At 57.5% G+C, this 56,118-nt stretch carries 57 protein-coding genes and 1 tRNA gene (2 of these 58 running past the window's edge); 33 read left to right on the top strand and 25 right to left on the bottom strand.

The features are described from left to right. Both HEP89_RS25165 and HEP89_RS25170 read right to left on the bottom strand, forming a co-directional pair. Positions 1-131 carry the start of a nicotinate phosphoribosyltransferase gene (locus tag HEP89_RS25165; protein WP_077290150.1) on the bottom strand. It extends 1,276 nt beyond the left edge of the window, so only the first 131 of its 1,407 coding nucleotides appear in the window; it begins with the start codon at positions 129-131; its stop codon lies off the left edge, out of view. Positions 132-187: 56 nt separating this feature from the next. Beyond that, the gene (locus tag HEP89_RS25170) at positions 188-1,252 is read right to left on the bottom strand and encodes an NUDIX domain-containing protein (RefSeq protein WP_077290151.1); all 1,065 of its coding nucleotides are present in this window, start codon (positions 1,250-1,252) and stop codon (positions 188-190) included. A gap of 253 nt (positions 1,253-1,505) precedes the next feature. Here HEP89_RS25170 and HEP89_RS25175 point away from each other — a divergent pair, with 253 nt between their 5' ends. Beyond that, positions 1,506-1,709, top strand: coding sequence for a YgaP-like transmembrane domain (locus tag HEP89_RS25175; protein ID WP_031270681.1), 204 nt, complete (start codon positions 1,506-1,508; stop codon positions 1,707-1,709). A 124-nt stretch (positions 1,710-1,833) separates the two neighbouring features. Here HEP89_RS25175 and tdh read toward each other — a convergent pair whose 3' ends face one another. From tdh to HEP89_RS25195, 4 genes are all read right to left on the bottom strand, one after another. After that, positions 1,834-2,859 (bottom strand): L-threonine 3-dehydrogenase, encoded by a 1,026-nt coding sequence (tdh, locus tag HEP89_RS25180; RefSeq protein WP_208993601.1) that lies wholly within the window; start codon positions 2,857-2,859, stop codon positions 1,834-1,836. Between the two features lie 11 nt (positions 2,860-2,870). Beyond that, positions 2,871-4,058 carry a glycine C-acetyltransferase gene (locus tag HEP89_RS25185; RefSeq protein ID WP_168693307.1) on the bottom strand — a complete coding sequence of 396 codons (1,188 nt, stop codon included), beginning with the start codon at positions 4,056-4,058 and terminating at the stop codon, positions 2,871-2,873. A 157-nt stretch (positions 4,059-4,215) separates the two neighbouring features. Next, positions 4,216-4,842: a LysE family translocator gene (locus HEP89_RS25190; protein WP_075281506.1), complete on the bottom strand. Its 627-nt coding sequence runs from the start codon at positions 4,840-4,842 to the stop codon at positions 4,216-4,218. Positions 4,843-4,888: 46 nt separating this feature from the next. Then, on the bottom strand, positions 4,889-5,275 hold the full coding sequence (locus HEP89_RS25195; protein WP_168693308.1) for a RidA family protein: 387 nt from the start codon (positions 5,273-5,275) through the stop codon (positions 4,889-4,891). Positions 5,276-5,356: 81 nt separating this feature from the next. On the opposite strand from HEP89_RS25195, the gene HEP89_RS25200 reads away from it, so the two are divergent. Then, entirely contained in the window at positions 5,357-5,887 is a 531-nt protein-coding gene (locus HEP89_RS25200; RefSeq protein ID WP_168693309.1) for an Lrp/AsnC family transcriptional regulator, read from the top strand. Between the two features lie 24 nt (positions 5,888-5,911). On the opposite strand, the gene HEP89_RS25205 is transcribed toward HEP89_RS25200, so the two are convergent. Further along, on the bottom strand, positions 5,912-6,472 hold the full coding sequence (locus tag HEP89_RS25205) for an XRE family transcriptional regulator (protein ID WP_075281503.1): 561 nt from the start codon (positions 6,470-6,472) through the stop codon (positions 5,912-5,914). A gap of 132 nt (positions 6,473-6,604) precedes the next feature. Here HEP89_RS25205 and HEP89_RS25210 point away from each other — a divergent pair, with 132 nt between their 5' ends. Both HEP89_RS25210 and HEP89_RS25215 read left to right on the top strand, forming a co-directional pair. Beyond that, positions 6,605-6,973 carry a hypothetical protein gene (locus HEP89_RS25210; protein WP_062491737.1) on the top strand — a complete coding sequence of 123 codons (369 nt, stop codon included), beginning with the start codon at positions 6,605-6,607 and terminating at the stop codon, positions 6,971-6,973. A 146-nt stretch (positions 6,974-7,119) separates the two neighbouring features. Further along, complete coding sequence (locus tag HEP89_RS25215; RefSeq protein ID WP_168693310.1) at positions 7,120-8,790, top strand: formate--tetrahydrofolate ligase; 1,671 nt, start codon at positions 7,120-7,122, stop codon at positions 8,788-8,790. 185 nt (positions 8,791-8,975) lie between these two features. Here HEP89_RS25215 and HEP89_RS25220 read toward each other — a convergent pair whose 3' ends face one another. Beyond that, positions 8,976-9,488, bottom strand: coding sequence for an anthrone oxygenase family protein (locus HEP89_RS25220; RefSeq protein ID WP_168693311.1), 513 nt, complete (start codon positions 9,486-9,488; stop codon positions 8,976-8,978). 86 nt (positions 9,489-9,574) lie between these two features. Here HEP89_RS25220 and HEP89_RS25225 point away from each other — a divergent pair, with 86 nt between their 5' ends. From HEP89_RS25225 to HEP89_RS25255, 7 genes are all read left to right on the top strand, one after another. Then, positions 9,575-10,192 carry a TetR/AcrR family transcriptional regulator gene (locus HEP89_RS25225; RefSeq protein WP_055653522.1) on the top strand — a complete coding sequence of 206 codons (618 nt, stop codon included), beginning with the start codon at positions 9,575-9,577 and terminating at the stop codon, positions 10,190-10,192. Between the two features lie 178 nt (positions 10,193-10,370). Further along, entirely contained in the window at positions 10,371-11,075 is a 705-nt protein-coding gene (locus HEP89_RS25230; protein ID WP_031270674.1) for a B12-binding domain-containing protein, read from the top strand. 26 nt (positions 11,076-11,101) lie between these two features. Further along, the gene (locus tag HEP89_RS25235) at positions 11,102-11,749 is read left to right on the top strand and encodes a DUF1638 domain-containing protein (protein ID WP_055656430.1); all 648 of its coding nucleotides are present in this window, start codon (positions 11,102-11,104) and stop codon (positions 11,747-11,749) included. Between the two features lie 113 nt (positions 11,750-11,862). Then, the gene (locus HEP89_RS25240; protein WP_031270670.1) at positions 11,863-12,165 is read left to right on the top strand and encodes a virulence factor; all 303 of its coding nucleotides are present in this window, start codon (positions 11,863-11,865) and stop codon (positions 12,163-12,165) included. Next, positions 12,158-13,051 carry a methylenetetrahydrofolate reductase gene (locus HEP89_RS25245; RefSeq protein ID WP_168693312.1) on the top strand — a complete coding sequence of 298 codons (894 nt, stop codon included), beginning with the start codon at positions 12,158-12,160 and terminating at the stop codon, positions 13,049-13,051. The genes HEP89_RS25240 and HEP89_RS25245 overlap by 8 nt, the downstream gene beginning before the upstream one ends. After that, positions 13,052-14,008, top strand: coding sequence for a methyltetrahydrofolate cobalamin methyltransferase (locus tag HEP89_RS25250; RefSeq protein ID WP_023003861.1), 957 nt, complete (start codon positions 13,052-13,054; stop codon positions 14,006-14,008). It abuts the gene before it with no gap. Positions 14,009-14,286: 278 nt separating this feature from the next. Further along, the gene (locus tag HEP89_RS25255) at positions 14,287-16,323 is read left to right on the top strand and encodes an ASKHA domain-containing protein (protein ID WP_168693313.1); all 2,037 of its coding nucleotides are present in this window, start codon (positions 14,287-14,289) and stop codon (positions 16,321-16,323) included. Between the two features lie 54 nt (positions 16,324-16,377). Here the strand turns inward: HEP89_RS25255 and HEP89_RS25260 are convergent, their stop codons facing one another. Continuing rightward, entirely contained in the window at positions 16,378-17,250 is an 873-nt protein-coding gene (locus tag HEP89_RS25260) for a DUF1194 domain-containing protein (protein WP_228148047.1), read from the bottom strand. 111 nt (positions 17,251-17,361) lie between these two features. Between HEP89_RS25260 and HEP89_RS25265 the strand changes: the two genes are divergently transcribed. Both HEP89_RS25265 and HEP89_RS25270 read left to right on the top strand, forming a co-directional pair. Continuing rightward, positions 17,362-18,183 (top strand): enoyl-CoA hydratase, encoded by an 822-nt coding sequence (locus HEP89_RS25265; RefSeq protein ID WP_152506998.1) that lies wholly within the window; start codon positions 17,362-17,364, stop codon positions 18,181-18,183. A 35-nt stretch (positions 18,184-18,218) separates the two neighbouring features. Further along, on the top strand, positions 18,219-18,653 hold the full coding sequence (locus HEP89_RS25270; protein WP_168693314.1) for a DUF3052 family protein: 435 nt from the start codon (positions 18,219-18,221) through the stop codon (positions 18,651-18,653). 42 nt (positions 18,654-18,695) lie between these two features. On the opposite strand, the gene HEP89_RS25275 is transcribed toward HEP89_RS25270, so the two are convergent. Then, positions 18,696-19,568 (bottom strand): AraC family transcriptional regulator, encoded by an 873-nt coding sequence (locus HEP89_RS25275; RefSeq protein ID WP_168693315.1) that lies wholly within the window; start codon positions 19,566-19,568, stop codon positions 18,696-18,698. A 183-nt stretch (positions 19,569-19,751) separates the two neighbouring features. On the opposite strand from HEP89_RS25275, the gene HEP89_RS25280 reads away from it, so the two are divergent. From HEP89_RS25280 to HEP89_RS25290, 4 genes are all read left to right on the top strand, one after another. After that, the gene (locus tag HEP89_RS25280; protein ID WP_055653510.1) at positions 19,752-20,282 is read left to right on the top strand and encodes a CoA-binding protein; all 531 of its coding nucleotides are present in this window, start codon (positions 19,752-19,754) and stop codon (positions 20,280-20,282) included. Between the two features lie 104 nt (positions 20,283-20,386). Then, positions 20,387-20,572, top strand: coding sequence for a hypothetical protein (locus tag HEP89_RS25285; protein WP_023003853.1), 186 nt, complete (start codon positions 20,387-20,389; stop codon positions 20,570-20,572). A gap of 398 nt (positions 20,573-20,970) precedes the next feature. Beyond that, entirely contained in the window at positions 20,971-21,096 is a 126-nt protein-coding gene (locus HEP89_RS29935) for a hypothetical protein (RefSeq protein WP_267480501.1), read from the top strand. A gap of 159 nt (positions 21,097-21,255) precedes the next feature. After that, the gene (locus HEP89_RS25290; protein WP_023003850.1) at positions 21,256-22,536 is read left to right on the top strand and encodes an O-acetylhomoserine aminocarboxypropyltransferase; all 1,281 of its coding nucleotides are present in this window, start codon (positions 21,256-21,258) and stop codon (positions 22,534-22,536) included. 177 nt (positions 22,537-22,713) lie between these two features. On the opposite strand, the gene HEP89_RS25295 is transcribed toward HEP89_RS25290, so the two are convergent. After that, positions 22,714-23,808, bottom strand: a complete 1,095-nt coding sequence (locus HEP89_RS25295; RefSeq protein ID WP_075281493.1) for a COX15/CtaA family protein — start codon at positions 23,806-23,808, stop codon at positions 22,714-22,716. Positions 23,809-23,958: 150 nt separating this feature from the next. Between HEP89_RS25295 and HEP89_RS25300 the strand changes: the two genes are divergently transcribed. Next, complete coding sequence (locus HEP89_RS25300; protein WP_023003848.1) at positions 23,959-24,174, top strand: DUF2842 domain-containing protein; 216 nt, start codon at positions 23,959-23,961, stop codon at positions 24,172-24,174. Here HEP89_RS25300 and HEP89_RS25305 read toward each other — a convergent pair. Beyond that, positions 24,134-25,228 (bottom strand): polysaccharide deacetylase family protein, encoded by a 1,095-nt coding sequence (locus HEP89_RS25305; RefSeq protein WP_208992144.1) that lies wholly within the window; start codon positions 25,226-25,228, stop codon positions 24,134-24,136. The genes HEP89_RS25300 and HEP89_RS25305 overlap by 41 nt on opposite strands. Positions 25,229-25,454: 226 nt before the next feature. Here HEP89_RS25305 and HEP89_RS25310 point away from each other — a divergent pair, with 226 nt between their 5' ends. Next, entirely contained in the window at positions 25,455-26,603 is a 1,149-nt protein-coding gene (locus tag HEP89_RS25310) for a GNAT family N-acetyltransferase (RefSeq protein ID WP_168693316.1), read from the top strand. A 33-nt stretch (positions 26,604-26,636) separates the two neighbouring features. On the opposite strand, the gene HEP89_RS25315 is transcribed toward HEP89_RS25310, so the two are convergent. After that, positions 26,637-29,111, bottom strand: a complete 2,475-nt coding sequence (locus HEP89_RS25315; RefSeq protein ID WP_168693317.1) for an exopolysaccharide transport family protein — start codon at positions 29,109-29,111, stop codon at positions 26,637-26,639. Positions 29,112-29,308: 197 nt separating this feature from the next. Here HEP89_RS25315 and HEP89_RS25320 point away from each other — a divergent pair, with 197 nt between their 5' ends. The 6 genes from HEP89_RS25320 (at position 29,309) to HEP89_RS25345 (ending at position 35,610) form a co-directional block, all read left to right on the top strand. After that, a complete protein-coding gene (locus HEP89_RS25320) occupies positions 29,309-29,866 on the top strand; it encodes a polysaccharide biosynthesis/export family protein (RefSeq protein ID WP_023003844.1) in 558 nt (185 codons plus the stop codon). A 106-nt stretch (positions 29,867-29,972) separates the two neighbouring features. After that, positions 29,973-31,202, top strand: a complete 1,230-nt coding sequence (locus HEP89_RS25325; protein ID WP_228866016.1) for a glycosyltransferase — start codon at positions 29,973-29,975, stop codon at positions 31,200-31,202. Further along, positions 31,202-32,809: an undecaprenyl-phosphate glucose phosphotransferase gene (locus HEP89_RS25330; RefSeq protein WP_168693318.1), complete on the top strand. Its 1,608-nt coding sequence runs from the start codon at positions 31,202-31,204 to the stop codon at positions 32,807-32,809. The genes HEP89_RS25325 and HEP89_RS25330 overlap by 1 nt, the downstream gene beginning before the upstream one ends. Further along, positions 32,806-34,074 carry an O-antigen ligase family protein gene (locus tag HEP89_RS25335; RefSeq protein ID WP_077290171.1) on the top strand — a complete coding sequence of 423 codons (1,269 nt, stop codon included), beginning with the start codon at positions 32,806-32,808 and terminating at the stop codon, positions 34,072-34,074. Before HEP89_RS25330 ends, HEP89_RS25335 begins: the two co-directional genes overlap by 4 nt. 79 nt (positions 34,075-34,153) lie before the next feature. After that, a tRNA-Pro gene (locus HEP89_RS25340) sits at positions 34,154-34,230 on the top strand. A 192-nt stretch (positions 34,231-34,422) separates the two neighbouring features. Beyond that, complete coding sequence (locus HEP89_RS25345; protein WP_168693319.1) at positions 34,423-35,610, top strand: glycosyltransferase family 4 protein; 1,188 nt, start codon at positions 34,423-34,425, stop codon at positions 35,608-35,610. Positions 35,611-35,640: 30 nt separating this feature from the next. Here HEP89_RS25345 and HEP89_RS25350 read toward each other — a convergent pair whose 3' ends face one another. The 9 genes from HEP89_RS25350 to HEP89_RS25390 all read right to left on the bottom strand — a co-directional run bounded on the left by HEP89_RS25350 (position 35,641) and on the right by HEP89_RS25390 (position 45,575). Continuing rightward, on the bottom strand, positions 35,641-36,537 hold the full coding sequence (locus HEP89_RS25350) for a hypothetical protein (RefSeq protein ID WP_077290244.1): 897 nt from the start codon (positions 36,535-36,537) through the stop codon (positions 35,641-35,643). 26 nt (positions 36,538-36,563) lie between these two features. Further along, the gene (locus HEP89_RS25355; protein ID WP_168693320.1) at positions 36,564-38,459 is read right to left on the bottom strand and encodes a glycosyltransferase; all 1,896 of its coding nucleotides are present in this window, start codon (positions 38,457-38,459) and stop codon (positions 36,564-36,566) included. Between the two features lie 25 nt (positions 38,460-38,484). Beyond that, positions 38,485-39,363: a glucose-1-phosphate thymidylyltransferase RfbA gene (gene rfbA / locus HEP89_RS25360; RefSeq protein WP_168693321.1), complete on the bottom strand. Its 879-nt coding sequence runs from the start codon at positions 39,361-39,363 to the stop codon at positions 38,485-38,487. Positions 39,364-39,400: 37 nt separating this feature from the next. Next, entirely contained in the window at positions 39,401-40,291 is an 891-nt protein-coding gene (rfbD, locus tag HEP89_RS25365; protein WP_168693322.1) for a dTDP-4-dehydrorhamnose reductase, read from the bottom strand. Next, entirely contained in the window at positions 40,288-41,370 is a 1,083-nt protein-coding gene (rfbB, locus tag HEP89_RS25370; protein WP_168693323.1) for a dTDP-glucose 4,6-dehydratase, read from the bottom strand. The genes rfbD and rfbB overlap by 4 nt, the downstream gene beginning before the upstream one ends. Further along, positions 41,367-41,945, bottom strand: coding sequence for a dTDP-4-dehydrorhamnose 3,5-epimerase (gene rfbC / locus HEP89_RS25375; protein ID WP_168693324.1), 579 nt, complete (start codon positions 41,943-41,945; stop codon positions 41,367-41,369). Before rfbC ends, rfbB begins: the two co-directional genes overlap by 4 nt. A gap of 162 nt (positions 41,946-42,107) precedes the next feature. After that, positions 42,108-43,202, bottom strand: coding sequence for a M24 family metallopeptidase (locus tag HEP89_RS25380; RefSeq protein WP_075281482.1), 1,095 nt, complete (start codon positions 43,200-43,202; stop codon positions 42,108-42,110). A gap of 92 nt (positions 43,203-43,294) precedes the next feature. Then, positions 43,295-44,881, bottom strand: coding sequence for an ABC transporter substrate-binding protein (locus HEP89_RS25385; protein WP_168693325.1), 1,587 nt, complete (start codon positions 44,879-44,881; stop codon positions 43,295-43,297). A 25-nt stretch (positions 44,882-44,906) separates the two neighbouring features. Further along, entirely contained in the window at positions 44,907-45,575 is a 669-nt protein-coding gene (locus tag HEP89_RS25390) for a cupin domain-containing protein (RefSeq protein WP_023003831.1), read from the bottom strand. A gap of 223 nt (positions 45,576-45,798) precedes the next feature. Between HEP89_RS25390 and HEP89_RS25395 the strand changes: the two genes are divergently transcribed. From HEP89_RS25395 to HEP89_RS25415, 5 genes are read left to right on the top strand one after another with little or no spacing between them, the layout of a single operon-like run. Further along, positions 45,799-46,875, top strand: coding sequence for an ABC transporter permease (locus HEP89_RS25395; protein ID WP_055653475.1), 1,077 nt, complete (start codon positions 45,799-45,801; stop codon positions 46,873-46,875). Then, the gene (locus tag HEP89_RS25400) at positions 46,872-47,768 is read left to right on the top strand and encodes an ABC transporter permease (RefSeq protein ID WP_168693326.1); all 897 of its coding nucleotides are present in this window, start codon (positions 46,872-46,874) and stop codon (positions 47,766-47,768) included. Before HEP89_RS25395 ends, HEP89_RS25400 begins: the two co-directional genes overlap by 4 nt. Next, positions 47,765-48,610, top strand: coding sequence for an ABC transporter ATP-binding protein (locus HEP89_RS25405; protein ID WP_075281480.1), 846 nt, complete (start codon positions 47,765-47,767; stop codon positions 48,608-48,610). Before HEP89_RS25400 ends, HEP89_RS25405 begins: the two co-directional genes overlap by 4 nt. Next, on the top strand, positions 48,607-49,359 hold the full coding sequence (locus HEP89_RS25410) for an ABC transporter ATP-binding protein (RefSeq protein ID WP_023003827.1): 753 nt from the start codon (positions 48,607-48,609) through the stop codon (positions 49,357-49,359). Before HEP89_RS25405 ends, HEP89_RS25410 begins: the two co-directional genes overlap by 4 nt. A gap of 31 nt (positions 49,360-49,390) precedes the next feature. Beyond that, on the top strand, positions 49,391-49,897 hold the full coding sequence (locus HEP89_RS25415; protein WP_168693327.1) for a GAF domain-containing protein: 507 nt from the start codon (positions 49,391-49,393) through the stop codon (positions 49,895-49,897). Between the two features lie 67 nt (positions 49,898-49,964). Here HEP89_RS25415 and HEP89_RS25420 read toward each other — a convergent pair whose 3' ends face one another. Next, positions 49,965-51,038, bottom strand: coding sequence for a DUF389 domain-containing protein (locus tag HEP89_RS25420; protein ID WP_168693328.1), 1,074 nt, complete (start codon positions 51,036-51,038; stop codon positions 49,965-49,967). Positions 51,039-51,203: 165 nt separating this feature from the next. Beyond that, positions 51,204-51,392 (bottom strand): hypothetical protein, encoded by a 189-nt coding sequence (locus HEP89_RS25425; RefSeq protein ID WP_031270652.1) that lies wholly within the window; start codon positions 51,390-51,392, stop codon positions 51,204-51,206. A 277-nt stretch (positions 51,393-51,669) separates the two neighbouring features. Between HEP89_RS25425 and HEP89_RS25430 the strand changes: the two genes are divergently transcribed. From HEP89_RS25430 to HEP89_RS25440, 3 genes are all read left to right on the top strand, one after another. After that, positions 51,670-52,905, top strand: a complete 1,236-nt coding sequence (locus tag HEP89_RS25430) for a cytochrome P450 (RefSeq protein ID WP_168693329.1) — start codon at positions 51,670-51,672, stop codon at positions 52,903-52,905. Between the two features lie 78 nt (positions 52,906-52,983). Beyond that, positions 52,984-54,183, top strand: a complete 1,200-nt coding sequence (locus tag HEP89_RS25435; protein ID WP_168693330.1) for a glycerophosphodiester phosphodiesterase family protein — start codon at positions 52,984-52,986, stop codon at positions 54,181-54,183. A gap of 106 nt (positions 54,184-54,289) precedes the next feature. Further along, on the top strand, positions 54,290-55,669 hold the full coding sequence (locus tag HEP89_RS25440) for a hypothetical protein (RefSeq protein ID WP_168693331.1): 1,380 nt from the start codon (positions 54,290-54,292) through the stop codon (positions 55,667-55,669). Between the two features lie 15 nt (positions 55,670-55,684). On the opposite strand, the gene HEP89_RS25445 is transcribed toward HEP89_RS25440, so the two are convergent. Then, on the bottom strand, positions 55,685-56,118 hold the 3' portion of the coding sequence (locus HEP89_RS25445; RefSeq protein ID WP_168693332.1) for a MerR family transcriptional regulator. The gene runs 166 nt beyond the window's last position; 434 of the gene's 600 nt are visible here — the last part of the coding sequence; its start codon lies beyond the right edge, outside the window — the gene reads right to left on this strand; its stop codon occupies positions 55,685-55,687.

A 56,118-nucleotide genomic window follows, 5' to 3' on the forward strand; every position in this document is an offset into this window, starting at 1 on the left:
AAGAACAGGACGCTGTCCGAAAACGGATTTGGCCTTGCTTCCAGGTAAGCAGAAATCCTGCGGGCCTCCGGAGGGTATTGCTTGAAATGCGACTGCTTGTAGCTGTCAGTCGCCAGAAGTGGATTTGTCATTGTGAACTCCTCACGTGACAGGTGCGATTGCCTGCGGGCCTCCCCCGCGGGCGCTGTTACAGGTCCGCCATCAGCTGGATGATGGACCAGTGATCTTCGAAGAACTGCTCGGACTTCAGGTCGCCAAGGCGATGCCAATTGGCTGACCTGGCATCGTCGCCACCCGTGACTGAAAACAGTTCGCGCCGTTCAGGCAGGCGAAACAGAAACGCGTGGGTGATGATGCGGCCACGCAACGACCGGTCAGGATGGTCGAAGACCCTTGTCTTGGTTCCGTCTATGAAAGACGCCAGCATCGCCGGGGGGATTTCTCCCTTGTGGTCGCTGATGGCGGTTTCTTCCTTCAACTCGCGGATCGCGGCATCCTTTATGCTTTCACTGGGATCAAGGAAACCGCCGGGCAGAGCCAGCAATCCCTTGCCGGGAGCCTGGCCGCGCTCGACCAGAAGAATGTTTCCGGACTGGATGACGACGGCATCCACCGTCACGAACGGTCCCCTTCCCCATTGCCCGGGATAGGCATCCAGGTACTCGGCCTCTTCCAGAAGTGCACGAAAGGTCTCCGTCAGAACAAAGGCTTCCAGCCACTCCACCACGCCGGCCGACAGAACCGACCGCGATATGACCGGGATGCGCTGGAACAACTGCCTGCGCACGTCTGTCGACGAGAAGGTGCCGTATTGGCTCGCCAACTGCACATTGCCCCATTCGGGAAACAGCTTGAGATAGTAACTCGTGCGGTCCTTGCCATAGCCTGCAAGCGCGATCTCGATATCCTGCAAGCCATGCAGAACGACACCGCCCTTGTTGTAATCGGCAAGCACGGTTTCATTGACGGCTCGCTGAACCTCGGCGCACCAGGCAGCATCCGAATAGGGATGATCCGAAACAGGCTTCAGGATCAGACGGCCGGTGGTCAGCTCGTGCTTGAACACCTTTGCGAACATTTCTTCGCGTTCGGCGCAAGTGAAGGGATTTCGCGGGCTGCGCGCCTGACCGGAAGACCCGATCAGCACGATCAGCGTATCGACTTGTTCCAGAGCAGATCTGATGACGGCCTCATGGCCGGCATGCAACGGCTGAAAGCGGCCGACAAAAACACCGTAGTGAAATTTGGACATTCGAGCCTCCCTCGAATTTATGGAATGCAGCCGAACTCCTCGGCTGCATCTCATCTAATACTCATTTTGAGCATTAGCAAGAGAATAATGCTCAAAATGAGTATTATTCTCTTGTCGATCCGGAATTTGCCGCAATTACGCCGGTGAGATCCCTGCTTGGCGATATGTCACCCCGGAACCAGGGACCTGTTCAACGCGGTAAAATGGGCGCATAATTTCTCTGTTTCGAATGAATGAAACTTGGGAGAATACGATGACCGTCGAACGCGCCATTCTTCTCGTGGTCGGCCTGCTGATACTTGCGTCGGTATTGCTGGCTGTCTACGTCAATCTCAACTGGCTTTGGCTCACCGGAATTCTCGGCGCCCATCTCGTCCAGGCTTCCTTTACCGGACTTTGCCCGGTGGTGATGGTCCTGAAAAAGCTGGGTTTGCCGCAGAAATCCGGCTTTGCCTGAAACGGTGCAACGCCACCAGGAAAGAAACGCGCGCGAAAAGATCGCCCTCGATCTGATCGAGAGCGATCTTGCGTCACTTGATTGTTGACGTAGCTGCTGAAGTTCCCTTCGCCATTCAGCCGGCTCATGTCCAACTGAGGACTACCTTGCCGGCTTCGCCGGACTTCATGGCAGCAAAACCTTTTTCGAAATCATCGACACCAAACCGGTGCGTGATGACATTGCGCACGTCCAGACCGTTCTGCAGCATGGCAATCATCTTGTACCAGGTCTCGAAAATTTCCCGGCCGTAAACGCCCTTGATCGTGATGGCCTTGAACACGATGCGTGACCAGTCGACGGGCGACTTTCCGGGTGGGATACCAAGCAGTGCGATCCGCCCGCCCATCACGAGGTTCTCGACCATCTGATCGAGCGCTACCTGACTGCCGGACATTTCCAGGCCGACGTCGAAGCCTTCCTTCATGCCGAGTTTCTTCTCGATGCCTTTCAGATCTTCCCGGGCGACATTGACCGGCACCACGTCGGCCACCTTCGTTGCAAGGTCGAGACGCGCCTGATTGATATCGGTGATAACGACATTGCGCGCCCCGACATGACGGGCAACAGCAGCGGCCATGATGCCGATCGGACCGGCTCCGGTGATCAGAACATCCTCTCCAACCAGATCGAAACTGAGTGCGGTATGAACCGCATTGCCGAGCGGGTCGAGAATGGCGCCGATCTCATCGTCGATCTCGTCCGGCAAAGGCACAACATTGAAAGCCGGCAAGCGCAGATATTCTGCAAAGGCACCCTGCTCGTTGACGCCTATGCCGCGGGTTTCCGGATCCAGATGAAACTTGCCCGCGCGAGACTGGCGTGAGTGCCGTCCGATCAGGTGCCCCTCGCCTGAGCATCGCTGTCCGATTTCAAGGTCGGTGACGTTCTTGCCGAGTTCGACAATTTCGCCGGCGAATTCGTGACCGGTGATCATCGGCACCGGCACGGTCTTCGACGCCCAGTCGTCCCAGTTCCAGATGTGAATATCCGTGCCGCAAATGCCGGTTTTATGGATCTTGATCAGAACGTCGTCCGGACCGATTTCCGGCACCGGCGCGCGGGTCATCCAGAGGCCCTCTTTCGGCTCGGACTTGGACAGCGCCTTCATCTGGTTGCTGGTCATGACAGAACCCCCGTCGCCTTGCCGGCCTTTTCGAAGGCTTCCAGGGCGCGGTCCAGATCGGACCGGGTCAAGGCCGCGTTCATCTGCGTGCGAATCCGGGCCTGACCGCGCGGCACCACAGGAAAGAAGAAACCGGAGACATAGACGCCTTCCTCAAACAACTTTGCCGCCATTTCCTGGGCCAACTTTGCCTCGCCCAGCATCACCGGAATGATGGGATGCTCGCCCGGCAGAAGCGTGAAGCCGAGCGCTTCGAGGCCTGCACGCCAATAGCCGGCATTCTCAAAAAGGTTCTTGCGCAGATCGTCACCCTCTTCTACCAGGCGGATGGCCTCAAGACCGCTCATGACCACTGCCGGTGGCAGAGAGTTGGAGAAGAGGTAGGGCCTTGCCCGCTGGCGCAACAGGTCAATAACCGGCTGAGGCCCGGCAATGTAACCACCAATGCCGCCGCCCAGCGCCTTGCCGAGCGTTCCGGTCAGGATGTCGACATCAACCCCGAAATGCGCCGGTGTGCCCTCGCCCTTCGGCCCCATGAAACCGGTCGCGTGGCAATCGTCGACCATCACCACGGCATCATATTGCCTGGCCAGTTCGGTCACCCCCGGCAGGTTGGCCAGATAGCCGTCCATCGAGAAGACACCGTCGGTCGCGATCATGATATGGCGGGCTCCGGCGGCTCGGGCTTCCTTCAGCTTCGCTTCCAGATCCGCCATATCGGAATTGGCGTAGCGATAGCGCTGGGCCTTGCACAGGCGAACACCGTCTATGATCGATGCGTGATTGAGCGCGTCCGATATGATCGCGTCCTCAGGACCGAGCAAAGGCTCGAACAAGCCGCCATTTGCGTCAAAACAGGCCGCGAACAGAATGGAATCGTCCTTGCCGAGAAATTCAGCCAGGCGTTGCTCAAGTTGCCGGTGAATGTCCTGCGTTCCGCAAATGAAGCGCACGGACGCCATGCCGTAACCCTTTGGCTCAAGTGCCTTGCGCGCCGCCTCCTCGAGAGCCGGATGATCGGCCAGACCCAGGTAATTGTTTGCGCAAAGGTTGATAACCTCGCGCCCGCCAACCGTGATCACACCGCCCTGCGGCGAGGTGATCAACCGCTCGCGTTTGTAGAGCCCTTCGGCCTCGATTTCTTTTAGCGTCTCGGAAATATGCGACAGAAAGGCATCGGACACAGGGCTTCCTCCGGCAAAATGGATATTTCCTCCACTATGCCGGATATTTGTCCGGAATAAAAGATTCGATTTCCGGTATCACGGATTCCTGCAACTGCCCTTCTGTAAGATCCAGGCGATCGCATCAGCCTTTCCGGCCAGGAAATATCCGCAGATACTAACGCATAACAGTGACACCCGCCATTCGGAAACCTGCATAGAGCAAGGCAACCCCGGCGCATTTGTTGACGAGACCTACAACCCAGTTCTTCATCTCGCCACGGGTGAGGCGATCCCCCAGAAAGGCATATGCCGTGTAGGATGTCAGGTCGATCAGGAACGTCGTCATGCCCATGATCAGGATCTGCGGAACAATGGGTGCATTGATGTCGAGAAACTGGGGCAAAATGGCTGCGAAATAGAGCAGTGCCTTCGGATTGGCGAATTCGATCACAAATCCCTGGGCGAACAACGCCTTCAGGCTGGACTGCCGCCCGGACCGTTTGACGCGGATTGCGCCTGCCGGCGTGAAGAGTGCGGTCAGACCCAGCCAGACGAGATATCCTACACCAGCCCATTTGATTACCGAGAACACCAGGTTGGAAGCAATGATCAGTGAGGCAATGCCGGTTGCTGAAAGCGCAAAATAAACGGCATTGGCAGACGCAATACCAAAAACGCCACCGAGTGCCCGACGCCCACCATTGGCCGCCCCTTGCGACGCAACGGCCACGGCCGCCGCACCGGGAGAGAAAACCACGACAGCTGTCGTGACAAGAAAGATCAGATAGGTCTCGAACTGCATTGCTTTCTCCTGCGCTCGCCAGATTTGCCGAGAACTGCTGCTTCGCCTAAGCGGCCGCGACAATTTCGATTTCGATCATCCACTCGGGTGTCAGCGTTCGAACCACAATGGCGGTGGTCGGGACGCGTCGGGCGCCCAGTGCCTCCAGTCGTGCGGCCTGGTTCTTTTCGGCATGGTCCGGATCTGAAAGATAACTGGTGACGCGGACGATATTGTCGGTCGTCATATCCGCTTCAGTCAGGATCCGGCGCAGGTTCGCCCAAACCAGATCGAGCTGCTCTTGCAGGCTCTCTGGAGCCCGGCCGATTACATCAAGCCCCATGGTGCCGCTGACGAAGAGCAACCGCCCTGCACCGGTCACTTCCAGGGCATGCACATAATCCGGTGTTGCCGGGTAAATGCCCTTGTCCGGGTTGATTGTCCGCTCCAACAAGTCGAAGATCCTTCTTCCGAAATCTGTTTCGGAAATGACTGTTCAGACGAACACGATTCACCGCAACAAGGATCTGGCCGAATGAAATCAAATAAAGAGACCATTCAGAAAAACAGCACCCCCGGCCGCCCCGTGGACGCATTCGACCGAAGAATATTAAGCGAGCTGGTGCGCAATGCCCGGCAGACCTATGCCGAGATCGGGACCAAGGTCGGGCTGTCCGCACCGGCTGTGCATGACCGGGTAAAGCGGATGATCGCGTCCGGCACCATCTCCTCCACCAACGCCGCCATTGATCCCATGTCTGTCGGCAAACCGTTTCTGGCTTTCGTGCATGTGGATGCCAGCGGATGGGGCAAGAGCGAGCGGATGATGAAGCTGCGGGACTTTCCGGAAGTGGAAGAGCTCCATTCGGTCACGGGCGACTGTTGTGTCATCCTGAAGGTGCGGACGGCCAACGCCGACGCGATGGAACACTTCCTTGCACAGGTCTATGCCCTGCCGGGTGTAAGGGCGACCAGAAGTTATGTGGTGCTGACGACGTATCTCGACCGGCCGGTGCAGGCGGAAGTCACGGAAACCTGGCCTGATGTGCCGCTGCCGGCTGTGTGAATGTCAAGGAAGCGCTCGCGGCCTTCAGAACTTAATCACCATCAGGATCGCCCGAGCCGGGCCGCCAACGGCTGCAATGCAATGGGGCACGTCGGCGGCGTAGCGAGCCGTGTCCCCTTTTCCGATGACACCTTTGGCCACACCGGACGTGACTTCAAGCCGGCCGTCTTCGGCTATCAGTTGCTCCCGCGTTCCACGTTCGTGCGGTTTGCTGTCGAGCTTTCCATCTGCCGCGAATATCAGCTCATAGATTTCGAACCGGCCCGTGTCCTGAGGCGGTGACAGGATGCGGATCTTGCAGCCGTCTCCCGCCCTGTCGAGCGCCGGGGTCTGATGTTCGTGCACGATCTCGACCCGATCCTCGGCTGCCTCCTCCCCCAGAAGACCTGCAAAGTCGACATTCAGGGCCCTGGTCAGATTGAGCAGGGTCGCGACAGTCGGGTTGGACTCCCCGCGCTCGATCTGGCTGACCATGGAGCGGGAAACGCCGGAGAGCTTTTCAACGGCCTCAAGCGAGAGCCCCTGGGCACGCCGCGCTTTCTTGAGGCGGGCCGGCAAACGGGAGAGAATGTCTGAATCTGTCATTGCGGAACTAAAATCCGTTTCGCCAGATATTGCAATTTACTTTTCCCGTCATCCAACTGCCACAAATCATGTAAGCTTTCCCTCGGCCAGGACCTGAAAACAGGAATGGCCATCGTCTTCCGGGGGGAACACATGAAAGCGATACCACGTCTTTATTTTGCCACGGCCGCACTCTTTGCCCTGATCGGCATGGCCTGGGGCATCCACATGTCCGCGACCACTGATCACACACTTGCGCCAGCGCATGGGCATCTCAACCTGATCGGCTTCGTGATGATGGCCGTCTTTGGTGCCTACTACGCCCTTGCACCAAAGGCAGCTGCCTCGCGCCTTGCGCTCATCCACTACGGATTGTCGGTTCTCACCGTCATCGTACTGGTGCCCGGGATCGTATTTGCGATCAACGCCGAAGGGGAAATCATGGCCAAAGCCGGCTCTGTTCTGGCGGTTCTGACCATGCTGGTTTTTCTCGCAACAGTGCTGCGCAACCGCGCCGATTGAATTGCCGTCGCTTCCGGGGCGCATCCTGTCGCTTTCGGAACATTTGCTGCACCGCCCTCTCCCATAGCGTTCCGGCACAAGTCGGGGCGGTGCAAAACCGCATCCGGAAAACAAGAAATCGGAAACGCTTCGGAGAGAGAGAACCCATGGCCAGCGATATTGAAATTGCCCGTGCAGCCAAGATGAAACCCATTCAGGAGATCGGCACACGGCTGAATATTCCCGAAGACTCTCTCCTGCCCTACGGGCGCACCAAGGCCAAGATTTCCGCCGACTACATTGCCAACCTCAATGGCCGCAAGAACGGCAAGCTGATTCTGGTGACGGCGATCAACCCGACCCCGGCCGGCGAAGGCAAGACGACCACAACGGTCGGTCTTGGCGACGGCCTCAACAGGATCGGCAAGAACGCGATGATCTGCCTGCGCGAACCTTCGCTCGGCCCCTGTTTCGGCATGAAGGGCGGCGCAGCCGGCGGCGGCTATGCGCAGGTCGTCCCGATGGAAGACATCAACCTGCATTTCACCGGCGACTTCCACGCCATCACCTCGGCCCACAACCTGCTCGCCGCCCTGATCGAGAACCACATCTACTGGGGCAATGAACTGGGCATCGACATTCGCCGCGTGGTCTGGCGCCGGGTGATGGACATGAACGATCGCGCACTGCGTTCCATCGTCTGTTCGCTTGGTGGCATTGCCAACGGCTTTCCGCGTGAAGCAGGGTTCGACATCACCGTCGCCTCCGAAATCATGGCCATCCTCTGCCTGGCGACCGATCTCGAAGATCTGCAGAAGCGACTCGGCGACATCATCGTTGCCTACCGGCGCGACCGCACGGCGATCACCGCGCGCGAACTGGAAGCAGACGGCGCCATGACCGTGCTGCTGAAAGAAGCAATGCAGCCGAACCTGGTGCAGACGCTGGAAAACAATCCCGCATTCATTCACGGCGGCCCTTTCGCCAACATCGCACACGGCTGCAACTCCGTGGTTGCCACCCAGACAGCCCTGAAGCTGGCCGACTATGTGGTGACGGAAGCTGGCTTTGGCGCAGATCTCGGTGCCGAGAAGTTCTTCGACATCAAATGCCGCAAGGCAGGCCTCAGCCCGGATGCGGTTGTCATCGTCGCCACCATCAAGGCTTTGAAGATGAATGGCGGCGTTGCCAAGGAAGACCTCGGCAACGAGAACGTCGAAGCCGTGAAAAAAGGCTGCGCCAACCTTGGCCGCCACATTGAGAACGTCAAGCAGTTCGGTGTTCCGGCAGTTGTGGCCATCAACCACTTCACAGCAGACACGGAAGCGGAAGTTCAGGCCGTGCGGGATTACTGTGCCGAATTCGGCGTTGAAGCGATCCTGGCGACCCATTGGGCCAACGGCTCCGCAGGTACCGAAGAACTTGCCACCCGTGTTGCAGCCCTTGCCGAAAGCGGCGCGGCGCAGTTCGCACCGCTCTACGACGACAGCCTGTCCCTGTTCGAGAAGATCGAAACCATCGCAAAACGGATCTACCGGGCAGACGAAGTTCTGGCAGACAAGTCTGTGCGCGACCAGCTCAAGCGTTGGGAAGCCGACGGGTTCGGTCATCTGCCGGTCTGTATGGCCAAGACCCAGTATTCCTTCACGACCGACCCGCAGCGCCGAGGCGCCCCGACCGGCCACAGCCTGCCGGTCCGCGAAGTCCGCCTGTCGGCAGGGGCCGGTTTCATCGTAGTGATCTGCGGGGAAATCATGACCATGCCCGGCCTGCCGCGCGTGCCGTCAGCCAACCACATCAAACTGGACGAAAAAGGTCAGATCGAAGGTCTGTTCTGATCATTCAGGATCGATGCCGAATACCAGAAAAGGCGGGTCTCAGGACCTGCCTTTTTTTGTGTGGCGTGCGGTCAACGGTCTCTCAGCCCGCGCCGGAATGACATCGCTTCAAACGCTATACAAGAGGAACTGAAACGGCACGGATGCCATGGTCGAGCCACGCATGAAGAAAGTTGAGATTTCGGCTAGGCAGCGCGGTGTGGATGTCGGCCGAGCAGAACGAGACCGATCGCAGCCAACAACAGGGAAAGGCCCGAGAAGACGGTCCGTGTCTGGTTCCGCACCTGCCAAGGCTCGGAATAGGACCGCCAGAGCATTGCCGCTTCATTCAGGTTTTCCGGGATCGCTGCCTCAGCAAGCTCGAGGTTCATCGGCACGTTGACAAGGAACGTCAGCATGATGCCGCCCAGCGCATAGACGATTGCTCCACCTACAAAGGCGACCCCGGCTGCGCGCCGGCCAGACAACAGGCTGAAGACCCCGGCAAGAGCAAGAACGAAAGGCGTGCCGAAGAAAGGGGGCGCAAAAACGGCGTTCCGGACAGACGCGTTCATGGCCTGCATGGCTGCTATCGCAATGCGAGGGTCAGTGGCATCCAGGCCCCACATGGTTGAGCAGACCCAGGCATAGAAGAAACCGAAGATGGCCCCGGCAAAAACAATCGCCAGGAGACCGGTTCCAAGCGCAAGTCGATACATCCCAAACTCCAAACCGTAATTAAGTGTACGGATTGTAATTTCCGTAACATCGATTACGGTTTTGAGCAAGCTACGGAGAGAACGACATGCGGGCGGAAGCCAGGGAACGACGGAAAGCATCCATAGAAGCGGCGGCGATCGAATTGCTGCTGGATCAGGGCTATGACAACCTGTCGATGCTGGCAGTCGCAAAAAAAGCAAAGGCCTCCAACGAAACGCTCTACCGCTGGTATGGAGACAAGACCGGGTTGTTCAGCGCCCTGGTGGATCGCAATGCAGAAAACATTCGCCAGTCACTTCGAGAGTGTATTGAAAACACCCCGTCTCCCACCGAAGCACTGCGGAACTTCGGCCGACGTCTCCTGGGCGTTCTTTCGAACCCGGCCGCGATCGCTCTCAACCGTGCAGCTGCCGCCGACACGACCGGCACGCTTGGAACTGCCCTAGCGCAAAGCGGTCGCGACGCGATCAGGCCGCTCGTAACCGACCTTGTCGCGAAGGTTCAGGGCGACGGACTGCTGACAGGCCTTGAAACGGAAACCGCGGCGGAAATCTATCTGTCCCTGCTGATCGGCGATCTTCAAATCCGGCTGGTGACACGCGCCGTGGCTGAATGGTCGGAAAACGACATCGACGCCCGTGCGGAAACCGCCTGGCAGGGCGTGAAGCTTCTTTCGGCAGGCAGCGCCACTGCCTTCTCGTAAGTTTAGACAGCTACAAACATTTCCCGTCAGCGCACAAAATTGACGTTGAACGGCCTGGCTTGATTTCCCTGTCGCGTAAACGACTAGCCGTGTCGCTTTGGAGATATCGGCGAATCCGGCTTGAGGCATAAGGTTTTGCACTAAGTTGATGGCCCGTTGTGCCTGGTTGGAGCTGCCCATGTCTGACGAAGACGATATTGATCTCGCCTCCCTTTCTGACGACGAACTTGTCGAGCAGATGCATGACGACCTCTACGACGGTCTTCAGGAAGAAATCACGGATGCCGTGAACATCCTTCTGGAACGCGGCTGGGTACCTTACGACATCCTGACCAAGGCCCTTGTCGAAGGCATGCGGATCGTCGGCGTCGACTTCCGCGATGGCATCCTGTTCGTTCCCGAAGTGCTGCTTTCCGCCAACGCCATGAAAGCCGGCATGGGCATCCTGCGTCCGCTGCTGGCGGAAACCGGTGCGCCGAAGGTTGGCAAGATGGTCATTGGCACCGTGAAGGGCGACATCCACGACATCGGCAAGAACCTTGTCTCGATGATGATGGAAGGCGCCGGCTTTGAAGTGATCGACATCGGCATCAACAACCCTGTCGAAAACTACCTTGCGGCCATTGAAGAGCACCAGCCGGACATTCTCGGCATGTCAGCTCTACTGACCACCACCATGCCCTACATGAAAGTCGTGATCGACGAAATGAAGGCCAAGGGCATCCGGGACGATTATATCGTGCTCGTTGGCGGTGCACCGCTGAACGAGGAATTCGGCGAAGCCGTCGGTGCTGACGGTTATTGCCGCGACGCGGCCGTTGCTGTGGAAATGGCGAAAGATCTGATCGCTCGCCGCCACAACATGCTGGCCAACAAGGGCTGACGGCAATGTTCAAGGAGGCTGCCGAAATGTTGGTGGGCGAGCCTCTCTTTCCGGTTGAAACGGATGGGAGCGCGGACGACAAGGCCGGCCGCGTTCTTGTTATTGCCTGCGGGGCTCTGGCACGCGAAATCGTTGCCATCCGAGAAAAGAACCGCCTCGATCATCTCGACATCACATGCCTTCCGGCGAAGCTTCACAACTCGCCGGAAAAGATCCCTGATGAAGTCCGCCGGGCCATCCTCAAGAATGCGGACACCTATTCCGACATTCTGATTGCCTACGGCGATTGCGGAACCGGTGGCCTGCTCGACAAGGTGCTGGAAGAAACCGGCGCGAGACGCATCGATGGCGCACACTGCTATGCCTTCTTCACGGGGATAGACGAATTCGACCAGATGGAAGACGACCAGCTCGGCACCTTCTACCTGACCGACTTCCTGGCCCGTCACTTCCAGACCATGGTCATCGAACCGCTCGGCCTCGACTGGCACCCGCATTTGCGGGACATGTATTTCGCTCATTACACCCGTGTTCTTTACCTTGCGCAGACCGATGACCCTGCCCTTGAGGATGCGGCGCGGCGCGCGGCAGACCGGCTGGGTCTGCCGTTTGAAATGCGCCGAACCGGGTATGGATTGCTTCAGCCGTTTCTGGACAAGGGCCAGGCGGACTGAGCGTCGCAAAATAGCATCCGGACAAGTCGGTTTTTCACGTGATGATGCCGCTATCAGGCGTCCTGGATCAGCCAGCTTCCGGCAAACATGTTTCTCAGGAGGAAAGTCCGAGAATGGCGCAGAAAATCATCGTTTATTGGCGGGACATCCCGGCACAGATCCTGGTGAAACAGGGGCGCAAATCCGCCCGACGGGAACTGCCGGCCATGTTCATGGAAGCCATTGATGCCTGCGCGATGCGGATCGGAGCGAAGGACAGCGACGCCTACATGGCGGAGTGGCGCCGGACAGACCCGGTCTCCGTCACGGACGACCTGGAAACGGAAGCGGACGCAGCCCTGACCGACCTGGTCTCGGCCTATCCGAAAGAGAGACTGAAAACCCTGCTCGCAAATGGAGGCTCGGAACATGACTGATCAGCGCCTGTTGGCCAATGGGCGGCTTCCCGCCTCTACCGAAATGTCTCCCAAGCAGGTGGTCGAAAAGACCGAGCTTCTGGAATTTATTCCGGCGGGCACGCAGGTCTATGTCACGGATCTGGGCAACTGCTCGGAAGACATGATCGTCGATGCCGCCCGCATCCTGCGCGACAACAAGCTGACCGCCGTTCCGCATATGGCGGCCCGCCGGTACGCCAGCCGTGAGGACTTCGAGCGCCGCATCACGCGTCTGACCCAGGAAGCAGGTGCGACCGAGGTTCTGGCCATTGCCGGTGAAGCAGAAAAAGCCGGCCCCCTCACCTCATCCGTCGCCCTTCTGGAGACGGGCCTCTTCGACAAGCTCGGCATCAAGAAGATCGCCGTTGCAGGTCACCCGGAAGGCGCACCGGACATCAAGCCGGACGTCATCAAGAGCTTCCTGCAGCGCAAGCACGAACTTGCCTGCGAAAGCGATGCGGAATTCCGCATTGTCACCCAGTTCGGGTTCGATCCGCACCGCGTCAGCCTGTGGCTGGACGAGCTGCGCGAATGGGGCAACGAGTTCCCGGTCCATGTCGGCGTTGCCGGTCCGGCAAAGATGACGACCCTGCTGAAATATGCCGCTTTTGCCGGTGTTGAAAATTCCTTCAACTTCCTGAAGAAGCGCGGCGGTGCCGTCGTCTCCATGCTGTCGGGCTACGATCCTGACACGATGGTCGATCCGCTGGAGACCCGCGTCACCAGCCAGTCGAACACCCAATTGGCCCAGATTCACGCCTATCCCTTCGGCGGTATCCAGAAAACCGCCGAGTGGCTGCACAGCCGCGGGAGCTGGTCTTTTCAAACCTCGTCTTCAATCCTGACTGCCAATGAGAGCGCATAAATGACCCGCACTGTTGTCGCGTCCGCCACCAAGGAAATCGTTATCGGTTTCGATCAGCCGTTCTGCGTGATCGGCGAGCGGATCAACCCGACCGGCCGCAAGAAGCTGGCGGCGGAAATGGCCGAAGGCAACTTCGAAACCGTCAAGGCCGATGCGCTGGCCCAGGTGGCTGCAGGCGCGACCATGCTTGACGTCAACGCAGGCGTGACAGCGGTCAACCCGAATGAGACCGAACCGCCCCTCCTCGTCAAAACTCTTGAGATAGTTCAAGAGCTTGTCGACGTTCCCTTGTCTATCGATTCATCCGTGACCGCCGCCATCGAGGCCGGCCTTGCGGTTGCCAAGGGCCGTCCGCTGGTCAACTCCGTGACCGGTGAAGAAGAGAAGCTGGAAGCGATCCTGCCGCTGATCAAGAAATACAACGTGCCGGTGGTGGCGATCTCGAACGACGAGACCGGTATCTCCGAAGATCCGGACGTTCGTTTCGAAGTCGCCAGGAAGATCGTTCAGCATGCTGCCGACTATGGCATTCCCGCACACGATATTGTCGTGGATCCGCTAGTGATGCCGATCGGCGCCATGGGCACCGCAGGTCAGCAGGTGTTCCGGTTGCTGCGCCGTCTGCGTGAAGAGCTGAAGGTCAACACGACCTGCGGCCTTTCCAACATCTCCTTCGGCCTGCCGCATCGCCACGGCATCAATGCCGGGTTCATTCCGATGGTCATCGGTGCCGGCATGACCTCCGCGATCATGAACCCGTGCCGCCCGCAGGAAATGGAAGCCGTACGTGCGGCGAACGTGCTCAACGGCACTGATCCGAACTGCTCGGAATGGATCATGACCTACCGTGATCACCAGCCTGCCGCTGCAGGTGCGGTTGCAGCACCTGGTGAAGGTGGTGCGTCTGCAGGCGGTCGTCGCCGCGGTGGACGCGCGGCCCGTCGGTCCGCCGGCTGAGCCCAGATGTCATAACACGTTTGCGGTTCTCTCCCCTTCCGCAAACAGGGTGGCTTTCACCAGTTTCAGGATGGAATCTCCACCCCAATCCCCTCCCCTTACTGGGGAGGGGTTTTGCGTGTCGAGGGACACGTTTCAAATCGCGGGATCCGCGTCATTTTCACGATGGCTCCGGCTTTCGCAGTTTAGATAAAAACTCCCTCCTCCTTGTGAGTGAAGGGTCAAGGGTGGGCTTCGTCCCCGTAGTGTTTCAAAACCGGTAGTGGCAGATCGCAGACATGACCGAGACCGTCAAACAAGCCAAAGTCGTTTTCCAACCCAGCGGGCGCCGTGGAACCTTTCCTGTCGGCACGCCCCTGCTCGACGCTGCCCGCTCGCTCGGTGTCTATGTGGAGTCGGTATGTGGCGGGCGCGGCATTTGCGGGCGCTGCCAAATTTCGATCTCGGAAGGCACTTTCGCCAAGGAAAACCTGACCAGCGCAGCTGAAAACCTGGAAGGTGCCACCGAAGCGGAAACCCGCTACGCGACCTTGCGCAAACTGCCCGCCGACCGGCGCCTTTCCTGTCAGGCAAAAATCCTGGGCGATCTGGTTATCGATGTCCCGACCGATGCCCAGACCAACCGTCAGGTTGTGCGCAAGCGCGCGGAAGCCCGCAACATCGAAGCCGACAGCCCGATCTCGCTGGTATCCGTCTCGATCGCCGAACCGGACATGGAAACGCCGCGCGGCGATATCGACCGGCTGCGAGAGGCGCTGATTGCCGAGACCGGCATTGCCGACCTCACGATCGACCCGGTGCTGCTGCCACGGGTCCAGACGATCCTGCGCAAGGGCAATTGGCAGGTAACTGCGGCAATCCACGAAGACAGAGGCGTGCTGCCGACACTCGTGGCGCTCTGGCCCGGAGAAAAACCTGCCGTCTACGGCCTTGCCGTCGACATTGGCTCCACCACCATCGCAGCCCACCTTTGCAATCTTCAGAACGGGCGCACAGTCTCGTCCGCAGGCACCTCCAACCCGCAGATCCGCTTTGGCGAGGATCTGATGTCGCGGGTGTCCTATGTCCAGATGAACCCGTCCAAGCTGCCGGATCTGACAAAGGCCGTGCGCGATGCCATCAACGCGCTGATCGGCAAACTGGTCGGCGATGTCGGCGCAGAACGCACGGATGTGCTTGATGCGACCTTTGTCGGTAACCCGGTCATGCATCATCTGTTCCTCGGTATCGATCCGGTGGAACTTGGCGGCGCTCCCTTCGCGCTCGCAGCCTCCGACGCCATGATTTTGAACGCGCGCGATCTGGATCTGGAACTGAACCCGGGAGCACGTGTCTACATGCTGCCCTGCATCGCCGGCCATGTGGGTGCCGATGCAGCTGCTGCAACGCTTGCAGAAAGCCCTTACAAGCTCGACGAGATAACGCTGCTTGTCGATGTCGGTACCAATGCGGAAATCGTGCTGGGTAACCGGAACCGGCTGTTGGCAGCGTCCTCTCCGACCGGCCCTGCGTTCGAAGGCGCCGAAATCTCGTCCGGCCAGCGCGCGGCACCAGGTGCAATCGAACGCATCCGCATCGACAAGGAAACGCTTGAGCCTCGCTTCAAGGTGATTGGTGTCGACGAATGGTCGGATGAAGAAGGCTTTGCCGAAAAGGTCGACACTGTCGGCGTTACCGGCATTTGCGGCTCCGGCATTATCGAGGCCGTTGCCGAGATGTATCTGGCGGGCCTCATCACGGAAGACGGTGTTATCGACGGCTCGATGGCGGAACGGACATCGCGCGTGAAATCCACCGGCCGGACCTTCTCCTATCTGATTGCAGACGACGGGGTCGAAATATCGATCCTGCAGACGGACATTCGCGCGATCCAGCTCGCCAAGGGTGCGCTTTATGCCGGTGTCAAACTTCTGCAGGACAAACTCGGCACCTATGATCTGGACCGCATTCGCCTTGCGGGGGCCTTCGGCAGCTACATCGACCCAAAGTACGCGATGATCCTTGGCCTTATTCCCGATTGCCCGCTGGAGGGTGTCTCCGGCGTCGGCAACGCTGCCGGGACAGGCGCCCGGATGGCTTTGCTCAACCGCGGCTACAGGCGCGAAATCGAGCAGACGGTGCGCGATATCGAAAAGATCGAGACAGCTCTGGAACCCAAGTTCCAGGAGCATTTCGTCAATGCAATGGCCTTGCCAAACAAGGTCGATCAATTCCCCCACCTTCGAGCTGCCGTCGAATTGCCGGTACGCAAGGAGGCTGACGCGGGGTCGGATGCAGCCGGCGGAGAGCGCAGGCGGAGACGCCGCCGGGGTTGACGGTGTCGTTCCTTCGGCTAGCAAGCATGAACGGGCGGCAGATTTGCACTGCCGCTACTGATCCCAGAAATACTGCTCACGCATACGCCGCCAGATCTTTTCTCCCACGAGGCAGTCATATGGCTCTTCGAAGGTGAATTGGGCCGGGATGACTTGTGGCTCGGGCGGCTTGACGCCTCCGATCTCGAGGATCAGCTTGCGACGAACGGCTTCGGGAAACTGTTCCCAGTCGTTCACCGGTATGACGAAGCTGGCGGGCCCGCCGATGACGCAGCGCTGATAATAGACGTCCAGGTCCGGAATGTTGAACTGGAAGCCCATGCCACCAGTAGTCATCAGCGGCAATCCATTGATCACCAGACCGGCCTCCACGGCGGCATCGCGTGCCTGAACCACAGGTGCTCCCTGGTTGTTGGGACCATCCCCTGAAATGTCGATCACGCGGCGGTCTGCCTTGAAAGGTGCATCGGCGAGGAGGGCCGAAGCATGCCAGATTGCGCCGGAAATCGAGGTTCGGCGCTGACCGTAGGTGCTGTCTGCCAGAACCTTGTCGGCGAACTCCTGGGCATCTTCCACGCCCTCGATCACCGACCACCCGACAATTTCGCGCGCATGGCTTTCGTTGGCCCATTCGAACATCATGAGAGCGATCCGGCCGTGAGCCCCGTACCCGATCGCCCGCACCACTTCCGGGCTGGCGATGGCGGCAGCATATCCGCGGCGCTGGATCTGGAGTTCTTCAGGCGACATGGAGCGGGAGACATCGACAGCAAGGACCAGAGCGACATCGACCTGTTCCTGCGCAAGCGCGGGACCGAGAGGTGCCAGCAGCAAGGCGACTGCACCTGCAAGTGAGCGGACTTCGGAAAGCCTCCACATGCCGAAAGGATAACCGAAACCGAAAGAACCGCCAGCGACTTGACGCATCGTCAGATAAACCATCTGTGATCGGCGGCAGCCACCAGCCGATCGGACACTTTCGCCGCCCTGCCCGCGTCGGCTATAACATCGGCAAAGCAAATCTTCAGGGAGCGTTCCATGTCTGAAACCGCCGCAAATGACGAGATCCAGAAACCGATGCTCGCAACGCTTCTTCATGAAGGCGTTTACCGGATCGTAATGCAGCGGCCGGAGCGGATGAACGCTCTTTCGAGCGAGATGATGACCGCTCTAGCCGGTGAACTTCGGAAGGCGGCCGAGGATCCTGCAGTGCGTGTTGTCCTGCTCGGTGCGGAAGGCAAGGTCTTCTGCGCTGGCCACGACCTGAAGGAACTAACCGCTGCGCGCGGTGAAGCGGACGGCGGGAAAGCCACCTACGAGCGGATCATGCGCCAGTGTTCGGACCTGATGCAGCAGATTGTGCGCCTGCCCAAGCCGGTGATCGCCGTGGTAACAGGTGTTGCGACCGCTGCCGGTTGCCAACTGGTTGCCTCCTGCGACCTTGCCATCGCTACCGACACGGCCACCTTCTGCACGCCAGGCGTCAATATCGGCCTCTTCTGCTCGACACCAATGGTTGCACTCTCGCGCAATGTTGCACCTAAACAGGCCATGGAGATGCTTCTGACCGGTGAAAGCATCGACGCATCCACCGCGAAGGATTTCGGCCTGATCAACCGCATCGTCCCGCGTGACTACCTGGAGCAGGTCGTCCAGAAATACGCGGAATCGATCGCCTCCAAGTCTGCCAAGACCGTGAAGATCGGCAAGGAAGCCTTTTACCGTCAGCTGGAAATGCCGTTGTCGGAAGCCTATGATTTCGCGGCACAAACCATGGTCGAGAACATGATGGCCCGGGATGCGGAAGAAGGCATCAACGCCTTTCTGCAAAAACGCAAACCAGAATGGACGGACAGCTGATCCGCCCTGCCGTTTGGAGGCAACAAGGATAAGACATGCCTGAAGCCGGTTATTCCGGACGTCCGCTGTCCGCAAAACTGGGGCTGAAACCGGGAATGATCTGCTGGCGTCACCGGATGCCGGAAGACATTTCCGCCTTGCTGCAGACACAGGCCCCTGGCGCGGTCATTCGTGCCGCGCCGGAACCGGGTGTTGAGTGCGCTCATGTGTTTGTCACCGAACGGGTTGAGCTGACTGGACTACTGGAAACCTTGCGGGTCCTGTTGGCCCCGGATGGCATGATCTGGGTTTCCTGGCCCAAGAAGGCCAGCAAGCTACCGACCGACGTCACCGAAGACACCATCCGCGAGCTTTGCCTGCCGATCGGGCTTGTGGACGTAAAGGTTTGTGCCGTTGACGGCATCTGGTCCGGTTTGAAACTGATGATCCGCAAGGAATTCAGGAAAGAACAGGCGGCAAAGCTGGCCTGAGTGTCGACTGTCAACTCACCGTATTACCACTGCAGTCCCATATCATTTCAGCGGCAGGAAAATATCGGTTTGCGCTTCATGCTCCGGAACATCCGGAAAGAAGCTGAGGCGTTGAACGAACAGCGGAAAGTCCCGCAGCTCCTCGCCACTTCGTGGCAGCCAGTCGCGATAAAGGGCGCGGATTGTTTCTTCAGCCAAGTCGAGTGGACCGGAATGCCTGATTACGGCGCAGCGTCCTGCAGGCAACGTTGCGGCTACCACGCCCTCCGCATTCTCTTTGAACTGTCCCGATACAGCGCAGCAAATGCCGAACCGGTATTCTTCAGGCAGCGCCGTTCTGGGATCGTCAAAGAGTATATTGAACGTCGCGCTTCTGGAGGGAGGGCTTGCATTTGCCTTGCGCCAGGCAATGAAGCGTCTGACGGATGCGGGCACCTCTTGCGGTGACCCGCGATGCTCAAGCAGGGCGACGGGTGTTTCAGGAAAATCGATGATCCGGACGGCCGAGACATCAAGGTGCTGATCCGACATGAACTGTCCTTTCAAATTCAGCAATGGGTCATAGGTTCTGTGCCAGACAGACCAGTCGGGCGTTGATCGGAAAGCCGACGGGCTTTGCCCAAAATCTCGTTTGAACGCACGTGAGAAGCTCTCGAGATTTTCGTAGCCCGCATCGTAGGCAATCTCAGTGACCGGCAGCTCCACCCTGAAAGCGAGCTGCTGTCCTGCGCGTTTCAGCTTCAGGAGCCGCCGGTATTCTGCAACTCCGAGGCCAAAGAAGGCCGAGAACTGGCGCTGAAAGTGAAACTTCGAATAGGCGGCCACCCCCGCAAGCGCAGGAACATCAAGCGGACCGTCCAGCGACCGGTCGATCGTTTCCAGCACCTTTTGGAACCGCTTTTTCAACTCACTCATAAAACGCCGTCTTCCGTATGCCTGTTTAGCCTCTCCCGTTTACCGGTGAGCCGCTTATCGCGCCTGACCGCCCCTGCGCAGTTTCACAATTCTTCGAGGCGGACCGGTCTGCGGCAGAAGGCCCCTTGCAGGCAGGTGTCATTTCGCATTGGATAGCGCGACAAATCTGAGGATCTCCATTCCATGAATCACGACACTTATCCGGACGCCTACATCAAGGGTATTCTCGACGAGGTGAAAACCGTCGCCATGATCGGCGCGAGTGCCAACAATGTCCGGCCGTCCTATTTCGTGCTGAAATACCTTTTGTCCAAGGGATACGAGGTCTGGCCCATCAATCCCGGTCAGGCAGGCAAGGAGATCCTGGGACAGAAGGTCTATTCCTCGCTCGACGAATTGCCTGCGGTTCCCGACATGATCGACATCTTTCGCAATTCCGAAGCGGCAGGCGTAATCGTCGACGACGTTATTGCCAGCGGCAAGTTGCCCAAGGTCATCTGGATGCAATTGACCGTGCGCCACGACGAAGCAGCAGCAAGAGCCGAAGCTGCCGGTATCAAGATGGTGATGAACCGCTGCCCCAAGATAGAGTATGGTCGGCTGTCAGGTGAAATCGGATGGGCAGGTGTCAACTCGCGCACGCTTTCCTCCAAGCGCCCTGCTCTGAAAGCAGGGTTTCAGCATCGCGGGCTTTCTGGGGAAAAAGACAGCTAATTTTCCCCATTGCATCAGCTTCGCACAATGCTCGCCGGATAGCTCGTTAGTCGAGATACCGCCGTCCGGAAGCCAACCGGATGCCATCAGTAGCGTGAGGCAGCATGACTCAGGACCCGACCCTGTTTACCGCATTTGAATGGGTTCTCATGGCTATGGCAGCTTTGGTTGCCTTGCTGCTGTTCGCATTCGTGCACAAGGCCGAACACGGATCCCCCTTCGCCCACCGTGACGAGACCTGGGCACGAGAGCAGGCCCAGTCCGGTGAGCGGGAACAGAAGGGCGGCTGAACCGAAATCAATGTATACACCCCCACTTCTACCCCTGCGTGTTTCTGCTATACTTCGGGACTTCAGGGATGGGGTTTTGATCTGCGTTTAGGCGAATTTGCGCCTTTAACGACAGATACATGGGGGCAATACTAATGATATTCGCGCTCGCGACTGTCGCGTTCGTCGTCTGTATCGCGGTACTGATTCATCTGCAGAAACCATCTGCAAACGGCCCGCGCGCAACCAGGCGCACGAAAGATGATACAACCGACAAAAGCTGACAATTTTAAGTTCAATTTATAAGAGCTTTCGCTCAATTTGCTCCGAATGCCGATGAATTTCTTTCCACTTTCTCCATAAGAGATCGTTAACCTTTTGCCTTGCATCCAAGTTTTCGAACCGGGAGGAAGGCCGCTGTGTTTGCAGTCTTCGGAGATACGACATTTCTGGCATGGAGCCTGCCACTGCTGGCGGCGGCACTGCTTTTTGGTGTCTATTTCGGTGTGAAGCTGGAGAACCGGAAGAACCCTTCCGACCAATAGGCAGACATGCCTCACCCTGGCAGGAGACAAAGGCCACCAATCCTGCCTAACGCTTTGACATACATAATTTCCTTTAGATCACAAAACCGCAAAATCGTTCTTTGACCTGCCCTGCTCCTTCGGTCAAACTGGCCGCCAATCCAACAGGGAGGTCTTTTAATGAGCGAAAATATTCCAGGTTTTTCCACTCTCGCGATTCACGCTGGCGCAGCGCCGGATCCTTCGACAGGCGCGCGGGCGACACCGATTTACCAGACGACCTCGTTCGTTTTCGACGATGTCGATCACGCCGCTTCCCTGTTCGGGCTGCAGGCCTTCGGCAACATTTACACACGCATCACCAATCCGACGACGGCTGTTCTGGAGGAGCGCGTTGCAGCGCTTGAAGGCGGTACCGCCGCACTTGCGACAGCTTCCGGTCATTCGGCTCAGCTTCTGTGCTTCCATACCTTGATGCAGCCCGGCGACAACATCGTGGCCGCAAACAAGCTCTATGGCGGCTCCATCAACCAGCTGAACCACTCCTTCAAGAGCTTCGGTTGGGGCGTGAAGTGGGCCGACCCTGCGGACATGTCGTCCTTCGAAGCGGCGATTGACGACCGCACGCGCGCGATCTTCATCGAGAGCCTGGCCAATCCCGGCGGAATCGTTGTCGACATCGAGGCGATTGCGGCAATTGCAAAGGCAAAGGGTGTGCCGCTGGTGGTCGATAACACCATGGCAACGCCATACCTGTGCCGGCCGATCGAACACGGTGCTGATATCGTTCTGCACTCGCTGACCAAATTCATGGGCGGTCACGGCAATTCCATGGGCGGCATCATCGTCGACGGCGGCAGCTTTGACTGGTCTGCCAGCGGCAACTATCCGCTGCTGTCCCAGCCCCGGCCGGAATACCAGGGTATCGTCCTGCACGAGACCTTCGGCAACTTCGCCTTTGCCATTGCCTGCCGTGTGCTTGGTCTGCGCGACCTCGGACCGGCCATCTCGCCCTTCAACGCTTTCATGATCCTGACCGGCATCGAAACCCTGCCGCTGCGCATGCAGCGTCACTCGGACAATGCCAAGAAAGTCGCGCTTCACCTCGCGGCCCACGACAAGGTCAAATGGGTGTCCTACGCAGCCCTGCCGGAAGACAAGCACCACGCCCTGCAACAGAAGTACATGCCAAAAGGCGCCGGTGCCGTGTTCACCTTCGGCGTTGAGGGCGGTTATGACACAGGCGTCGCCCTGGTGAGCAAGGTGGAACTGTTCTCACACCTGGCCAACATCGGTGACACGCGCAGTCTGATCATCCATCCCGCGTCCACCACACACCGGCAGCTTTCGGATGAACAGAAGACCGCGGCCGGTGCGGGCCCGGATGTGGTGCGTATTTCGGTCGGCCTGGAAGATGTCGATGACATCATCGCCGATCTCGATCAGGCTCTTTCCGGCTAAGAGGCACCAGCTGAACAAACGAAAAGCCCGCCAATCGGCGGGCTTTTTTGCCTGTACACTCGATCGGGCCCCGAGGCCGTAAGCGCAGCGGAAATTCTGGATCGGAGAGCCGCAGCGTTCGGAGCGAAGTGCTTCCACGCGGCTGCCCGTTTCCCCAACAGTTGAGATTTCCGGAGCCTAGCTGCGAATGGCGAAAGGCCCTTTCAGCATGGCCACATAGTCAACCGCAGCCGCCAGGACGATAACCGCGAAGCCCTGATGCACCAGAGCGATGGACAGCGGCACGTGCCACAGCAACGTCAGAATACCGAAGATCGCCTGCAGCAACAGGAAGCCCCCAACATGGGCGCCTGCCCGGCGCAGCTCCTTGCGGCGGCTCACGCGGAAGGTACTCCAGGCCAGCGCCACACCGGTGAACACCAGCACATAGGCCGTCATGCGATGCTGGAATTGAACCGTCATCACGTTTTCAAAGAAATTCAGCCAGATAGGCTGGATGGCAAGCATGCCGCGCGGAATGAACTGGCCATCCATGAGTGGCCATGTGTTGAAGGTCAATCCGGCGTTCAACCCGGCGACGAGACCTCCCAGGAACATCTGAACAAAGACAAGGAAAAGAACCAGTTTGCCCAGCCCTGCGAGCCGCTCCTGCTCCTGAATTTCGGGTTCGGGCAAGGGGCTCAGCCGCCGGGCAATCCAGAAAAGATAGGCAAAAATGAAAAGTGCGAGCGTCAGGTGTGTGGCCAGCCGGTACTGACTGACATCCACCCGATCCACCAGACCGGATGCCACCATCCACCAACCGACAAAGCCCTGCAAACCGCCAAGTGCCAGGCCGACAAGCAATCTCGGCTTCAGCCAGGGCTCTATCCTGCCGGTTGCCCAGAACGCCACCATGGGAACAAAAAACGCAACACCAATGAAGCGCCCCAGCAGCCGGTGCGCCCATTCCCACCAGAAGATGAACTTGAACTCGTCAAGGCTCATGCCTTTGTTGATGAGCTGATATTCCGGAATCTGGCGATATTTTTCCAGCTCCTCTTCCCACTCCGCTTCGCTGAGCGGGGGAATGACGCCGTGGATGGGTTTCCACTCGGTGATAGACAGACCGGATTCGGTCAGACGTGTCGCGCCGCCGACGACGACCATGGCCAGGATCAGCGCACAAACGAAGTAGAGCCACCATCGGATCAGGGCCCTGTTCTGTCGCAATCTCTGCAATTTGGCCGGAAGCATCTGTTCGTTCTTCACACCTTCTGCAATCGCAATCATGAGCCGCTTCCGGAAATTCTTATCGTGAGTTTGACCTTTGGCTTGCGGAGATATAGGTGCAGGAGCAAGACGGCAAGCGGTCCGGGACGTTTTGCGGCAAAAGGTCCCTCATCGCGCGGATTCACACACGGTCAACGGACACGCCCGACAATGGTTCCCTCGTTTCGCAAGTTTATCGGCATGGTGCTGCTGGTTGTTTTTGTGGTGGTCTACGCCCTCACCGCGATGGTGATCGGCGACCTGACATTGCAGCAGTCCTCGAACCTGGTCCGCTTCATCTACTTCGGCATCGCAGGTCTGGCCTGGGTTATCCCGGCAGGCGCGATTATCTGGTGGATGGAAAGAGGCGGGAAAAGCCGGACCTGACACCAAACCCGTTGGCAGCCCACCGGGCAACCCGGTAAAGCGCAAAGGGCGCCCCCGTCAGGTACTGGTCGACGACAGCCGGGTCTTGAAACCGTCCGTTCAGGGAGACGCGTGGCAGCATCATCGGGTCGCGCGCGTTCACGGATTGAAGCACACCGGGAAGCGTCGTCACAGACGAGGCAAAACCGATCTCCCGCAAGATATCCGCATCGCGCGGTGTAACCGCGTGTGATTTTCCATACGGATAGGCAAAGTGCTTCGGCCTGCGGCCGAGTTCTTTCTCCAGCCGCTCAAGGCCCCTGGTCACGTCTTCACAGGCGGCATCTGCGTTCAACCGCGCCATGGCAAAATGATCGTGGGTGTGGGCACCAATGGTAACCAGCGGATCGCCAGCCAGTTGGCGGGTCTCGTCCCACGTCATCATCTGCGCATCCGCCAGGGCTTTCAGGTCGACGCCGTATCTTTCAGCAAGTGCCCGGATGATCTTTCGCTGATCTCCTTCGCCGACCTCCAGTGTCAGATGATCGACGATCTTTTCGAAACACGCGTTTTTTTCTGCAAGTGTTCTGCACGGGATGCCGGCTGAATTGCCTGCCGCTGTGAAGACCACTTCATCGTTGTCTGCGATGATCTTCTCAAGGGCCAGCCACCACAGTTCGCTGGTCCGGTCGATCAGCCCGGTTGTGACGAACACGGTGAAAGGAGCTTCCAGTTCCTTCAATATCGGGTAGGCGACAGACAGATTGTCCCGGTACCCGTCATCGAAGGTCAGAACTGCATAACGGCGGTGCCCGTAACCGGACTTGAGCAGGTCGACGGCTTCATCCATCGATATGATTTCATAGCCATTTGCCCTAATCCGCTCGACCGCGAGCTTCAGAAATTCGGGCGTGATTTCCAGGTGACGGTTCGGCTGGAAAGCATCGGAGCGGGCCGACCGGACATGGTGCATCATAAACACGGCACCACAGCCCTGGGTAAACGGTGCCAGCATACGGCCAAGCCCCGTTCCCTTAAGTACACTGAATGCGCGTGTTACCGTCTTGTGCCGCATGCCCATGTGGCCGAAATGCCCACCTTGCTAGAATGTGCCAGTTAGGCACGGTTTCTTTAACAATTATTGCTAAATCTATCGAGACTTAGCTTGATCTGCCAGCGCGACGTCCTGTCTTTCCTTCATGTTCGTTCAAAATGGTTTATCCGATTTTCAATAACCGTTTCAGCCTGTCTTTCACGCGCCCTGGTGCGAGGTGAGCACTGTGTCCTCAACAGACCTTGAATTGTCTATATTCACGAGGCTTAGCGAAGCACAGGCTGACTGGCAACAACTAAAGGATGTGCTGCACAGTAATCCATACCAGTCTCCTGGCTGGCTTTGCAGCTGGTTCGAGACAGTCGGCCAGAGCCTGAATTGCACGCCGGTGATCGTTGTCGGACGGTGTCGCGGTCAGGCGGTTTTTCTGCTGCCACTGCAACTTGAACGGTCTGCTGGAATCTCTGCGCTGACGTTTCTCGGCCACCAGAACGGCAACCAGAATACGGGCCTTTGGCACGCCGATTTTTACCGAGGTGCCACGGCAGACGAGATGAAAAGCCACCTGTCTGCCGTCTGCAAACAGGTCGGTGCTGATCTCCTCAAGCTTGAAAACGTTCCGGAGACCTGGCTAGGGCGAGACCATCCGCTGGTATTCAAAGGAGCGACATCAAGCCCAAGTCCTGTTTTCGCCCGCGCTCTGCCCTCCGATTTCGGACAGTTGTTCAACGACACACACAGCAAGTCCTCACGCAAGAACCTGCTTCGCAAGGAACGACATCTTCAGGCAGCCGGGAATTACACGATTGCCAAAGCCACCTCCCCTGTCGACAGACAACGTGGCTTCGATGCCTTTCTTGAACAACGTTCGGTCAGGGCAAGGGAAGCGGGCATTCCGAATGTTTTTTCGGCGCCCCCAGCGAAGACGTTCCTGTCCAGCGTGGTTGGACTGGATGCAACGGGCAGCGCGCAAGATCACGGCGCTCATCCCCTGGATCTCTGGTACCTGGAAGCGGGAGACCGGATCAGGGCCACCTATCTGTGCGCCCAGCATGGCAAGACGCTTTATGCCTACAGCAACAGCGTTGCTCATGACGACATGCTGCCCAACAGTCCAGGGCTGGTCCTGATCAAGGAAATCATCGAACGGGCGTGCGGTGATCCGACCATCGACACATTGGACCTCGGCCTTGGCGAGGAACGCTACAAGACCACGTGGGCGGAACCAGTGCCTTTGAAGGACAGCCTTTTGGCGATGACCTGGAAAGGGGCTCTCCGCATGCGTCTGGAAGCCGCTAGGCTAAAAGCCAAAACCCACGTCCGCAATTCATCGGTCCTGTGGCCGCTGATCCGGCATTTGCGCAAGATGAAAGCTGGTTTTTCCGGCAACAGTTAGACAGTTGGCGACCAACTGTCGCCAACATCTTCCTCAGGCGGCGTGCCCGTCACCGTTTCTGCGCGGCCCCGGTCCGGTTCCACCAGAAATCACGACTTCGACCTTCGCGCCTGTGTTATGTGCCAGAAGATTGGCCGCACTTTGCAGTTCGTGGCCGTGGTCTGGCGCCGATGCTGCAATCAATACCTTGTCCGCGAAACTCAACATACGGGCACTCGCCAGCGACCCATCGATGGCGCCAAGATCGACAACCACGGTTTCATAGGTCGACTTGATTGCTTCAAGAGCGAGCTTGAAACGTTCCGAGTTCACCATTTCGTCCGTGATCTCAACCCGGCCGGCCTCAATGATATGCGCCTTTGACCCGGCATCGCGATAGACCACCTTGGCGAAAGGCGCCGTTCCGGCGACGATGTCGGAGAACCCTTCGGCCCCCTTCAGGTTGGTCTGATCGGGAAAAACTTCCATGATGAGAGAAGACTTGCCACGTCCAGCCGCCTTCCGGATCAGGTCGAAAGCGAGTTCGTGAGACAGGGCCTCATCATCGACGCTGAGCACTACAACGCGTCCCGCCGCTTCGACATCGTCCGCGTGCGTCGTCTTGAGCTGCTCTTCCCGCTTTGCTTGCCTGCTTGTCTTGCTGGCTGAAACCACAGGAACAGGAGCGACTTCCGCGCCTGGAACCTCTGTTTCGGCTTCCTTCGAACCCCGCATGTCCCCCACCCAGTCCGGGCTTACATCGTGATCGTAGCCGGTCTTCATTTTGCGACCACGAAGCTTGCCGGACAGGATCCCGATGCGTCCCTTTGGCCGCTGTGTCTTTTCCGAGGCCTGGGGTTGGGGTTGGGGTTCCGGGGGCTGCTCAGGAACCGTTTCTTCGGTAGGTTCATCAATGCTAACGGCTGTTTCAGGGACGCTTGGTTCCGTGTCGCGAAGCGTGTCGGCTTTGCTCCACTCGCCAGGATCGATCCTGTAGCTGGCAACGGTCTGACCGTAGCCGCCGCCCCAGCCTGGGTTTTCAGCCCGCACGGTATCCTGAGGACCAGACTGCGGCCGCTCATCCATGCGCGGTGCGACGCGCGGCCCTTCAGACGAACCATCCTGCATCCGATAGAGCGCATTGCCGTTCAGAAATTCGCGCATGAGCACAAAGGCACATCCGAGAATAAAGGTGACAAGCGCAGCAATGATGGTGCTGGCAATGATTTTGGGCGAATCCGGTTCTACCGGCACGCTGGCACGGGAAATGATCCTGGCATCGGCAGGCAGAACCTGTGCACGCAAGCGGGAATCAGCTTCCTGGAAACTGAGAAGAAGCTGGTCAAGTTGCGCCGCCTTGGCATTGGCTTCGCGCTCCAGTTCCGCGAGCCTTGCCTGATCGGCGTTGGATTTTGCCGCAGCCGTCTTCAGCTCCTCAAGGCGTGCCCCTAGCGCTTTTGCGCGCTGGTCTTGCACCTTCGCATCGTTTTCCAGACCCTGCAGGATCTTGCGTGCTTCCGATCGGATTTGCCGGTCGTAATCACCAAGCTGAGATTGAAGCGCCTTCAGTTGCGGGTGGTTGGGCAACAGTGTGATTGAGAGTTCGGCAATGTTGGACTGAATTTCGACCTGACGCTCCCGCAGACGCTGAATGAGTGCGGAATTCAGTACATCGCTGGCAGTCTCAAGAGAACCGCCCGAATTCAGCAACTCTCGAATGAGGTCGGCTTTGGCCTGCGCCTCGGCCTTGGAGGATTGGGCGTCGGAGTAAGCGGTACTCGTTTCGGCAAGTTGCTGCTGGTTGAGCGGGATATTGTCGGCACCGATCAAAAGGTCGGCCCGGGCGCGAAAATCCGATACCGCCTGCCGGGCTGCCTGAACTTCCCGGCGCAATTCGACAATCTGAGGCTCCAGCGCAGCGGAGGCCTGCTCGGTCGTCTGCCGTTTTGCGCTGGATTGAACCGACAGATACTCATCAACAATCGTATTGGCGACCTTGGCCGCCAGAACCGGACTTTCGGCGGTGTAGTCAACCGCGATGACGCGGGATCCTTCCAGCCGATAGATTTCGAGGTTCTCGTAATAATGCTTGAGGACCCGCTCTTCCTCGCTATTGCCTTCGGTTTCGTTTCCGAACCCGACCAGAGACAGCAGGAGATTGACGAGGCTGCCATCGTCGTTGGCATCGAATTCCGGGATCGCAGCAAGGTTGAGCTTGTTCGCGACACGACGCGCCAGATCAGCGGACTTGAGCAGTTGAACCTGGCTGACAACACCTTCGCTGTCGAGCAGCGCTCGCTCTTCTTCCTGCCCTCGCGATGCACCGGGCAGATTGTCCGTGCTCTCGATGATGAGGCGCGCTTCGCCCTTGTATTTGGGCGCTACGAACTGGAGCCCCAGAAAGACGACAACGGTGACGAAGAGCGTGAGTGGCACAAGCCACCCCAGGGATCGACCGATCGTCCGCAACAGACCACCCAGATCCAGCGCCATATCGTCTTCGGAATGTGTCTGCCGCTCAGCATTCATCTTTTGAAACTCCAAGATACCGGCAAACTATGTCGAATTATGGTAAGCGTTCGGTTAAGCTGGTTACAGTCTCCGGGGACGCCCTGTTAATTAATGCATGCGCAAATTTGACAGGGTGCCGGACAGGTCTTTTTTCCTCTTCACCCTCAATTAACCATAAAGCGCGATCCTGTCTCCGAATTGTAGGAGAGTCGTTGATGCGAACGAGAGCGCTTGTTGTCCTGGGCTTGTGCCTGGGCCTTGCTGCATGCAGCGGGTACAGACAGCCGCCGACAGCGTTTCACGAAACACTGACCCAGCCTTATCGCCTGGACTCAAGCGATAAGCTGCGCATTATCGTGTTCGGCCAGGATGACCTGTCCAATACTTATGTCGTTGATCAAGCAGGATATATTTCCTTCCCGCTGGTCGGCAGCGTCGCTGCGCGCGGCAAGACCCAGCAAGGTCTGGCATCCGAAATTTCGGCCAAGCTGCGTCAGGGCTATATCCGCGATCCGGACGTCTCGGTGGAGGTCGATACCTATCGTCCGATCTTCGTGATGGGTGAAGTGCAAAATGCAGGCCAATATAATTACGTTGCCGGCATGACCGTTCAAAACGCCATCGCAACAGCAGGCGGATTCAGTTCGCGGGCGCTGCAGTCAGATGTGGATATCACCCGACAGCTCAACGGTGAAATTCTAAACGGCCGTGTGCCCATTTCGGACCCGGTGCGTCCCGGTGATACAATTTACGTCCGTGAGCGTTATTTTTAGGGTCCCGCCAAGTTAACTGTGGACTCACCTCCCTTTGTTAGGGTGCAGTTTCAGTGCCCCACAGGTTCGACAAGAAACCTGGGGGTAGCAACAGGGATACTGCATCATGACAACGACCCCCATGCGGATCGTGCATTGCGTGCGCTCGCCCATTGGCGGCATTTTCCGCCATATCCGGGATCTGGCCATCTGCCAGTCGGAAGCGGGACACGATGTCGGCCTCGTATGTGACAGCAACACGGGCAGTGCTTTCGACAATCGGCTTCTTGAAGAGCTGAAGCCGAGGCTAGCTCTTGGTATTGCACGCTTTCCCATGCAACGTCAGCTTACCGTACAGGATCTGACGGCAACTGTTTCCCTTTACAAGCACATCCGGGACCTGAAACCCGACATCCTGCATGGACACGGGGCAAAAGGTGGCGCCTATGCGCGCCTGATCGGCAGCGTTCTGCGCCTGCGCGGCCAGAAAGCCGCCCGTGTCTATTGCCCTCATGGCGGCAGCCTGCACTATGATCCCAATCGCTTCGAAGGCCGGGTTTACCACACGCTGGAACGGCTTCTTGGCCGCCTGACCGACGGGCTGATCTTTGTGTCCGACTACGAAGCCGCAGCCTACGAAAGCAAGGTCGGTCACACGAAAGCCCGATCGCGCATTGTCTACAACGGGCTGACACCGGACGAATTCACCCCCGTTCCGGTGGATGAAGCAGCCGCCGATTTCCTTTATATCGGAATGCTGCGAGACCTGAAGGGACCGGACCTTTTCATTGAAGCGCTTTACAACATTCGCCTGAAGAACGGCACCGCGCCCAAGGCTCACATCGTTGGTGAAGGCCCGGACGAAGAGCGGTATCGTAACATGGTGAGGAAGCTGGGGCTCGACGGCGCAATCACGTTCCATGGTGCCCTTCCCGCTCGGGAAGCCTTCAAGCTTGCCAGGAACGTCGTTGTTCCATCACGCGCCGAAGCCATGCCCTATATCATCCTGGAGACCGTGGCGGCAGAACGTCCGCTGATCGCAACACGCGTCGGCGGCATTCCGGAAATATTTGGCCGTTATGCCAATCGGCTGGTGGAACCAGGCCATATCGGCAAACTGACCACGGCCATGGAAGAAGCACTTGCAGACCCCGCCAAGATGGCACAGCAGGCAAAAAACCTGCGCAGCTGCCTTGCAGAGACTTTCTCGGTCGACCTCATGAACGACAGAATCACCACCCTCTACCAGGAAATCCAGGGCATCGCCCCGACCGATAGCTCGACACCGGCCCAAGCTGATAGTGTTTCAGCCGTGCCGCGTGCGCAGACTGTTCTTGCCAGATCGAGCAACCGATAATGAATACCCCATTTTTAAAACCCTCTGATACGGTCGAACCGAAGCCTGTTGCGGGCGGGACATCCGCTTTGGGGCACAGATTGGAAAAGCATTTCAGACATACCGTTCATGGCGCGACGGGCCAAAGCAACGTCGAGGTTCTGTCCGCCGCCAACACCAGCCTTTCGGCCGATGCCTTTGAAATTGCTCAAGGCTTAGGTGGCAAGGGCGTTTCCGTTACCGTTCTCACCGGCATGGTGCGTCTGACGGATGTACTGCTGATCGCTGGTACGGCCCTGTTCGCAGTCTTTACCAGTCCCGAAGCGGCTGGTTCCGGACTTGGCAACCTGTTTGTCACTGGCGCCGCCATCCTGTTTGCGCTCGCCTTTTTCCAGGCCGCAGACGTCTATCAGGTTCCGGTCATGCGCCAGGGTCTGTCGCAGATCGGACGCGTTGCCGCCGGCTGGACGCTCGTGTTCGCCATGTTCGCGCTTCTGCGGACTACAACAGGCATCGGCACGGAACTGTCAGATACCTGGATCGGCGCCTGGTTCGCGATAAGCCTGACCGGCCTTTGCCTGTCACGCTTCATTGTTTATCGGCTGGTGCGTCACTGGATGAAGTCCGGTCGCCTGGAACGGCGCGCGATCATCGTCGGCGGCGGCACGGCCGCCCAGGAGCTGATCCACGACCTGGAAGCCCAACCGGACAACGACATCCGCATTTGCGGTATTTTCGATGACCGGAACAACGAACGTTCGCCGCCAGTGGTGGCCGGCTATCCGAAGCTCGGCAACATCAGCGCGCTAGTTGAATTCGCCCGTCTGGCACGCATCGACATGCTCATTGTGTGCATTCCCTTGCGCGCAGAGCAAAGGGTGCTGGAGCTTTTGAAAAAACTCTGGGTTCTGCCGGTCGACATCCGGTTTTCTGCCCACACCGACAAGGTTCGCTTTCGGAACCGCGGATCGAGCTTCATCGGTACGGTCCCATTTGTCGACGTGGTCGAAAAGCCGATAGCCGATTGGGACATGGTGGCCAAGCGGATCTTCGACCTTGTCTTCGCTTCGCTCGCCATCATCACGCTGCTGCCGGTCATGATCGCCGCTGCCATCGCCGTGAAGCTGGACAGCAAGGGGCCGATCCTGTTCAGGCAGAAACGCTACGGCTTCAACAACGAGATTATCGAAGTTCTGAAATTCCGGTCCATGTACACGGAAATGGCCGATCCGGACGCCAAGAAGGTGGTGACCAAGGGCGATCCCCGCGTGACCAGGGTCGGACGCTTCATCCGCAAGACTTCGATCGATGAATTACCGCAGCTTTTCAACGTTCTCGGCGGCAGCCTGTCGCTCGTCGGACCTCGCCCGCATGCTGTAAACGCCCATACCAACAACAAGACCTGGGACGACGTCGTTGACGGTTACTTCGCGCGGCACAAGGTCAAGCCGGGCGTGACCGGCTATGCGCAGATCAACGGCTGGCGCGGTGAAGTCGATACACCGGAAAAGATCCAGAAGCGCGTGGAGTGCGATGTCTACTACATCGAGAACTGGTCGATCCTGTTCGACCTGAAAATCCTGATCCAGACGCCCTTCCGGTTGCTCAATACGGAGAACGCCTATTGAGCCTTGCGACCGACCATTTTGGCGGCACGCCTCATGCACGCGCGCCTATCGGTCTTCAGGCCAGGAGCCTGGGCAACGGCGCACTGTGGCTTGCAGCCTTTCTGTCCGGGTTCGTTATCGAGGAGCCTGCACCTTACGAACTCTACATGGCACTGCTTTCGGTCGTCTGGCTTGCCTGCGGCCTGAAACTTCGCCGTGAATTCGGTCCGCTGATCATCTGCCTGATGCTTTACATTGCAGGCGGCGTCGCTTCCATTCCCATGGCCAAGGAGATGGGCGATGCCATCATGTACATCGCCGTTTCCGGCTTTCTGGCAATCACTGCAATCTTCTATGCTGCGATTATCGCGGAAGACCCCGGCAGGTTCAGGGTCATCCAGAGCGGCTATATCGCAAGCGCCGTGCTTGTGGCTGCCATAGGCGTTGCCGGTTACTTTCAGCTTTTCCCCGGCGCGTCCTATTTCACGCTCTACGATCGAGCTCGTGGCACTTTCCAGGACCCCAACGTGTTCGGTCCGTTCCTTGTGCTGCCGACGGTGCTTCTGATCCAGAAGCTGCTCCGGCAATCGGTGCTGCGTAACCTGCACCTATTGGTACCGCTTGCCATCCTGCTGCTCGGTGTCTTCCTGAGTTTTTCACGTGGCGCCTGGGGTGTGCTGTCTGCATCGGTGCTGCTGGTCTATTTCCTGGCGCTCGTCACCGAAAAGGCCGCTGCCCGCCGGGCGCGCCTGGTGCTGCTCGGCGTAATCGGCATTCTTGCGGTCTTCGCGCTGATCGGCGCGGCACTTTCGGTCGATACGGTCGCCGACATGTTCGCAGAACGGGCAAAGCTCGTACAAGCCTACGACGGCGCCCGCCTTGGCCGTTTCGCCCGCTACTCGCTCGGCTTTCAGCTGGTGATGGAACACCCGCTCGGGCTCGGCCCGCTGGAGTTCAACAAGTATTTCCCTGAAGACGAACACAACGTTTATCTGAAAGGCTACACGACCTACGGCTGGCTCGGCGGCTCGATCTACATTCTGATGGCGCTATGGACGTTCTGCGCGCTGGTGCCGCTCCTGTTCAAAGCCCGCCCGTGGACCGCCTTTACCCAATCCGTCTTCGCGGTGTTTACCGCGCATCTTATCCTGTCGGTGATCATCGACACCGACCACTGGCGGCACATGTATATGCTGTACGGTCTGGCCTGGGGCCTGATTGCCGCTGAAAAGCTCGGGCATGGCTGCCCTGCACGACCGGTTCCCGCCTTCCCCTACCGCAAGTAACAGATGTCTGGAAAAGCCTCCAAAGAAGCGCAACAACCTGCTTGCGCTTGGCATGCGAACAAGCTAGGTAGGGTCCGTTCGGGCAGTAGCGCAGCCTGGTAGCGCACTTCACTGGGGGTGAAGGGGTCGTCGGTTCAAATCCGGCCTGCCCGACCAACACAAACTTCCCCAAATATTTTGCAGATTTTGAACGAGTATGCGGCTGGAACTCCATCCAGCGCCGCATTGCGTTTGCCGTTCAGCATTCCAACGTTTCACCCAGAAGTATCACAGTCTGCCGTTTTCGCTTCCCGCAGTTGCTTGCCGTCGGATGCACGCTATGCGTAAACTTACCTACCGTGACAACGTATGGCAGCTTGCGGCCACGGCACGGAACTGGCACCTGATTATGCTGTATTCCGAGTAATCATAGCTACCAATGCGTATTCGAATATTCCGAGTATTTTTTTGATGAGAATAGCGACAAAATTTTCGAGAAAGTCGTCTGATGATTTTTACTATTGCTACAGCGTCCTCGCGCGTAATCTGTGTTCTTCGTTCAAAACCATTCCAACGACAGACATCTATTTTCTGAATTCCAACCGCGAGCGGAGCTTGCAGCGCGAAGGTGTCAATTCGTTTTCCACCCGTGATGCCGTTGTCGTCTGCCGTCGTGATCATCCGGGCGTCATCGAGCGTCTTTTGAATGAAAAGACAAAACGGCTCTATTACGTGATCGATGACAATTTATGGGCAGCCGACCACGATGTGTCACTGCCTGAAATTTACCGGCAACGTTTGCTGAGCCTTCGCAATGGACAGCACAACAAGCTGGCAACTGCAGCCGACACGATTGTTGTCCCTTCGCCTGCCTTGTTCGAGGTCTACGAGCAACAAGGATTTCAGGTCAAAATGCTCGATCCGTTTTGGTCAGAAGCACTTTCGACGGACTGGTGTTTTCAAGACCTGCCGGCAGATGCACCGCTCAGGATCGGCTACCTAGGAACTGCCAGCCACGCCGCCGATCGAAAATTCGTCCTTGAGGTATTTGAAAACCTGTTGGCGACAGGCGCAAATGTCGAACTGACAATCGTTGGAGATCACGATGTACCGCCGCAGCTATCAACGCACCCCAAGCTACGGGTTTTGAGGCACCTCGACTGGTATTTCTATCGCAAGCGCCTTTTCAAACACAGGTTTGACGTTCTTCTCTACCCGGTAATACCTTCGAGCTTCAACGATGCCCGATCCGCGAACAAGCTGGCAGAACATGCTGTTTGTGGAGGCGTTGGTGTGTACAGCGACAGCTGGGCCTATGCTGACTTCGTTCGTGTCAACCGCGTGGGCCTGGTCTGGAAAAACAGCGTTCGAACCTGGGTGGACAACCTGCTGTCGCTATCGATTGAACGGAACTTTCAAGACCTCGTCGGATCGCTCACACCCGTTCATGAGCGCAATGAAATTGCCGGAAGAGAACAGAAAGCCTTCTGGTCGGCGTGTTTGGATAATTCAACGAGAACTTCCTTAAGTGAGGATACCGCTTTGGTATCGACATGAAACAAAGTGATTAATTCGCGATCCTTTCCACTATAGTTTTACAGTAGTCCCTGATATTCGAGCCTCGATCTCTGTACCGTCGCCCAATTTTTCCAACGGAATGGAGAACGCTCTCGCCCTAATTTCTTCGGGAAGATCTACCTTGAAATGGCTGGATGTCCCTGCCCCGATTATCTCGCCTCCAGAGCGAATCTCGATCGAACATGCAAAATCACCAGGAAGCCTTCGGGCCCAACCTTGAGCTACCCCGTCAATAACTCCGAAAAATTGACCTTCGTACCGGACCCGAGAACTCTGCAAATAAAGCTCTGGCCCGTTTTCAATTACAGCAAGCGCCTCAGTCCTTAAACCTTCATCGAGTTTAATTCCACAAAACTTGGCAAGTTTCTCTACAAGACAATCAGGGTCCGATAGAGCTTTTTCATAGCTAATTACAAGTATCGGCACTTCGATTGACTCGACGAAGTGTACGAGATCCAACGTCCGTTCAGCCGCTCTTTTCAGTTGCTCCAGAAAGTCGGTATGCATGGAGATTTCGTTGCGTTTTGCAATCGATGCAGGATCTCTCAGTATTACAATCAGGCGAGGGTTCCTGAATTTGTTCAACTTCTGCGCAAGCAGACCAAACGCTTCGGGCCGCTTGAACCCCCATACCTTGTGCTCTTTATTGTAGTTCTCAATAATTTGATCGAAACGAACCCAGTCGCCAGCTTCCAAAGCATTTGACAATACAGTGTCTTCAAAAACAGCCGGATCTGCTTTCTCACCAAGAAAAATGCCGAACTGTCGCAAAACAGCTCCAATAAGAGAAGTGCCACTGCGGGCCACACCAACGCAGATTAGCGTTGCGTACTCATCCGAGTGTGACTGAGAACCATTTAAAACAGTAAACCCGTCATTCTTTAGATTGCTCTCTTCACCTCTCACAAACACCCTCCAGAAGAACTATGTAATTATTCATATTTATACTGAAAATACGCATTATGATGCGAGAAGTTTTCATTATAATAAGGGTCCCGTTGCATGATATCACCCCAGCGCTGCCTCATGGTCATCGACTCATGCTCGAACCTTGCTATTTTCTCCGGTGAAGTATCTTGGCCACGCGAGACAGACTCATGATGAAATAATTGGGCATATGGAGTGTATACATTCTTTAACCCAAAATCTCTTGATAGCCTTAAGCAAAAATCAACGTCGTTATACGCAACCTTTAGATCTTTATCGTCCAGACCTCCACATTTTAGGTATTTATCCTTTTCAACTACCATGCAAGCGGCAGTAACTGCGAGAAAATATTGTGGAAGTTGTAACCTGTGCTGGTAGCCGATATCGCCGCCTTGATAAAATTGAAAAGCGTGATTTGCGATACCTCCCACACCCACGATCACACCAGCATGTTGAACCAAACCGTTGGCATATAGGAGTTTCGCCCCAACAGCCCCGATATGAGGCAGTACCGCATAGGACACCATCTCCCGAAGCCATTCAGAAGAAATAACTTGAGTGTCATTGTTCAAGAGCACAACAACTGAACCTGAAGCATGCTCAACGGCAAAATTATTCATGGCTGAATAATTAAATTCACCAGAATATGGCAATACAGTTACAGGGTGTTTTTCTGTTATTTCAGCCAGATATTCTTTTAACTCCACTTCCACACTGTCATTGTCCACGATGATAACGTCAAAACTTGGATAGTCTGTTTTATCAAACAGACTGAAGACACAGGCCTTTACAAATTCTGTGCAGTCACGGGTTGGAATAATGATGGTTACGTGCGGAACAGGGCTTGGGAGCTCCCTAACGATCCTGTTGCACGCTGAAGGGCCATTCGTTACCGATACCGGCGCGTCCGGGTAATTGTCCTTAAAGTATTCACGCACGGCGCGCTGACGCGCTTCTATGGCTTGCTGGATCCAGCGATCGGAAAAAGATCCCGAACCGGAGAAGCATCGCCAATGGTAGAGAATTTTCGGAATATGACGAATATTTTTCTCGTCAATCCGAGCAACCACCCGGAGTGCTAGATCATGATCCTGACTTCCCTCGAAACCTGGTCGAAACCCTCCGACATCCCTGACGATTGAAGCCCTGTATACGCTGAGGTGATTGATGTAGTTCTGGGTTAGAAAAAGTTCCAGATTCCAGTCCGGCTTGAAGTGTGGATCGGTAAGCCAGCCCTCCTTCCGAATTTTATCTTCATCCGAGTAGATGAAATCTGCCTCAGGATATTGCCGAATTTCTCTGGCAACATAATAAAGGGCATGAACTGGTAGCAGGTCATCGTGGTCCATAAACGCAATGTAAGGACCGGTCGCAATATCTATGGCAGAGTTTGAAGCTCTGCAGATATGTCCGTTTTCGCTCCGGTAAACGACCTTGATGCGCCCATCACTTTCTTCAAATTCCTTGAGAGCCTCTTGAACGGCTGGATCCGTTGAGCAGTCGTCAGCAATGCACAACTCCCAATGCGGATATATCTGCTTCTTCACGGATTGGATGGCATCTCGCAGCTGAGCCAGATCTGTATTATAGACCGGCATTGCAATTGAGATTACTGGAGGACTATGCCAACCGGCAACTTCCTGCAGCATCTCTTCTCGTTCTGATATAGACGGGTTTGCTTGTGCAAAGCAGATATGTGGTCCGACACGAAGATTCTTGCCTTGAATACTTGTAGCGCTGAAAACCAGTCGGAATCGGTTTCGGGAACGCTGCCTTTTACCAACGACGTACCACCAGCAAGCAGCTACAAATATTCGTGGCGAGAGAAAAGCTTCGTATAGCCTTCGACAGAATTTATTAGCTTGTAAATCAAATAGATTGTTATTAGACAAGTTTTTCAATTTTCCTCCGCACGGAAATATTAATTTATGCGTTAGAGTGCCCAGAGACTATTTTTCCCAAGTATTTCCCATATCCACTGCTGGAATATTCTTCACTCAGCCGTTCCAGATCATTCACAGTAATCCAACCGTTCTTGAACGCAATTTCTTCCGGAACGGCGATGCGGTGGCCCTGTCTTTTCTCGATGGCCTGCACGAAGGTCGCGGATTCTATGAGACTGTCGTGTGTCCCCATGTCGAACCAGGCAAATCCCCGCCCCAGCTGTTCAACATGCAGGTCTCCGCGCTCAAGATACCGGGCGTTCACATCCGTGATTTCAAGTTCACCGCGCGCACTCGGACGGATATCCGAGGCGATAGCGGCGACGTCCTTGTCGTAGAAGTAAAGCCCTGTCACCGCCCAGGAAGACCGCGGCGATTTCGGCTTTTCTTCCACTGAAGCGGGCTTCCCCGACGCGTCGAACGAGATGACGCCATATCGTTCCGGCTCCGCCACCTCGTATCCGAGCAGGGTCGCTCCGGACTTGCGCGCTGAAGCTCTCGCAAGAATTTCCGTCAGACCATGTCCGTAATAAAGGTTGTCTCCCAGGATCAGCGCACATTCCTGTCCAGCAAGGAACTCCTCTCCGATCAGGAACGCCTGCGCGATGCCGGCCGGTTCAGGTTGAACTGCATAGCTGATATTGATGCCCCATCGCGCGCCGTCTTCCAGAAGGCTCTGAAAAGCCATGGCATCGCGTGGTGTTGTGATGATCAGGAGATCTCTTATCCCGGCAAGCATCAGAACACTCAACGGATAGTAGATCATCGGCTTGTCGTAGACAGGCAGCAATTGCTTGGAAATACACCTTGTTACCGGGAAGAGACGCGTTCCGCTTCCGCCCGCCAGCACGATGCCTTTCATTGTCCAACTCCAATTCCAATTGCTTGCCCGCAAGATATCAGGCGTTTAGATACAGGCGGTCAAGCATGTCGGACAGTGCCAATGGCCAGTCCCTGGCGGAAAGGCCGTGGACACGTGACAGTTTAGAGCAGTCAAGCGCCGAGTTCGCCGGCCGATTTGAAAGCGTTGGAAATTCCGACGCCGGAATGCCAATCAGCTCCGGCTGTTTGCATAAACGTTCCCCGGCCAGTTCGAATATCTTGGATGCAAACCCATGCCAGCTCACCTGCCCCTGTCCGGCACAATGAAATGTTCCGTATCCACCCTTCGGAAAATCGCCCTTCAGGACCTGCACGGATAGCTGCAATGCGATTTCAGCCAGGTCGGCGGCATATGTCGGGCATCCTGTCTGGTCGGTGACCACCCGAATTTCATCCTTCTCCCGTGCGAGCCTCAGCATCGTCCGAACAAAGTTCGCACCATGCACGCCGTATACCCAGGACGTGCGCAGGATCAGGTGACGTTCTGAGACTGTGCGGACGGCAGCCTCCCCGGCCTCCTTGCTTTCGCCATATACGCCTAACGGGCCGACTGTATCTTCTTCCACATAAGGCTGCGGCTTTGCCCCGTCGAACACGTAGTCTGTGGAGAAATGTATCAAGACGGCACCGCGCCGTTCGGCCACTTCCGCAAGATTGCGCGCTCCGTCGCGGTTGACCGCAAAGGCGGCCTGCCGGTCGGTCTCGGCACGGTCAACGGCAGTGTATGCAGCCGCATTGATGATCAGGTCGGGCGCCAAGTTCTGGACGACTTCCGCCACGGTTCCGCGATCGGTTATGTTGAGTGTCGATCTGTCGAGAGCCACAACATCAAGAGCCAGCGCCCGGGCTTGCCGAATGACTTCATAACCGAGTTGACCGTTCGCTCCCGTTAGCAGAATACGGGTCATGGAACACCGGCAGATGCACTTGAAAAACCATTTGCACCCAGTCCCAGCCTGTCCCCTCTATATTGACCGCTACGGATCGCCTCCCACCAGCTGCGATTGGCAAGGTACCAGTCCAACGTCTGGCGCAACCCGCTTTCGAAGGAATAACTGGGTCGCCAGTCGAGTTCGGCAGCGATCCGCGAAATGTCCATCGCATAGCGCGCATCGTGGCCAGGACGGTCTGTCACGAACGCGATCAATTCTCGGCGGGGTTTTCCTCCTGGCGCCGTTTCATCCAGCAGATCGCAGATCAGATGGACTACATCGATGTTTCGACGCTCTGCGTCACCGCCGATATTGTAAACTTGGCCCGGTGTGCCGCGCATCAAGACCAGCCACAACGCATCCGCATGATCTTCGACATGCAGCCAGTCACGGATATTTGCTCCCGCGCCATAGACCGGCAGAGGCTTTTCCTCCAGGCCGTTCAGGATCATCAACGGGATCAGTTTTTCCGGAAACTGGTAAGGCCCGTAATTGTTGGAACAATTGGTGGTGACCACCGGCAACCCATACGTATGGTGCCAAGCCCTGACCAAGTGATCCGACGCCGCCTTTGATGCGGAATAAGGAGAATTCGGCGCGTATGCGGTCGTTTCCTTGAAGGCCCCTGTCGGACCGAGACTGCCATAGACTTCATCGGTGGACACATGATGAAAGCGAAAGGCTTCCTGTCGAGACACTGGCAAGCCGGACCAATACCCCCTCACCGCCTCCAGTAAGGTGTAAGTGCCCACGATATTTGTATCGATAAAGGCAGCCGGGCCATCAATCGACCGGTCGACGTGACTTTCAGCCGCCAGATGCATGACAGCGTCGGGTGCCTCTGCCTCCAGCAGACTGGCCATTGCTTCCCTGTCCCGGATGTCTGCCGGCACGAACCGGTGGCGGCGTTCTTCCATGACCGGCGCCAGTGACGCGAGGTTACCGGCATATGTCAGGGCATCCACGGTGACGACTTCTGCCAGGCCTTGCGACACCAGCTTTCGCACGACCGCCGAACCGATAAAGCCGGCGCCCCCTGTGACAAGAACCTTCATCGTTCTCTGGCCTCCGGGTACGTGAAACAGCTGGCGGCATCGGCAAGGCGTGGGAGTTTCTGATCCTTTTGAGACAGGACGGCATCGGCTTCGGGTATTCGCCAATCAATGTCCAGATCGGGATCGTTCCACACGATGCCCCGGTCATGCTCCGGAGCATAATAATGCGAGACCTTGTAGAGAACCTCCGTGTGCGCCTCCAGGGTCACCAGCCCGTGGGCAAATCCGATCGGAACCAGGATCTGATCGCCGTTTTCCGCGGAAATGACGGACGAGACGTGTTTGCCGTAAGTCGGAGACCCTTGTCGCAGATCCACAGCGATATCCAGTATCGCTCCGCGCACGACACGCACCAGCTTGTCCTGCGCGAACGGCGGCGTCTGGTAATGCAGACCGCGGACGGTTCCCTTTTCCGCAGAGTAGGCTTGATTGTCCTGGACGAAATCGATGTCTATTCCGGCGTCGGAAAGAAGCGCTTTGTTGTAGGTTTCGGAGAAGAAACCACGGCTGTCACCATGCCTCTTCGGCCGGAGAATCTTGACCTCGGGAATGTCCAGTTCAATTACTTCGAGCATGAATCCGTTTCGGGTCTCGCGGTCACGTTTCGTGGCAAGCCCCGCTTCAAGGCAGGTCTTGCCGCGAATCTGTATAAGATTTTCAGGTTCCTTCAAGGGCGAAGGAACCACAATCCGACCTCGTTTCCCAAAACGGCATCGTGTCCGTTTACTGGAGTACCCTCACCTTACAACAGCCGATCGCGGCAGATCGGAGAGGATTTCCGCGCCGTCTTTCCGCAAGATGACGATTTCCTCCAGACGCAGGCCGAATTGGCCGGGGAGATAGATGCCGGGTTCGATCGAGAACACCATGCCCTCGTCCAGTACGGTTTCGGAGGTCGCCGTCAGATATGGCGGTTCATGTATGTCTATTCCGAGGCCATGGCCGGTCCGGTGTGTGAAAAAGTCACCATAGCCCGCATCTGCAATGACATCCCGAGCCGCCTTGTCGATTGATTTTGCCAAGACCCCAGGCTTTGCAGCGGCAAGCGCTGCTTCCACAGCCTTGTTGACGATGGCGTGGACCTTCTCAAATTCCGCCGTAGGCGTTCCGAAGAAGCCAACACGGGTCATGTCGGACGGGTAGCCCTCGAGACGTCCACCGGTGTCGATCAGCACGGCATCCCCGGCTTTCAGCTGTGTTTCGCCGGTGTGATGGTGCGGAAAAGCGCCGTTTCCACCGAAACAGACCGAGGTGAACACCGGGGTCGCGCCTGCCTGCTTGTAAACGTCCCGGATGACGGCAGCGATCTCAAGTTCCGTGATGCCGGGTGTCAGGGCGTCGAAGCCCGCCATGGCGGCAGTGTCGTTCAGAACGGCACTGGCTTTAAGACGGCGGTATTCGTCCTCTTCCTTTCGAGCGCGCAGGAAGCCGACCGTGTCATCCGTAAACCGGCGAGAAGCCCCCGGAAGCGCGTCCAGCAACAGAAGGGCAAAATCGGCACGCATGGTTTCGTCGATGACGACACTTGGCGATTGAGGAAGTCCGGAGGCTTCCAGCAATGTGGCAAGCGCGGCGTCCGGTCCGTCGTCGTCACGCCAGGGGAAGAAGGGCAAGTGCGTCTTTTGGCGCGAGCTGTCGACATTGAGCGCCGGCATCAGAAAGCCCGCATGGCTCCTGGAAACCAGAAGCATCACCGGCCGTTCGTCGCCATGGGGGTCGAGACCAGCCAGATACATCATGTGACTGGACGGACCGATGGCCACAAGGTCGGTCCCGGTCGCAGACATCCGCTCGCGCAAAGCGGCAAGGCGCTGATCGGAAAGGGAAGACATTTCAGGAAACTCCGGAGGGGTTGGTCAGTCAGTGTGCTGTGTCAGCAAACAAAAAAGCCGCCCCGGAAACCGGGACGGCCTGGTTTCTGGCGTCAGTTTTTCGTTACCAGACGATAGTAGACGAAGTCGGACGTCGCACCGTTGACGTAACCTTCGACCTTCTGGTCCATCGCGACCTGATAGGCCGCCTGGAACATGATCACGATCGGCGACTTGGCCTGAACTTCCTTCTGCAGTTCGACATACATCCCGTTGCGTTTTTCCGCATCGCTCTCGGCCAAGGCAGCCTTGGTCATGTCGTTCATCTCAGCCGGAACAGCCCAGGCATTCCGCCACGTGGTGGTTGCCTGGTAGTTGTCGTCGGAGTTGTCGCTGTTATAGGCAAAGGCCTTCGCGTTGGAGTGCGGGTCCATGAAGTCCGGGCCCCAATAGAGCAACATCGCTTCATGGCTGCGCTCGCGGTACTTGGTGATAACCTGCGAACCGGTGCCCGGGATGATGTCGAAATTGATGCCGGCTTCGGCAAAGCTTGCCTGCAGCGACTGGGCCATGTCCGTGAACGGGGTGGAGTTGATCACGTCGAGGGTCACGGTGATCGGCGTTTCGATGCCGGCATCCGCCAGGATCTGCTTGGCCTTTTCCGGGTCGTAGGTGTAAGGCGTCTCGTCATAGGATCCAGGAAAACCCTTCGGCCAGAAAGCCTGATGGATTTCCATCTGGCCCTTCAGGAAGCTGTCGGTCATGCCCTTGTAGTTGACGAGGTAACGCGCCGCGTCCCACACCGCTTCAGGCTGCAGCACGTCCTTCTTCTGGTTGAAGGACAGGAAGTGGACGGCTGCCTGCGGATAGGTTTCCACCTTGATGGTGTCGCCTTCCATGCCGGCGATCTGGTCCGGCGTCAGATTGCGGGCCATGTCGACATCACCGGACTGCAGCAGCAGCTGCTGGGTTGCAGCTTCGGCCACGTGACGGATGATCACGCCTTCAACCTTCGGTGCGCCCTTGAAGTAGTCGGCGTTGGACTTGTAACGCACCAGTTCGCCGGCGCGGTAGGTTTGCAGTTCGAATGGACCGGAACCGGCGGAATTGGCATTGAGCCACTTGTTGCCCATGTCGCCATCTTCCTCATGCTCCATCACCGTCTTTTCGTCGACGATGGAAGCCGGACGGGCAGCCAGGACGTTGAGGGCGAACGCCGGAGAGAAGTCACCTTCGTATTTCACTACGACCTTGTTGCCGTCGGCCGTGACCATGTCCTCGATGTTTTCCGCCGTCCAGCCAAGCTGGGCAAGGATGAAGGCCGGGGTGAGGTTCAGCTTGATGACACGGGCAAAGGAGAACACCACGTCTTCAGCGCGAACCGGATTGCCGGAATGGAACGTCGCACCATCGCGCAGGGTGAAGGTGATGGTCTTGGCATCAGCGTCAGCCTGCCATTCGGCAGCAAGGCCCGGCGCCAGAACTGTCGGGTCTTCGGCGTCATATTGCACAAGGCGGTCGTAGACATTGGTCACGAGCTCGCCAGAGGAAAACTCGTAAGCCTGGGCAGGATCGATCGCGACGATATCGTCGATGTTCTGCGCCACCACCAGAATGTTGTCCGGTGTCGCGGCACCGGCAGGCATTGCCATCGGCATTGCCAGGGCGGCCGCCAGAAGCGCGGTCCTTAAAAGTTTCATTTCTTCGTCTCCGTCTGTCAGGGGGTTAGGATTTGTTCTTGTTTTTGGCGCGGCTCGGCTTCACCGCGCTCTTGTCAGGCGACACCAGCTCGATGCGGCTGGTTTTCTCGTCGCCGGCATTGAAAATCGTGAGGGTGCCGGTCCACAGAATCTTTGCCGGCGCATCGTTCGGGTTTGACCAGGCATGCGGGGTGTTGCCCCGATAATGCAGGCTGTCGCCAGCTGTCATCACCATCGCCTCGCCGTCGAGGTACTGGGTGATGGACCCTTCCAGGATGTAGATCAGCTCCTCGCCCTCGTGGCTCACCGTTTCCGAGGCATATCCCGGCGGCACGGTGAGAATGAACGAGGAAAGCTGATTGCCTGGAAACTCGGTTGCCAGCCGCTCATAGCTTACGGCGGAACCGGAAATGGAGAAATTGGGCCGCGTGGCGGCACGGGTCAGTGCATCCTGAGCCCGTGGCTGGGCCACGAAATAATCCAGCCCGACGCCGAGTGCCCGGGCAATTCCCGCCAGAGATCCGAGTGTCGGTGTCGCGTGATCGCGCTCGACCTGACTGAGATACCCGACCGAGAGGTTCGAAGCATCGCTCAGCTGTTGCAGGGTGAACCCCAGCTGCCGGCGCCGCGCACGGATCAGCGCGCCAACCTTTGTATCGACATCGGAAGCGGCACGTGCTGTCGAACTGCTCAAAGATTTTTACTCCCATCAAAATTTTTTTGATGTAACCAGATTTTTTTGTATGCTCCAAGAACTTTTTTAGACACCTTTGAAAAAAGCGCCTTACCAGCGCTTTCTGAAAGCTGTTTAAAAACAACAACCTGAAGACTCAAATTCAGAAAATGAGTCATATGAGTGTGGAGAACGGACTTGAAGAATCCGGTTGAACAGGGAACGGCGACAGGCCGCTACCGGCATGTCTTTTGAGCCTTCCGAGAGCGTAACCGACGCACGAGAGGGCCTGTTGACGAGCCAACTGCTGGGCAGTGTGGCGGCGTTGTTGCGCTTCTGTCTTGTAACGGCCGGAACGTTCCTTGGCCTGCTTGCAATCACGTTTTTCATCGGCCGCGTGGTGCCGATCGATCCGGTTCTGGCAGTAGTCGGCGACAGGGCCTCGAACGAAGTCTATGAAGCTGCCCGTCAGGCGATGGGGCTGGACAGGCCACTGGTCATCCAGTTTTTCTCCTACGTGGGCGACGTTTTCACCGGCAATCTCGGCATGTCGATTTCCACCGGTCGGCCGGTCGCTGAAGACCTGGGGCGGTTCTTCCCCGCCACCTTGGAAATGGCCACGATCGGCATCCTGATCGGCGTGCTGCTCGGCGTACCTATGGGCGTATTGGCCGCCACCCGCCAGGGAACCTGGATCGATCAATTGATCCGCGTCCTCGGCCTTCTCGGCTATTCCGTCCCCGCGTTCTGGCTTGGCCTGGTTGGTCTTGCGGTCTTCTATGCAGGCCTCGGCTGGGTTGCCGGCCCGGGCCGTATCGACATCTTCTACGACGGCATTGTTGATCCCGTAACCGGGCTTTACCTGATCGACAGTGTGGTCGCAGGCGAATGGGACATCTTCTGGAACGCGCTCGATCACCTCATGCTGCCGGCATCGATCCTCGGTTTCTTCAGCCTTGCCTACATCGCCCGCATGACCCGGTCGTTCATGCTGGACCAGCTTGGGCACGAGTATGTGACGACCGCGCGGGTGAAAGGTGTGCCCGAGCGCCGTGTCATCTGGCGCCACGCGTTCTACCCGATCCGCATCCAGCTGATCACCGTGATCGGCCTGTCCTATGCCGCTCTTCTGGAAGGCTCCGTGATGATCGAGACCGTGTTCTCCTGGCCCGGTATCGGAAACTACCTGACCAGTGCCCTTCTCAATGCCGACATGAACGCCGTGCTGGGCGCGACGCTCGTCATCGGTGCCGTGTTCATCCTCATCAACAAGATTTCCGATGTGCTCTACCGCATTCTCGATCCGAGGGCCCGCAAATGATCGACTGGCTTCTCGACGATAGCCCCACCTCGCGCCTGCAGGCCAATCTAGGCCGCGCCTGGCGTGTCTTTGCAGCACTCCTGCGCAATCCGCTTGCCGTGGTGGGCGGCTTCATCATTCTGGTCCTGATCGTGATGGCGATCTTCGCTCCGCTGATCGCCCCTTACTCTCCCATCGGCCAGGATCTCGCAAACCGCCTGATGCCGCCGTCCGCGGCCCACTGGATGGGCACCGACGAGCTTGGCCGGGACATCTACTCCCGCGTTGTCTACGGTGCGCGCATCACACTGATGATCGTTACCATGGTGGCCGTCATCGCCGCTCCAATCGGCCTCATCGTCGGTGCGGTCTCCGGATATTTCGGCGGCTGGACCGATCGGGTGCTGATGGGCGTGACGGATATCTTCCTGTCCATGCCGAAGCTGATCCTCGCGCTTGCCTTTGTGGCAGCCCTCGGACCCGGCATCGAGAACGCCATCATCGCCATTGCGATCACCGCCTGGCCCGCCTATGCGCGTATCGCCCGTGCGGAAACGATTACCTTCCGCGATGCAGAGTTCATCGCGGCGGTGCGCCTGCAAGGTGCGTCTTCCGCCCGCGTTATCCTCCGTCACGTTCTGCCGCTTTGCGCTTCTTCCACGATCATTCGCGTGACGCTGGATATGGCCGGCATCATCCTGACGGCCGCCGGTCTCGGCTTTCTCGGTCTCGGCGCTCAGCCGCCTCTGCCGGAATGGGGGGCGATGATCTCGCGCGGACGGAATTTCATTCTCGACCAGTGGTGGGTCGCCACCATGCCGGGTTTTGCCATCATCCTGGTGAGCCTCGGTTTCTGTTTCCTCGGTGACGGCCTGCGCGACGTGCTCGATCCCAAGCAGGGAGACAAACAATGAGCGCCCCGCTTCTGGAGGTTGACGGCCTCACCGTCACCTTCCCGACGGCCCGTGGCCCGGTCGATGTCGTCAAGGGCATTTCGTTCACGCTTGGGCGGGAACGGCTCGGAATTGTCGGCGAATCCGGCTCCGGCAAATCCATGACCGGCCGGTCGATCCTGCGCCTGATCCGGAAACCCGGAAAGGTCACCGCCCGGCGCATGACCTTCGACGGCATGGACCTCCTCAGCCGAAGTGAACGCCAGATGCGCGATCTGCGCGGCGCCCGCATTTCCATGGTCATGCAGGACCCCAAATTCTCGCTCAACCCGGTGATGACCGTAGGCGAGCAGATTGCCGAAGCCCTCGTCACCCACAAGAAGCTGCCACGCCGGGAGCTGAAGGAACGGGTGCTTGCCATGCTGGAAGCTGTGCGCATCAACGATCCGGCACGGGTTGCGGGTCTTTATCCGCACGAGGTTTCCGGCGGCATGGGCCAGCGTATCATGATCGCCATGATGCTGATCCCGGAACCTGATCTCCTGATCGCAGATGAACCAACCTCCGCGCTTGATGTTTCCGTGCAGGCACAGGTCCTGGACATTATCGACGATCTGGTCACCGGCAAGGGCATGGGTCTGATCCTGATCAGTCATGACCTCAACCTGGTGTCCCGCTACTGCGACCGCATCCTGGTGATGAATAGCGGCGAGATCGTCGAGCAGTGCAAGGCGAGCGATCTGCACAACGCGCAGCATCCCTACACCCGTGGCCTGATTGCCGCGATGCCGCGCATGAATGAAGACCGTGATGAGCTGCCCGTTCTCGACCGCAGTACCTGGACCACGGGAGCCGGAACATGACCGACGCCGCCATCCATCTTGAAAACCTCACCATCAGCTATGGCGACACGGCTGTGGTTCACGACGTCACCTTCGATGTTGCTGAAGGGGAAAGTTTTGCGCTGGTCGGGGAATCCGGCTCAGGCAAATCGACAATCCTGAAGGCAATCTCCGGACTGGCCCCGGACTGGACCGGCACCATTGCCGTTGAAGGAAAACCTCGCGGACATTCACCGGACAGGACCTTTGCCGAAACCTGCCAGATGGTGTTTCAGGACCCTTACGGCTCGCTTCATCCACGCAAGACCATCGATACCTGCCTTGCAGAGCCGCTCGCCATTCATGGTATTGGCGGTCGGGACGGCCGTGTGAAAGACATGCTTGCCGCCGTCGGTCTGGACCAGCGATTCCGCTTCCGCTTTCCGCACCAGCTTTCCGGTGGTCAGCGCCAGAGGGTCGCGATCGCCCGCGCGTTGATGCTGGAACCGCGCGTTCTACTACTGGACGAGCCAACGTCCGCACTGGACGTTTCGGTCCAGGCGGAAATCCTGAACCTTCTGAAAAAGCTGCGACGGGAACAGGGGCTGACCTATCTGATGGTCACGCATAACCTTCCGGTTGTCTCCTTCCTGTGCGACCGCCTGGCTGTCATGCGCTATGGCCGCGTGGTGGAAATTGCCGGTGTCGACGCTCTCAAGTCGGGTCAGCTCTCAGATCCTTATTCCCGCGAACTCTATGCCGCCAGTGGCGGCATCTTGCACCCTGCCTAACGTCAACCAGAATTGCTCGAGATTTCGATACATGACCGATTTCACCGGCCCTTTGGCCACGTTTGACCATGCCCTTTCCACCGCGACCACACCGGATGCGCCTTTTGATGCCCTTCTGAAGCTGACGCAGGAAACCATTGGCGTGAAACTGTTCACCTTCATGACAGCCGACATGAAAACCGAGCTGGCGCAGCGCTCCTACACTTCGCATCCGGAAGACTACCCGGTCTCCGGTACCAAACCGATCACTTATGACCGCTGGTTTGAAACGGTACACAAGGACCGAAAAAGCTTTGTCGCAAACACGCTTGCGGATATTGCGACAGTCTTTCCCGATTACGAGCTGATTGGCCGGCTTGGCTGCGGCTCGGTCATCAACCTGCCCGTTGTTCTCGGCGATACGCTGGTTGGTACCGTCAACATGCTTCATGAAGAGCATCACTACACGCCGGAACGCGTCGCTCAGGCGCAGGCCTGGCTTTCGGTTCCGGCCAAGGCCGCCTATCTGGCAAGCCGCTCACTGTCGACCGCCCTCTAGGACGGAATAGCACACGCAGTCTCTCATAACCCCGCCGTTCTGGCGGGGTTTGTTTTTACCTGACCTGTCAGTCCTCCCTCACGGTATCGACAGAAGGAGCTACATCGATCGTTTCCGTGGCAAGATCCACAAGCCAGGCAATGCGTGTCTGGTATCTGACGACCACCTTGTAATCTTCTCCCAGAACTTCACGGGCGGCCTCTCTGAACGGATGTTCCTTCATCGCGGCTGGCAGAAAATCGTCGAGTGAGCCGATCTTGTACTGCGCGTCCGATGGCAGATCGAGAAGTACCCAGATTTCCGCAATCTTGGTGCGGGCGTGAACGTCGACCCTTATGATCTCGACAGGCGTGTCCCCCGCCCACTCCTTGGTGCGCTGTGCCAGAACGGCCTCTGTCCCGGTTTCGATGTAGCGCAGGTAGGTTGCCGCCAGAAGCTGGACCAGAACGACCGACAGGAAGGCAAGCGTGACCGTCATGCCGAGCGTGAACTTGACACCCCGATGCGCTTTGCGGAAGAGCCGCTCCCGTGGGCCCAGGATGATGTAGACCAGGCTTGCAGAGAAGATGATCGCCCCGAAATTGGTGGCAAAGAGCAATGTGGCCTCATAGGCCGCCTCCTGTTCACCGAAGTACAACAGGATCCCTGCTGCCGCGAGCGGCGGAACCAGGGACACGCCGATTGCCGCTCCAGGCAAAAGGCTGATTTCCGATTTCCTGATCTGCACGTAGGCACCGGCAATGCCCGCGGCGAGCGCAACGACCATGTCTTCCGCCCCGGGATTGCTCCGGCTGAGGACTTCATCCGGCAGCAGCAGCGTTGAAGGCGCATCCGCTATCCAGACAATCAGCCACGAGATCACGATGCTGCAGCCGGCGGCGATCCAGACAGTCAGCATCAGGACGAGCGCCCTGCCAACCCATCCCATCACGATCGATGAGGCGATGCCCAGGATGGGAGTCATAAGCGGGGCCACCAGCATGGCCGCAATCACGACAGCGCCCGAGTTTCGCAGCAGGCCCATCGTGGCGATGATCACGGCAAGCGACAGCAGCAAAGCGAACTTGCGCCAATAGGCAGCCTTGTTGGCGCCTTCGAACCTCAGAATTTCCTTGGTGGTGGAGAACTGACTGATGGACATGAAACAGCTGCTCCGGACGTTATATCGTCCGAGTATGCTTCACGTCGCAGCGTTCGTCATCTCAATTGCAACGGCTTGGTTCACAATCTTCGATAAGCACGAGATCAAATTCCAGGGGAACATGTCGTCCGCCAGAAATGGCGCAATCCAGTCAACATCTTACCGTCAGGCTGCAGCCTTTTTCGCGCGCTCGATCTTGCCGATGAACTCGGAAAGCCAGGCAATTTCCTTCAGGTAGACTTCCATGGAGAGCGAGGCAAGTTCCATGAGGAGGGCTTGCGGATTGGGGTTGTCCAAGCCTGTCTCCCGCAAGAAGGTCTGGTACTCGTCACTGAAAGCCTTTGGCACACGCATTTCGGCCTCACGCACTCACGGTTCTGCTGGTCTGTGCAAGCAGGCCTTCCAGCCTGCGTTTAGGAATTGTTAAGATTTCCGAACCTCTGCCGATATCGTCAGAAATGTCATTTCCTCACAATCCCCAAGAGCTGAAGGCCTGGCTTGGGATAACTCGCCCAAACACGTCAAAAATGGCCCATAGCTCCCGCTTTTCGCTTGCACTTGGCCAGCCAAATCTTCGACCCTGCCAAGAATCACAATTCTACCCCATCCAACCCGACCTCAAGAGCCCTTCATGAGCCCGTCCACAGACCTTTCCTTCGCGCCTTTGTCCGATGCCTTTGCACAAGACCCCTACCCGTTCTACGCCGCACTACGTGACCGCAAGGGTCTGACTTACTTCGAGGATTTCGATATCTGGCTGGCCGCGAAGTTCGATGATGTTTCGGAAATCGTGCAGAACGGCAAGATGGTGCGATCCATGGACCACATCGCGAGCGCGGAAGAAATCGCGGACTTGAAACGTGCCCAGAACTGGCACGACATGCCGCATCATTCCCGGTTCGTGCAGTTCTCTCTGCTGGACAGCGACGGGGACATTCACGACCGGCTGCGCAAGCAGGTGTTCAGACTGTTCACGCCGGTGATGGTCGGCAAGCTGCGCGATGACATACAGGCCTATGTCGACCGCCTTTTCGACAGTCTGTCAGACCGCACCGAAATCGACTTTATCGAAGATCTGGCCGCCCATGTTCCAGGTCACATCATCGGCCGCGTTCTCGGCGTTCCCGATGAAGACTGCCCGCAGCTGCGCATCTGGTCGGAAAACATTGTTCAGTACTTCGACATCGACCGGACGGATGAGCGCAAGGAACTGGCCGAACGCAACACGACCGAATTCTATCTCTATCTGCAAACGCTGAAGGCAGAGCGCGAACGCGCACCACAGGACGACCTTCTGTCGCTCATGATCGAAGCTGAACGGGCCGGCCAGATGAACGAGGACGAATTCATTTCGACCGCCATGCTGATCCTGATGGCCGGTCACGGTTCAACCATCGACGTTCTCGGCAGCGGCATGCATGCGCTGCTGAAGTTTCCGAAAGAGCTGCAGCGCCTGCGCGAAGATCCCACGCTGATGAAAACGGCCGTGCAGGAAATGTTTCGCTATGAATCACCCTTGCCGTTCTTCCACCGCTATTCCACCGAAAACATGACGGTATGCGGCGACGCGTATCCGCGCGGGACGAAGTTCGGCGTCCTCTATGGAGCAGCCAACCGCGACCCGGCCCAATTTCCCGACGCTGACCGCTTCGATGTTGGCAGAACGCCGAATTGGCACATTGCCTTTGGCCGGGGCGCACATTTCTGCCTCGGCAACCATCTTGCACGTCTGGATATGGACATCATCTTTTCAACACTGCTGAAAAGGTTCAGCACGATTGAGCTGATTGATGACAACGTCACCTACAAGCGTGGCCTGTCCGTGAGAGGCCCGGAAGCACTCAGACTTGCCTGGCAACCTGCCTAGTTGCAGCTATTGCACTTGCTCCCGGCATGCGTGCCGCTAATTATTGCCCTTCTTGCCACGAAAGCCATTGGATACCTCATGCACCTCAAACAAGTTGTTCTTTGCCTGACCGGGCTGTGTGCCGTCTTGCCTGCACAAGCAGGCACTGTCGAGCTTGGGCCCCGCCCCGCCTACCTTGTGTCCCAGATGGCTGACGGCCCGCTGAAGGAGACCTTGGAAGCCTGCATCGGCAAGCCGGCAAAACGCACCCTGTTTTCCATCAGCCATCGTGGGGCCCCATTGCAGTTTCCAGAACACACGGAGGAAGGCTACCGGGCTGCGGCACTCATGGGAGCGGGCATCCTGGAATGCGACGTCACTTTTACCAAGGACAAGGAACTGGTGTGCCGGCATTCCCAGAACGATCTGCACACGACCACGAACATTCTAACCACCGATCTCGCCGACAAATGCACCACGGGCTTCACTCCGGCCTCGGGTGAGACGCCAGCCGCGGCCGAATGCCGGACGAGTGATCTGACCCTGGCTGAGTTCTCGTCTTTGCAGGGCAAGATGGACAGCGCAGACAAAACGGCCACAACGCCTGAAGCTTACCAGAATGGGACCGCTCCCTGGCGCACGGATCTCTACGCGGGCACGGGAACGCTGCTGACCCACGATGCCTCGATCCGCCTCTTCAAGGACCTCGGCGTGAAATTCACTCCGGAGTTGAAGGCCCCTGAAGTCGAGATGCCATTTGATGGCTTTACCCAGGCCGACTACGCCCAGAAACTGATTGACGAATACAAGGCGGCAGGCATTCCGGCAGAAGACGTCTACCCGCAATCCTTCAACCTTGATGACGTGCTCTACTGGATCGAAAACGAACCGGACTTCGGCAAGCAGGCAGTCTTCCTTGAAAGCCGCCGCGATGTCGATCCCATGGATCCGGAAACATTCTCCCCTTCCATGGCCGAACTGAAGGCCATGGGCGTCAACTACCTCGCGCCGCCGCTGTTTGTCCTTCTTGCTGAGGAAGACGGCAAGATCGTTCCCTCGGCTTATGCGATTGCAGCAAAGGAAGCCGGTATCGAGCTGATTGCCTGGACGCTTGAAAGGTCGGGACCGCTGTCGTCCGGCGGCGGCTGGTACTATCAGACCGTCAACGATGCCATCGATGGCGACGGCAAGCTTTATGAGGTTGTGGATGTTCTGGCGCGCCAGGTTGGCGTCAAGGGCATCTTTTCGGACTGGCCGGCAACCACGAGCTTTTATGCGTCCTGCCTCGGACTGGAGTGACGTGCAGGAGCCGGCTTTGGCAACCAAGGTGAGAGGCGATAAGGCCTTTTTCACCAAAGTTGCCTAACCTCCCGCATCATTCCGCAAATCAGGTGTGGTCTTACCGTTGAAAACGCATCCGCTTCCAAGCGTCGATTCCCAGATCCTCTACAAGCGCTATCAGCCGCTTGACGGAGACGCGATCATGGCTGTCATTGTAGCTGTCGCGGAAAAGGTGGGCGTTCCGCGCAGCGCCTGCCAGCTGTTGAATACGTCCGACGAGATCAACAAGCGTTTTCTGTGCGGCAAGTTCCATGTTCTTGTCACACAGTCAGGCCTCTTCGAATACACGCCACTGATAGATGCTGCGCTTGAAACGATCTATGCCCGGACCGCTTTTCCGGAAGCGGCCGACCTTTTGAACGAGATTGCGGCCTGCACGCAGATTTCGGTCCGAAAAAGCCTCATCCCCACGGATTCGCTGCCAGAAAACCTGAAGACACTTTCCGGAGTGGAAAGTCTCGCTTTCTGCGAGGCTGCAGAAACCTTGCAAGCCATGGAGATCGCAAGGTTGATCACGGCGATCATCGTGGAAAGATCCCGGCCGGACGCCGTCTTTTGGGCTCCAAGCAGCTTCCTGCTGAAGCCGGATGCCTTTTCGGCGCTGGCTCGCGCCTCAAACCACGACGACCTGTACCTCTTGCCCAATCCTTACGGACAACAGGATCCCGAAACCGGCGAGCAATTGATCGGCATGATGGGGGTCGGCTCCCAGTGGCTAACCGGGTACAGGGTGGAGGTTCTGCCCTGCAGGTTGCCGCCAGAGTACCTTGCCGAGATCCTCGTCGCGTTTTCAAAGTTCACGAACAAGAGTAGTCGCCTGATCGATGATGGAGACGTTTTTGGCCGTGAGGAAAACGAAAAGATCCAGGTGATCTACCATGAGGAAGACGATGACGGGTTGGGTACGATTGAACTCAAGGTCGTCCACAATCCCAAATTCGGTATCCTCCGTGAAGATGTGCCGACAAAATACGTTCGCTACGATGAAGACCTGAATGAAACCGGGAGCTATATGGACGGGAACGAGGACGCAGAACTGGATCCGCACGACCCCGTGGACGCAGCCATCCTGGAACGTTTACAGGAGCTGAAAGAAGAGCCTTCCTCTCAAGAGCTTCCAGACGTTCGGAGCGAAGAGGATTTCGAGCAGGAGATGTCGGCACTGGACCGGCCAGACCAGCCAGTTAAACCAGATTATCCTGAAACTGCTAAACCCGTTTCACCGCCAACTGCATCGCAAGTCCATCAGACGATCGCCACCGCAGCCGGGCAGCTGGATGACACCCGCATTGCTGGAAAGACTTCCCCGTCATCAAAAAGGATGTCGGTTGCCGAATTGCGAGACTTCGTCAAGCAGGCTCAGGTTTCGAACGAAACTTCGGAAAAGGCCGGCAAAAAGCCTGGCTTCCTGGCGAAACTTTTCAAACGCAAGGCAGACCAGTAAGGCCAGTTATGAAGGTCAGCGCGCCTGATCCAGCGTTCGCTTGCATTCCAACAACTCGAAGAGGGTTGCCTGCAGGCGGCGGATATCCTCCTTCGTCACGGACGAATGGGATCCCGCACCTTGAGCCGGTTTCTCGCCGCGCAGGCGACCAAGAATACTGAAATGTCCATGACCCTGGGCTGGTGCCGGTTCCGGTGCATTGTCCGCCAGAACGCCACTTGGCAACGGGCCGTTATGGATTTCATGCTGGCCATTCTGGGAAATCATCGCAGGGGCAGGCGCAGGTTCCGCCTGTGCCGGTTCTGCAGTGGCGACGGCCTGCAGGGCCGACATGTCTTCATGCCGGATCTGCATGACGAAGCGTGGCCCCTGCTCTTTCAGGATCCGCTGTACACCCTTGATCGTGTAGCCTTCACCGTAGAGCAGATGACGGATGCCCTTCAGAAGCT

It is taken from the genome of Labrenzia sp. 5N, from assembly GCF_012395805.1.
In the GTDB taxonomy this organism is placed as follows: Bacteria; Pseudomonadota; Alphaproteobacteria; order Rhizobiales; family Stappiaceae; genus Roseibium; species Roseibium algicola.

What these genes read in the sequence shown, in the direction of transcription:
- HEP89_RS25170 (WP_077290151.1), bottom strand. Translation starts at nt 1,252, where the DNA reads ATGTCCAAATTTCACTACGGTGTTTTTGTCGGCCGCTTTCAGCCGTTG.
- HEP89_RS25175 (WP_031270681.1), top strand. Translation starts at nt 1,506, where the DNA reads ATGACCGTCGAACGCGCCATTCTTCTCGTGGTCGGCCTGCTGATACTT.
- tdh (WP_208993601.1), bottom strand. Translation starts at nt 2,859, where the DNA reads ATGAAGGCGCTGTCCAAGTCCGAGCCGAAAGAGGGCCTCTGGATGACC.
- HEP89_RS25190 (WP_075281506.1), bottom strand. Translation starts at nt 4,842, where the DNA reads ATGCAGTTCGAGACCTATCTGATCTTTCTTGTCACGACAGCTGTCGTG.
- HEP89_RS25200 (WP_168693309.1), top strand. Translation starts at nt 5,357, where the DNA reads ATGAAATCAAATAAAGAGACCATTCAGAAAAACAGCACCCCCGGCCGC.
- HEP89_RS25205 (WP_075281503.1), bottom strand. Translation starts at nt 6,472, where the DNA reads ATGACAGATTCAGACATTCTCTCCCGTTTGCCGGCCCGCCTCAAGAAA.
- HEP89_RS25210 (WP_062491737.1), top strand. Translation starts at nt 6,605, where the DNA reads ATGAAAGCGATACCACGTCTTTATTTTGCCACGGCCGCACTCTTTGCC.
- HEP89_RS25215 (WP_168693310.1), top strand. Translation starts at nt 7,120, where the DNA reads ATGGCCAGCGATATTGAAATTGCCCGTGCAGCCAAGATGAAACCCATT.
- HEP89_RS25220 (WP_168693311.1), bottom strand. Translation starts at nt 9,488, where the DNA reads ATGTATCGACTTGCGCTTGGAACCGGTCTCCTGGCGATTGTTTTTGCC.
- HEP89_RS25225 (WP_055653522.1), top strand. Translation starts at nt 9,575, where the DNA reads ATGCGGGCGGAAGCCAGGGAACGACGGAAAGCATCCATAGAAGCGGCG.
- HEP89_RS25230 (WP_031270674.1), top strand. Translation starts at nt 10,371, where the DNA reads ATGTCTGACGAAGACGATATTGATCTCGCCTCCCTTTCTGACGACGAA.
- HEP89_RS25235 (WP_055656430.1), top strand. Translation starts at nt 11,102, where the DNA reads ATGTTGGTGGGCGAGCCTCTCTTTCCGGTTGAAACGGATGGGAGCGCG.
- HEP89_RS25240 (WP_031270670.1), top strand. Translation starts at nt 11,863, where the DNA reads ATGGCGCAGAAAATCATCGTTTATTGGCGGGACATCCCGGCACAGATC.
- HEP89_RS25245 (WP_168693312.1), top strand. Translation starts at nt 12,158, where the DNA reads ATGACTGATCAGCGCCTGTTGGCCAATGGGCGGCTTCCCGCCTCTACC.
- HEP89_RS25250 (WP_023003861.1), top strand. Translation starts at nt 13,052, where the DNA reads ATGACCCGCACTGTTGTCGCGTCCGCCACCAAGGAAATCGTTATCGGT.
- HEP89_RS25255 (WP_168693313.1), top strand. Translation starts at nt 14,287, where the DNA reads ATGACCGAGACCGTCAAACAAGCCAAAGTCGTTTTCCAACCCAGCGGG.
- HEP89_RS25260 (WP_228148047.1), bottom strand. Translation starts at nt 17,250, where the DNA reads ATGCGTCAAGTCGCTGGCGGTTCTTTCGGTTTCGGTTATCCTTTCGGC.
- HEP89_RS25265 (WP_152506998.1), top strand. Translation starts at nt 17,362, where the DNA reads ATGTCTGAAACCGCCGCAAATGACGAGATCCAGAAACCGATGCTCGCA.
- HEP89_RS25270 (WP_168693314.1), top strand. Translation starts at nt 18,219, where the DNA reads ATGCCTGAAGCCGGTTATTCCGGACGTCCGCTGTCCGCAAAACTGGGG.
- HEP89_RS25275 (WP_168693315.1), bottom strand. Translation starts at nt 19,568, where the DNA reads ATGAGTGAGTTGAAAAAGCGGTTCCAAAAGGTGCTGGAAACGATCGAC.
- HEP89_RS25280 (WP_055653510.1), top strand. Translation starts at nt 19,752, where the DNA reads ATGAATCACGACACTTATCCGGACGCCTACATCAAGGGTATTCTCGAC.
- HEP89_RS25285 (WP_023003853.1), top strand. Translation starts at nt 20,387, where the DNA reads ATGACTCAGGACCCGACCCTGTTTACCGCATTTGAATGGGTTCTCATG.
- HEP89_RS25290 (WP_023003850.1), top strand. Translation starts at nt 21,256, where the DNA reads ATGAGCGAAAATATTCCAGGTTTTTCCACTCTCGCGATTCACGCTGGC.
- HEP89_RS25295 (WP_075281493.1), bottom strand. Translation starts at nt 23,808, where the DNA reads ATGATTGCGATTGCAGAAGGTGTGAAGAACGAACAGATGCTTCCGGCC.
- HEP89_RS25300 (WP_023003848.1), top strand. Translation starts at nt 23,959, where the DNA reads ATGGTTCCCTCGTTTCGCAAGTTTATCGGCATGGTGCTGCTGGTTGTT.
- HEP89_RS25305 (WP_208992144.1), bottom strand. Translation starts at nt 25,228, where the DNA reads ATGCGGCACAAGACGGTAACACGCGCATTCAGTGTACTTAAGGGAACG.
- HEP89_RS25315 (WP_168693317.1), bottom strand. Translation starts at nt 29,111, where the DNA reads ATGAATGCTGAGCGGCAGACACATTCCGAAGACGATATGGCGCTGGAT.
- HEP89_RS25320 (WP_023003844.1), top strand. Translation starts at nt 29,309, where the DNA reads ATGCGAACGAGAGCGCTTGTTGTCCTGGGCTTGTGCCTGGGCCTTGCT.
- HEP89_RS25325 (WP_228866016.1), top strand. Translation starts at nt 29,973, where the DNA reads ATGACAACGACCCCCATGCGGATCGTGCATTGCGTGCGCTCGCCCATT.
- HEP89_RS25330 (WP_168693318.1), top strand. Translation starts at nt 31,202, where the DNA reads ATGAATACCCCATTTTTAAAACCCTCTGATACGGTCGAACCGAAGCCT.
- HEP89_RS25345 (WP_168693319.1), top strand. Translation starts at nt 34,423, where the DNA reads ATGGCAGCTTGCGGCCACGGCACGGAACTGGCACCTGATTATGCTGTA.
- rfbA (WP_168693321.1), bottom strand. Translation starts at nt 39,363, where the DNA reads ATGAAAGGCATCGTGCTGGCGGGCGGAAGCGGAACGCGTCTCTTCCCG.
- rfbD (WP_168693322.1), bottom strand. Translation starts at nt 40,291, where the DNA reads ATGACCCGTATTCTGCTAACGGGAGCGAACGGTCAACTCGGTTATGAA.
- rfbB (WP_168693323.1), bottom strand. Translation starts at nt 41,370, where the DNA reads ATGAAGGTTCTTGTCACAGGGGGCGCCGGCTTTATCGGTTCGGCGGTC.
- rfbC (WP_168693324.1), bottom strand. Translation starts at nt 41,945, where the DNA reads ATGCTCGAAGTAATTGAACTGGACATTCCCGAGGTCAAGATTCTCCGG.
- HEP89_RS25380 (WP_075281482.1), bottom strand. Translation starts at nt 43,202, where the DNA reads ATGTCTTCCCTTTCCGATCAGCGCCTTGCCGCTTTGCGCGAGCGGATG.
- HEP89_RS25385 (WP_168693325.1), bottom strand. Translation starts at nt 44,881, where the DNA reads ATGAAACTTTTAAGGACCGCGCTTCTGGCGGCCGCCCTGGCAATGCCG.
- HEP89_RS25395 (WP_055653475.1), top strand. Translation starts at nt 45,799, where the DNA reads ATGTCTTTTGAGCCTTCCGAGAGCGTAACCGACGCACGAGAGGGCCTG.
- HEP89_RS25400 (WP_168693326.1), top strand. Translation starts at nt 46,872, where the DNA reads ATGATCGACTGGCTTCTCGACGATAGCCCCACCTCGCGCCTGCAGGCC.
- HEP89_RS25405 (WP_075281480.1), top strand. Translation starts at nt 47,765, where the DNA reads ATGAGCGCCCCGCTTCTGGAGGTTGACGGCCTCACCGTCACCTTCCCG.
- HEP89_RS25410 (WP_023003827.1), top strand. Translation starts at nt 48,607, where the DNA reads ATGACCGACGCCGCCATCCATCTTGAAAACCTCACCATCAGCTATGGC.
- HEP89_RS25415 (WP_168693327.1), top strand. Translation starts at nt 49,391, where the DNA reads ATGACCGATTTCACCGGCCCTTTGGCCACGTTTGACCATGCCCTTTCC.
- HEP89_RS25420 (WP_168693328.1), bottom strand. Translation starts at nt 51,038, where the DNA reads ATGTCCATCAGTCAGTTCTCCACCACCAAGGAAATTCTGAGGTTCGAA.
- HEP89_RS25425 (WP_031270652.1), bottom strand. Translation starts at nt 51,392, where the DNA reads ATGCGTGTGCCAAAGGCTTTCAGTGACGAGTACCAGACCTTCTTGCGG.
- HEP89_RS25430 (WP_168693329.1), top strand. Translation starts at nt 51,670, where the DNA reads ATGAGCCCGTCCACAGACCTTTCCTTCGCGCCTTTGTCCGATGCCTTT.
- HEP89_RS25435 (WP_168693330.1), top strand. Translation starts at nt 52,984, where the DNA reads ATGCACCTCAAACAAGTTGTTCTTTGCCTGACCGGGCTGTGTGCCGTC.